The following is a 56,893-nucleotide window of genomic DNA, read 5'->3' as shown; positions in this document are numbered from 1 at the left end:
GAGGTCCTCGGCTGGAAACCCGCGGTGACCATCGAAGAGGGCATGGACCGGCTCAAGAGCTACTACACCCGGAATCCTCTTCCCGTGGTGGCCGAGGTCCGGCAGAAGCGTCTGGAGAAGGTCCGCCGCAAGGTGAGCTGATTCGGTGAGCTGATTCGGGCGTAGACCGGCTAGATCGACGCTTCTCTCGACGAGTGGTCGTTCTGATCGCCTATCAGAGCTGATGGGCGAGCAGGACGACCACTCGTCGTAGTTAAGGGCCCGCAGCCCAGCTCTCAGCCCCTCTGCGAGTGGGCGAGCTCCCAGTGATGGCCGTCGGGATCGAAGAAGTAGCCGAGGTACAGCCCCACCTCCGGGTCGATCGCGGCGGGTTTCGGGACTCCGCCACCGTGATCGACCGCGGCCGCCAGCATGGAATCGAGGTTCTCGCGGGTCGCGATAGCGCAGCTGAGGATCACGCCGGTTCCCGCGGCATCACCGGGATAGGAGACCTCGCGACCGGCTTTCCGGCTGTATGAGGCGAAGTTCTCCTCCTCGAGGAGGAAGAGCGAGAGTCCGGGGAGTTCGACGGTGATCATCCCCTCCTCGATGACGAGGTCCGGCATGCTGAAGACGCCCTGGTAGAACCTCAGCGCGACCTGCAGGTCGCGTACGGGGAGGCAGACGACGGTACCGACGACACTGGATCCAGGGTGCTCGCTCATGTACCCAGCCTAAGCGACGACCTTTCGCCTTCTACGACGTGAGATGGCTGAGAACGATCTTCCCCGGACCGCGCGCAATCTTGCAGGACGACCGTGCGAAGACGGCGCTCCGCTGACCAGTGCAGGCCCCTTGCCCCGAACGAGTCTCGATCGCTTCGGCCATCATCGGTACACCTCGCGGCGATGCGCGACGCGCAGCACTAGGATCACCAGCTCGTCATCGTGGAGATCGTAGACGACCCGGTAGTCGCCGACGCGGATCCTCAACTCGCCTGCTCCGCCTGCCGGCTGGATCGCCCCGTCCGGACGCGGATCGACTGCGAGCGCCTCGATCGCGTCTTTTATGCGCCGGATGTTCTGGGGATGGATGCGACGGAAGGTTTTCACCGCGGCGCGGCTGTAGGAGATGCGGTACGGCACGCGGAGGGATTACAGGCCGAGCTCGGCCATCAGCTCCTCGTGAGACACGGGGGGCTCGCTTTCTCCACGCGCATCCGCCGCGGCCCGGACATCCGCTTGGTCCTCCAATACCTCTAGCGCCCGGTCGAAGAACTCCGGGGAGACTATGACGGCGCGCCGACTCGTCCCACGCGAGGTGATCTCGATGGGCTCGCGCTGGGCCTGAGCGATGTAGTCGCTCTGTCGGCCACGGAACTGGGACAGGGTCACGGAAGCCATAGCCACAACGTACAACTTGTACGCGACATACAGACAGCTGACCAGGATCTTCAGCGGCCGCCGCATCGAAGGTACCGCGTCGGGTGCATGCGCTGATGCAGAATGCGGATCACATCGCAAAACCGGCCACCGCCGGGGTCGTCCGCGATGACCTCGACCGCGCCGCTCTCCTCACCGACAACGAGACTTTCGCATGCTCACACCCACCATCGCTGCCAGTCATCCGGCCAGTGCCCGGTCGATCTCGGCCACGATCTGCCAGTGACCACGAGCCACGGCGAGATCCCGAGGGGCGACGCCGTTCCCATCGGGCAGCTCAGGATCCGCACCGGACGACAGGAGCGCCCGCACTACCCGCACATGATCACCGTCGCCGCTGCCCAGCACGATGGCCTCGTGCAATGCAGTCCATCCCAGATTGTTGATGTGATCGATCGGCACCCCCGCTTCGATCAGCAGTTCGACCGTGCGCAGGTGGCCGTGCTCGGACGCCGGGATGAGCGCGGTACCGCCGAACCGGTTCGTCGATGCGACGTCCGCTCCGTGATCTATCGCGGCGACGAGGATCTCGTTCAGCCCCTCGGCTCCGGCGTAGAGGAACGCGGAATCCTCGATGTCGTCCTTTGCGTCCGGGTCGGCACCTGATTCGAGGAGGAGGAGCGCGATGCGGGTGTGTCCCGCTTTCGTCGCGGCCACCAATGGCGTCCGCCCACCGTCACCGCGCACCTCCAGATCGGCACCGCGCGCGATCGCGCTCTTCACGGCGTCGGAGTCGACCGCGGCTACGGCATCCTGCAGAGCGAGCGTCGCGGCCGCGCGGTCGACTTCTCCGATGTCCTCGGCCGTGAGACTCGTCTCCGTCGCGGTACCCGTTGGAGATGCTTGGGCATCCCGGTCGGGGCTCGTCGCAGTCGTACAGCCCGCGAGCAGCACGCCGAGCAGTACGAGCACACCTCCGAGAGCGGTCACGCCACCGTGAGGCGTGAATCCCCGTCGTCGCATCCGCTCAGCCCTCGATCCTGTCCTCGATCGCCGAGAGACCCGCGGCAGCGCAGGACTGATCGTCCATGCCGGACGGTGCACCGCCCACCCCGATACCCGCGATGGACGCATCCCCCGCCTTGACGGACACTCCTCCCGGCATGAACAGCGTGCCGGGGAGTCGGTGGAGACCGTTCTCGTCGGCTCGCTCCACCAGATCACTGGTATTGGCCCCGAAGGCGGCCGCCGTATAGGCCTTCTGCCGGGAGGCGTCCACCGTGTGCTGGGCGGCGTTGTCACCTCTCACGAACGCCTGAAGCTCTCCCTGGCGATCGACGACGGCGACGGAGACCGCTCCGAGGCCATCGGAGGCACATTGCGCGAGGGCCGCTTCCGCAGCGATCATCGCTGTCGCCGCGCTCAGACGCGAGGTGCTCACGATGTTCTGCTCGGCGACCTGGATCACCGGAGACACGGTGTTGTCATCTGCTGCGGATCCTTCTCCGCTCTGCGACCCGCAGCCGGAGAGCACAACGGCGGCTCCGAGTGCCATCGCGATCGCGGCGGGAACGAGAGTGCGGGTGCGCTTCATGGCGTCTCCTCGAACAATGTGGTGGAGGTGGAATACGAGTCGCCGCCGGCAGGGTTCCCGGCCGAACGAGCGACGTGCCACCAAGCCTTGCCTCCCCGAGCATCCCGCGCCTCAACAGCACGGCTCCTTCTTTCTCAATCGATCGATTGAGGCGCCCGGCACCCCGTTGCCCGATACTGGTACCGATGACCGATCTCCGCTCCCGACCGCGCACCGCCGCCTCCGCGACTCCGGATCGGCCGCTCATTGCGATGCATCTGTCGGTCGATATCGGTTTCGCGGTCCTGCTGGTCGTCTGCGCGCTGCGCTACTTCGCCTACCACCCGTTCAACGGGGTCGGCGTCGCTGTGCTCGCCTTGGCTTCCGGATCCGGCGCGTGCTACGCGCTCGCCGTCATCAGCCGGTTCGTGCTCCGCCGGCAGCAGCTCGGGATCATCCTCGCTGCCGTCCTATGGCTCCCCCTCGCGGTGCTGGCTCCATCCTTCGCGTGGTGCGCGTTTCCGCTCTTCTTCGCACTGCGCCGGGTGCTCCGTCGCCGCGCGGCCCTGATCGGCAGCGCGATGGTGGTCCTCGCGGTGAGCGTCGGACTCTTTCTCATGTCGAACGGCGAGGACCTGGGCCTGGTGCTCGGGCCCTTCTTCGGTGGGCTCACGCTCTCCTTCGCCGTCGACGCGCTGGAGCAGGCTCTCGAGAATCGCGGGCGCTTGAATGCCGAGCTGCTCAGAACCCAGGAGCAGCTCGCCCGCTCCGAGCGCGAAGCCGGAGCCCTCGCCGAACGGAATCGCTTCGCGAGCGAGCTGCACGATACCGTCGTGCAGCGCACCGCGAGCGCCCTGATCCTGCTCCAGTCCGAGGATGAGCGCGAGACGGGAACCCCGGAGACGGTCGCCGAGGCCCGCGAGGTGCTCAGGGAGTCGTTGATCGAGACCAGACAGCTCGTGCACGGTCTCACCCGACCGCAGGGTTCGTCCTCGCTCACCTCGGATATCGCCGCGCTGGCCCGCGACCACGAGGCGAAGCAGACCACGGTGGGAACCGAGGTCGCGGTCGATGCGGAGGTCGCCCATGCACTGCTGCGAGTCGTGCAGGAGGCGCTCATCAATGCTGGCAAACACGCGCGCGCTTCCTCGATCCGGGTCACGGTCACCTTCTTCGGGCGGTCGGTCGGCGTCGACATCGCCGACGACGGGATCGGCTTCGAGCCCGATGCGGTCCAGGAAGACACCGGCGGGTACGGTCTGCGTGCCATGGCCTGGCGTATGGAGAGCCTCGGCGGGACGTTCACCGTCGAGTCGACCCCGGGCCGCGGAACCGTCGTCGCGGGCATCGTGCCGATCCCGTTCAAGGATGGCGAGGATCGATGATTCACATCCTGCTGTTGGACGATCATCCCGTCCTCCGGCACGGCACCCGTGCCCTGCTCGAGACCCAGCCCGACTTCGTCGTCATCGCCGACACGGATGATCCGGAGGAGGCGATCACGGTCGTGACGGAGAATCGGATCGATGTCGCTCTCGTCGACCTGGATCTCGGCCCGAACCGCAGTGATGGCCCCACCACCACGCGCCTGCTCTTGCGCGCCAGCCCCGGGACGCGCGTCGTCGCCTTCACCGCGTTCGACTCCGATGCGGATATCGTGCGGATGGTCGAAGCCGGTGCAGTCGGCTACCTCCTGAAGGACAGTCGTCCGGCCGCGCTATTCAGCGCGATCAGGTCGGCGGCCACGGGTTCCGCGGCACTCGCCGGGCCGATCGCCGCCAGGCTCCTGGATCGGATGCAGCGGCCTGACGACGCTCTCACGAGCCGCGAGCTGGAGGTGCTCGAACTCGCCGCATCGGGGCTCTCGAACCGCGACCTCGCCCGAAGGCTCCTCGTGAGCGAGGCGACGGTCAAGACCCACCTCCACCACGCCTTCATCAAGCTCCGCGCCGAGAATGGACAGGCGGCCATCGCCACGGCGATCAAGCAGGGGCTCATCCGCCTCTGATCCGGCTCACCTGTCGATACCATGACCTCCATGGCTGCCCCACGAGCGTTCCGCGGCCTGATGCTGGCGGGATCGATCCTCACCGGCATATCGCTGCTCTTGCTGTCTCTCCTTCCCGACGCGCCGTCGGACCCCGCAGCGCTCGCGGACTGGGTCGAACGCGGTTCCGCTCTGCTGATGTGGAGCGATGAACTGCTCTTCTTCGCCGTGATCTGCTGGTGGGCCGGGGCGTGGGGAGTCTTCGGTTCACCCGGGGCAACCAGATCTGTCAGAACCACCATCGGGATGACGGCACTCGCGCTCGCGCTCATCTCCCTCGTCGTGGTGCTGCTCGCGGTCGGCCGCCTGGTCTACCCGGTATTCGAACTAGAGCTGTCGACCGAATCTCTGGCTCTTGTTCTCAGTTCGACGTTCGGTGCATTGCATCTGGCATTCCTGGGATTCACCGTTGCCGCTGTAACCCTCAGCTGGGAAACACGTCTCGGCACCATGGGACGAATCCTCGGCATCATTGCGGCGATCGTATTTCTCTCAGGGTCATTCCCCTGGCTCACATCGACTTGGTGGAATTCCCTGGTTGCCGTGGTCCTCGCCGCCTGGGGAGGTTTCATTTCTCTCTCCGCCGAGGCTTCTTCGAACGAGCCCGAAGGCACTTCCTAACCACTGCGAGCGGAAGCCCATGCTCACCGCTTCCGCTGGCAAATTGGGCAGAAATGCGACGAGCGGTTCATGAACACCTCACGCCGGGTCGGCGTACCGCAACGATCGCACGGCTCCCCGCCCGCCCGTACACATGAAGGCTCCTGCTGAAGTAGCCCTCTATCCCTGTGACATTGAATACCTATGGTGCTGCGCTACTTCTACGCACGGCGACCGTTGAGCTAACAGCTTGTCGGAAGCAGTGGATACGATGGCGAGGCAATGGCGCACCCCACATAGAGCAATACCTCGGAGCGGAAAGTCGAGACAGAGTGACGGACATCGAACTGCGATCGCTTGCCCCGGAGTACGACGAGGATCACCACCACACCTACGTGTCCCGGTTGAACGCAGCCGTCTCTGATCCGCGGAACAAGAACATCGCGCTCACAGGTCGTTACGGGGCCGGCAAGTCGAGCATCCTCGACAAGTTCACTAGGGATCAGGAGTGCTCTGAGACCGGGGACCCCGGGAACGACAGTTCTGAGCAGACGGCGAAGACGATCAAGAAGAAGCGCAAGAAAGCTTCCTCCAGGAAGGTCCTGCGCATCAGCATAAACACGCTCGGGCCTGACAAGGGCGAAGACCTGACGAACCGGATTCAGAAGGAGCTCGTCAAGCAGCTGGTATACCGGGCGAAGCCCGGCGAGGTCCGTAGTTCGGAGTTCGCGAGAACGCCGCAGTTGAGATGGTGGCGAGCGGGTCTCGATGCACTCGTCGTTGCTGTGGTTCTCGTCGGCCTACTTTGGTTGTTCGGATTGCGACCTATCAAGGATTCCCTCGGAACTGACAACTCTTGGCTACCAATGGCTTCGTTGTTCTTTCTCGTACTGGGAATCCTGTGGGCTATACGTTGGTACATCGGCAATCGCGTAGTGGCTCAAGTGTCGGCAGGAGGTGCGTCGATCGCGTTGGAGGGTACGAGCGACTCGTTCTTCGACAAATACCTCGACGAGCTGATCACTTTCTTTGAAGCCACTGAGCCGGACATCCTCGTCTTCGAGGACCTTGATCGGTTCGATGACCCTAGGATCTTCGACTCGCTACTCGAGCTGAACACTCTAGTCAACTCCTCTGCCCACTGGAGGAACCGCCCAGGCCGGCCACTCAGGTTCGTATACGCAATCAAGGACAGCCTGTTCGAAAAGCTCGGTGACGAGCAGCAGGAAAAGGACGAGACCGAGAACAAGAAGGCTGAACAGGATGGCGCTTCAACCTCCGGTGCCGCTGTGGACCAAAATAATCCGGAAACCAAGGACGCCGTGGCCGAAGCAGTGGAGCGAGCGAACCGGACTAAGTTCTTCGAGATTGTCATCCCCGTGGTGCCGTTCCTGTCGCACAGCAACGCACGCGACCACTTCGTGACGGAACTCGGAAAGCTCAGGCTTCCCGAGGGAGAGGGCGCGAAAATCGATCGAGGTCTCATCGACATCGTTGCGCGCCATACAACCGACATGCGCTTGATGCTCAACATCGGCAATGAGTTCGTCGTATACGCCGAGCGGTTGTTGTGGGTTGCTGGGACGAAGAGGAGGCGTGCTCCTGGGCTGACGGCCAATCGCCTGTTTGCCATCGTCGTCTACAAAAACTTCCACCTCACCGACTTTGAAGCTCTCCCCCATCGAGGTAGCGCTCTTGATTGGCTGGATCAGGCACGTCGAGATCTCGTAGACACAGCGATCACCACCCTGCAGCAGGAACGAGCAAGCCTTGTCAGTGGTGCGGCCCGGCGGCAGCGACAGCAAGACTTGGCCGCGACACTGAGTGAGAGGCTTACTGTTGTTCTTCAGTCAGCGCACATGACCCTCGTATCCGCAACAGCCGACAGCGCTTCGCTCGACGTCAAGGCAATCAATGACCCGCCATTCTGGCAGGCCATCGCGCAAGCGAAGACGGCTGAGGTGCAACTTGCCTCCGAGAGCAGGTACGCCATCAGGTCTGCTCTGGACCGGGCGTACCTCGCTAGCGTGTTTCCCGAAATTGAAACGTTCGAAGGGTGGGTCGATACTCCGACACAGGTCGACGACAAGCGGGTTTCTGAAATCGATACCGAGATCTCGGTATTGCGCGGAATTGACTTCAAGCCCCTCCTGGACGATGACAGGCACACGCTCGACGGCAAGAGTTTTGCCGCACTGGCCGAGAACAAACTCCCGTCGCAGCTCGCTCTCGACCTCATCAAGCAGGGTCACATCGATCGGTTTTACGCTGAGTACGCGACTGTGTTCTACGGTGAGTTCTTAGGTGTGGATGTTGCAAAGTTCTTCCGTAACAGCGTGTGGCCCAATGAGATGGACATGCAGTTCGAATTCACGACTCCCGGAGCGGTCGGGAACGTCCTGGCGCAGGCACCCGCCGATTTCCTTGGCACGCGGAGTGCTCTCAACATCGACATCGTCAATCACCTCATGACCATCGATGTCTCGACATCGATCCATCTCATCGACTTCCTAGCGCGACCGCACAACACGGACGGCCACCAGTTCCTCTCGACTTATCTCAACACGCCGACAAGTCATGGTGAAGAACTGGTCTCGCGGTTGGCTGCCAAGCCATGGCCAGGACTATTCAGCTTCATTGCCTCCGAAGGCGCGATCAACGGCGACGAAACGAATGTGAGTCTGCTCAACGCCGCCTTGCGAAGCGTACCCAGTTTCGAGGCCTTCGAGCTCGATGACGACGCACGAGCACTCATCGCTCGCCTGTACACGGAGATCCCGGTGTTCTGCGAGGTTCAACGTGGTGTACCCATGCAGACTCTCTTCGCCTTCCTCACAGCTTCGCTGCCCAGCGTCCCTAACCTTCGTGCGCTCTCGCCGGAGCTCCAGAATCTGGTGGTCGACGCGAAGCGGTACACGCTTGACGCCAGCAACCTTCGGGCCGCCGCCACGTTGCCAGACGAAACACCGATCTCTGCGGACAACCTTTTGGCCAAGACAGTGATCTGGGAGCACTGCACCGAGCACGTTGAAGGCTACCTTTCGCTGGTCGAGAGTGATGAGCAAACGACCGGTAGCTGCGCGTCTCCCGAGGTTCTCGCTGAGGTCGTCAACGCGCAGCATGAAGAGTGGACGGCCGAGCAGATGGACGCATTCTTGGATGCCAGTGCCGAAAGCGCAGCGTTGCCTGACATTACCGTGGTGGAGCAGACTGCGTGGGCGACAGTGGTCGATCGGCTGTGCGTCGTACCGAACGTCACGAATCTTGAGGCCTACGCGACCGAGATCGGCCTGGACGATGCGCTCGCTGCGCTGTTCACAGACGATGAGGGGGCGGTCGTCGACATCATCAACGTGGAGGACGTCACCGAGGACCAGCTTGAGCCCTTGGTCACTCTGCTGCTGAACGCACAAGCTGTGCTCGAACCGCGGCAGCGTGTGCTACTGGCCAAGCAGATGCTGGGAGCGCCTGACGGCCCCGGATTCGACCTTAGCGAGATCGAGGCGAGCCCTGATGAGCTACTGGCAAAGCTGTTGCGGGAAGGCATGATCGACGACACCGCAGAAGCCTTCGCTCACTTCTCGGGTGCAGGCTGGCCGTCCATCGGCCCCGCTCTGCGAGTGTCCACCAATGCCGCGACGTTCATCACTCCAGCCTTGATCCAAGGCCACGCCGAGGAGGTCGTGCGCGGCAACAACTTCCCGGAGGCAACGAGGCGTGCGCTTCTTGAGCGATTGGTCGAGTTCGCTCCCACCGAGGACCAGTCATTCCTGATCGCGGCAGCCTCGGCCGCACGGACGTTGCATGTCTCGTTGTCAACGGGCGCACTCATGCTCATCGCCCCGGCTGTCCGTAACCATGAAGATGTTGTGTGGCAGCTGAAGGAGCAGGCTGGTCAGATCGCCGCAAGTGCGGCGATGCAGATCCTAGGGAGCATGTCCGGTGACTTCGTCGGATTCGCAGGGGCTGCGGGGCAGAAGTTCGAGGTTAGTGACACACCGTCGCTGGAGACTGTTCTGAAACACTTGAAAGGTGCGGGCATGATCGTCCCTCAGCCTGGCAGGCAACCCAAAGGGCGGTGGAAGTTCCGAATCGCGTAGGTATATACCTCCGCCTTGGCCGACACTCAGAGTGACTGGTGTCGTGTGACAGCGTGGCAGTGACGAGGAAGCTCCAGACGGAGTCCTCAACGACGACGCTGACACTTCGGACAGAAGTAGCTCGAGCGGTTCATGAACCGCTCGCGCACGATCAGCGCCCCGCAGCGGTGGCACGGTTTGCCTTCCCTACCATATGAATGCAAGAAACGTGTGAAGTACCCGGACTCCCCGTTGACATTGACGTAGAGCGAGTCGAAGCTCGTGCCGCCCGCCTCCAGCGCACGGCCCATGACAGCCTGCACGGCTTCCAGGATCCGACGGCTCCGGCGGGGACCCAAGGTGTTCGTGGGCTGCTCGTAGTGCAACTTGGCCTCCCACAGGGCCTCGTCGGCGTAGATATTGCCGATCCCTGAGACGAGCCCCTGGTTCAGGAGCGCACGCTTGATCCCCGTGCGGCTGGCCTTGAACCTCTGCTGGATCCTCCCGATGTCGAAGGCCGGGTCCAAGGGGTCCCTGCCGATATGAGCGGCGTGCTCCGGCACCAGGGGGTAACCGTGCAGGGACTGCCCGCCCGGCGCGCCGTCGTCGGTGGGACGAAGGGAATCGACGAACATGCCACCGAAGATCCGCTGGTCCACGAACCGCAGTTCACGGGGCAGAGGACGATCCGGCTGATCAGGGTCGCAGGCCGGTGACAGCGTCAGGCGGATCCTGAGGTGCCGCTCGTCGGGCAGGTCGGCGTCCTTGACCAGCATCTGCCCCGACATCCCGAGGTGGGCCATCAGGGCATGCCGGGGTGACGCGATCTCGGCGGGAGAGGTCTCGGCTTCAGGAGCACCCAAGGGCAGCCACAGGAACTTCCCCCGGCGGACCGCGTCCAGGATGCGGGCACCGGTCAGGTCAGCGATGAACGACGCCGGACCGTCGATCTGGCGGCGCACCGACCGGGGGTCGTAGATCTCGACCGACTCGATCGTCCGCCCCGCCACCCAGCGCTGGAGTCCGCGGCGGACCACCTCGGCCTCGGGAAGCTCCGGCACGGTCAGGCCCGCTTGGTCCGGGCGCCCGAAGCGGCGCCGTGTCCCCCGTCGTCAGGACGATCCTGACCGCGCCGGGCGCGACGCGAGGTCCCCTGCTTCGGGACTGCGGCGTCCTCGACGGGCCGGCCATGGCCGTCTGTGAGCGTGGTGCCGGTCAGGTTCAGGTAGGCGCTGGCGGCGGCACGCCGCTCCGCTTCCTTCTTGGAGCTTCCGTCACCGGTCCCGGCGTCGTCTCCGCCGACGACGCACGTGGCCACGAAGGAGCGGTTGTGGTCCGGTCCAGTGCCCACGACCGAATAGCTGACCGGGCCCAGGCTGCGCATGGCGGCGAGTTCCTGGATCTCGGTCTTCCAGTCCCGGCCTTCGTGGATGACGAAATCATCCTCGAGCAGCGGCACGATCATGCCCAGCACGAATCCCCGGGCCCGTTCGATCCCATGGGTCAGATACACCGCGCCGATCAGCGATTCCATGGTGTCCGCCAGGATCGAGGCCTTGTCCTGCCCGTTGGTGCGGACCTCGCCCTTGCCCAGGCGGACGAAGGAGCCGAGGTCGATCACCCGGGCCAGTTGCGCCAGGGTGCGGGTGGAGACCACGGAGGCTCGGATCTTGGCCAGGTCCCCCTCGGAGCGATCCGGGTAGCGGCGGTAGATCTCGTCCGTGACCGACAGGCCGAGTACCGAGTCCCCCAGGAACTCCAGGCGCTCGTTGTGGACGGTCCCGGGGTGCTCGTAGGCGTAGGAACGATGGGTCAAAGCAATGAGAAGCGTCTCGGCATCGATGTCGACGCCGAGACGCTTCTCAAGTTCCTGGAATTCGTTCACCGAACTCAGGCGTCGGCTACCTTGCGGCCCTTGTACTCGTAGTACAGGGCGGTGCCGGCCGAGTCGGTGACCAGCTTGGCCTGGTGGGGCAAGCTGTAGACGGTCTTGCCGTTCTCGACGGAGCGGACCAGCTTGGGAGCCTTCGCCTTCCACTGTGAACGGCGCATGCGCGTGTTGGCACGCGAGAGCTTCCTCTTGGGAACAGCCACTGCTATCTCTCTTCTCTCGTGGTGTCATCGTCCGCGCCGAACAGCCCTTCCAGGGCGCTCCAGCGCGGATCGAGTACTTCGTGATGGTGACCGGGGTTCTCCTCCAGTCGCACGCCGCACTGGGCGCACAGACCTTCGCAGTCCTCCCGGCATACCGGCTGGAACGGCAGCTTGGTGATCGCCGCGTCCCGAAGCATGGGTTCCAGGTCGATGGTGTCGTCCTGGACTTCGTACATCTCGTCGGCCTCGTCGTCCTCCTCCGGATTCTCGGAGGAGGCGTCGAACAGGAAGAGCTCCTGTACCTCAACGACCATCTGATCGGTGATCGGGTCGAGGCAGCGACTGCACTGGCCTTCAAGACTAATGGTCACATCGCCCGAGACAAGGATTCCGTCGTGAACGGATTCGAGTCTCAGGTCGCAGCCCATGTCGGAGCCCTCAGGGGCCCCGATCAGTGCGTTTCCGAACTTACTCGGGGTGGGCACTGTCTCCTGCCAGGTGCGCATCGTCCCGGGACGGTGTTCCAGGTCCCTGACGTCGACAGTCAGCTGGGAAGCGGTCTCGCGGGCGATGATGTACTCCTGTAGGTCCAATACCAGCGGCCCATCTTACTCGGTTGTCATCCTCGGGCTCAACCGCCTCCGAACGGCGTGGCGAAGGTCTCTCGAATGGGGCCCGTTTCCGGAACCCGCCCGGACCTGGCGCAGCTCAGGTCAGACGCTGCTGGAGGGCTGCGTACACGGGGCCAGGGACGAAGGGCCCCACCTCGCCGCCCAGGCCGTGCACCTCCTTGACCAGGCTGGAGGAGACGTGCAGCAGCTCGGGGTCCGCGGGCAGGAACACCGTCTCCACGTCCGTCAGCTGGCGGTTCATGGCGGCCATGGGAAGCTCGTAGTCGTAGTCCTGACCCGAGCGGAGTCCCTTCACCAGGGCGACGGCGCCGCGCTCGGCCGCGTACCTGGCCAGCAGCCCGGCCTCGAGCGGTTCGACGACGACGCCGCTGATCCCGGCCAGGGACTCTCGCACCAGCCGCAGGCGGGTCTCCCTGTCGAAGAAGTATTTCTTCCGGGGATTGTCGCTGACGGCCACCACGACTTCCTGGAAGAGCCTTGCCGCACGCCGGATGATCTCCACGTGCCCCCGGTGGATGGGGTCGAAGGAACCGGGGCAGACGGCGCGACGGACGGTCTCCGCGCTCTCCGCCATGGTGGGGCTTTCCGCCTCTGCGGGTGCTTGACCGGTGGGCTGCGTCTGGGCGTCGTCGGGCATGTCCTTACCGTAATAGGAAATCCGGGCCCGAAAGGTTCCTAGACTCTCCTTCATGAGCTCCAGCCCGCTTCCTTCGACCCTCGAATCCGGCCGCCCGGTCAATGACGCCGACGGCGCCGTGGCAGCCCCGTGGCGTGCCATGGCCTCCGGCGGAGGACTGCTGGACGATGCGGGAGCGTTCCGCTCCACGATCTTCGACGAGACCTCCGCCCTGGCAGCGGCGCACGGCGCGATCAACCTCGGTCAGGGCTTCCCCGACGAGGACGGCCCGCGGTTCATGCTCGACGAGGCCGTCTCCGCGATCGGCTCCGGTCAGAACCAGTACACGGCAGCCGTGGGCAGCCCCCGGCTGCGGGCAGCCGTCGCCGCCCAGCAGCTGGAGACGCAGGGCCGCGAACTGGACCCCGACTCGCAGGTGCTGATCACGGTCGGGGCTGCCGAGGGGCTGACGGCCTCCCTGCTGTCCGTGGTCTCCCCAGGCGACGACGTCGTGGTCCTGGAGCCCTACTACGACCTCTACGCGGCGGTGGTCTCCTTCGCCGGTGCCAATCTGCGCCCCGTGCCGCTGCGGCCTCCGCACTTCGCACCCGATCCGGACGAGCTGCGAGCGGCCTTCACCGAGCGCACCACGGCCGTGCTCATCAACGATCCCCACAATCCCACCGGCACCGTGCTGGATGCCGGCACCGCACGCCTGCTGGCCGAGCTGGTGGTCGAGCACCGAGCGGTGCTGATCACCGACGAGGTCTACGAGCACCTGCGGTTCAAGGGGGACCATGCCTCCCTGGTCGCGCTGAACGAACGTTCCCTGATCGACCATGACCTGGCAGAACGACTCGACGAACGAACGCTCGTGGTCTCTTCCGCCTCGAAGACGCTCCGGGCCACGGGCTGGCGGATCGGATGGGTCACCGGACCCGCGGAGCTGGTGACCGGCGCCCGGGCGATCAAGACGTACCTGACCCACTCTCCCGCCGCTCCGCTGCAGGCCGCGGTGGCCGCCGGCCTCGAGAACCTGCATCCGTGGGCCGAGGACCTGGCCGCCGAACAGGGCGAACGGTCCCGGCTGGTGGTCGACACGCTGCGCGGCCTCGGCCTGACCGTGGCCGATCCTTCCGGGTCCTACTACGTGGTCGCCGACTTCACGCCGCTCTACGAGAGGCTCGGGGTGACCGACAGCATCGGGCTCTCCCCCGCCCTGATCGAAAAAGCGGGCGTTGCCCTCCTGCCGATCCGGGCCTTCGCCTCGGCCGGGCACGCCGAGCAGTTCGACGGCTGGATGCGCGTGGCGGCCTGCAAGCAGCCGGCCACCCTGGTGGAGGGCATGCGACGGCTGCGTGAAGCGCTGGGCTAGGCCGCCGGCTCACCGCGCCATCGAAACGGAGCCCACAGGTACGCCAGCGGTGCTGCCCTTCCGGCCCAGGGCGCGGTAGGCCCACCCCGCCCGCTCCCATTCCGCCGGGTCGAGCACGTTGCGGCCGTCGAGGATCTGCTTGTGCTTGACCAGGGGTGCCAGCTGCTGCGGGGTCATGGTGCGGAACTCCTCCCATTCGGTCAGCAGCACGACCACCTCGGCCCGGGCGATGGCCTGCGGCAACGAGTCCACGTAGTCCACCCTCGGATACCTCCTGGCGGCATTCGCATTGGCCTGGGGATCGTAGACGTGCACGTCCGCGCCGATGGAATGCAGCCGGGCGGCGATATCGAGCGCGGGCGAGTCCCGGACGTCGTCGGACTCGGGCTTGAACGCCGCTCCCAGCACGGCCACCTGCCGTCCCATCACCGAGCCTCCCAGCATCTCGGTCACCACGCCGACCGTGTGGTCACGGCGGCGCACGTTGACGTCGTCGATCTCCACCAGGAACCGGACCGACTGGTCCAGCCCGAGCTCCGATGCCCGTGCCCGCAAGGCCCGGAGGTCCTTGGGCAGGCACCCTCCGCCGAAGCCCACGCCGGCATCGAGGAACTTGCGCCCGATGCGCTCGTCCATGCCGATCGCATCGGCCAGCGTGCGGATGTCCCCGCCCACCGCCTCGGTCATCTCGGACAGGGAATTGATGAAACTGATCTTGGTGGCCAGGAACGAGTTGGCGGCCACCTTGACCAGTTCCGCGGTCTCGTAGTCGGTCACCACCAGCGGGGTGCCGGCGTCGAGCTGCTGCGCGTAGATCTCACGCATCGTGGCCTCCAGACGGGCCGCGCTCTCCTGGTCGGCGTCCTCCCCCTGACGGACTCGATCGGCGGGACCCGGCAGGCCCAGGACCATGCGGTCGGGACGCAGCGTGTCCTGGACCCCGTGGCCCTCGCGCAGGAACTCCGGGTTCCAGACCAGGTCGACGTCGACGCCCTCCGGGGCCGCTGCCCTGGCGAGCGCCCGCAAGCCGCGCGCGGAGCCGACGGGGACGGTCGACTTTCCCACCAGCACGGCGTCGTGGGTCAGATGCCTGGAGATCGAGGTCACCGCCGACTCCACGTAGGTCATGTCGGCCGCATAGGACCCGGGCCGCTGAGGGGTACCGACGCTGATGAAATGGACGTCGCCGAAAGCTCCCGCCTCCGCGTAGTCCGAGGTGAACCGGAGCCGCCCGGAGTTCACGTGCTTCTTGAGCAGTCCTCCCAGCCCGGGTTCGTGGAAGGGCAGTTCACCGGCCGCCAGCGCCTCCAGCTTCCGCTCGTCCACATCCACGCCCAGGACTTCGAAGCCCATCTCCGCCATGGCCGCCGCATGCGTTGCGCCCAGGTACCCGGTGCCCAGAACGGTGATCCTCATGGGTATGCTCCTCGGTCCGTCTCCGGAGCGCCTGCACACGGGCCCCGGCGATGCTGCTGGTCAGAGGCGCCGGGAGGTGGTGTCCCGGTCGCCGATTACGCAGTCAGCCTGCCGGGAGAACATGAATGCACGATGAAACCACGGCGACCGGCATCTGGACCGCGATGGTCAGCCGCTCTCCTCGCCGAACCAGAGGACGGTCTCCCCGTGCGTGGACTGCTCCAGGCGCTGCATCGCGGCGGGCCAGGCCGGCTCCGGTGAACGGGACGAACGTTCCACCACCACGACTCCGCCCGGCCCCAGCCGGCCGGTCAGCTGCTCGAGCATCGCGGTGACCTCCGCCTCCCCGAGCGGATAAGGAGGATCGGCCAGGACCAGGTCCCAGGGCCCGTCCGTGTTCTCCAGGTAGGTCATGACCGCGCGGCGGTGCGGGGTGACCACGTCCCCGGGCAGGCCGGCGTTGACCGTGCGCGCATTGGCCTGGCAGACCGTGAAGGCCTTCCGGTCGCGCTCGACCAGGTCCACGACGGCGGCTCCGCGGCTGGCCGCCTCGCAGCCCAGCGCCCCCGACCCCGCGAAGAGATCCAGCACCCTGGCATCGGCCAGCATGCCCCAGGCGTCCAGCCGTGCGAACAGGGATTCCTTGACCCGGTCCGTCGTCGGCCTGGTCGCCGTGCCCGGTACCGACGCCAGGCGCAGCCCGCCCGCGGCTCCTGCGATGATCCGGCTCATCAGCCACGCTCCAGGTACTTCTCGGTGTCCTCGTCCAGATAGGCCTCGATGGCCAGCGCCAGCCCCCAGTGGCGTTCGAGGGACGGATCGACGTCGAGGATCTCCCCGGCCTCCGCCCGGGCGCTCTCGATGATCTTGATGTCGTCCAGGGCGCGCAGCAGGCGGAGGGTGCTGCGTCCCCCGGACTGGGCGTCGCCGAGGATATCGCCCTCACGGCGCAGGGTGAGGTCGACCTGCGCCAGCTCGAAACCGTCCGTGGTGGCCGCTACGGCGTCGATGCGCTCCCTCGAGGGGTGATCGGGCTCGCGCCGGGTCACCAGCAGGCAGGTGCTGGCGTGCGAGCCGCGTCCGATCCGCCCGCGCAGCTGATGCAGCTGGGAGATGCCGAACCGGTCGGCGTCGAAGACCACCATGAAAGTGGCGTTGGGGACGTCCACGCCCACCTCCACCACGGTGGTGCACACCAGCAGCCCGATCTCCCCCGCGGCGAAGTCCTCCATGATCCCGGTCTTCTCCTGGGCCTCCAGTCGCCCGTGCAGCACCGCGGTGCGGACATCGGCCAATTCGGGCGATCTCGCGACCAATTCCGACAGCCAGACGGTCGAGACCATGGACTCGGCCGGGTCGGGGGCGTTGTCCTCGTCCCCTTGCCTGGCGCTCCGGCCGGCCGGGGGCGTCTGGGCCAGGAGGGCAGCGGATTCCGCGAGCGTCATGCCGGGCACTTCGTCGTCGTCACCGATCTTCGGGGCCACGAAGTACACCTGGCGTCCCGCCGCGACCTCCTCCCGTGCCCGGGCGAAGATCCGCTCCTCCCAGCTGGGGTGCTCCTGCAGCCCCACCACGTGGGTGGAGATGGGCTGCCGTCCGGCCGGCAGGCCCTCCAGGACGGACACGTCCAGGTCTCCGAAGACCGTCATGGCCACGGTGCGCGGGATGGGCGTGGCGGTCATGACCAGCAGGTGGGGGACGGGGCCGTCACCCGCATCGCGCAACCGGTCGCGCTGTTCCACCCCGAAGCGGTGCTGCTCGTCGACCACCACGAGCCCCAGGCCGGCGAACTGCACGGTGTCCGAGAGCAGGGCGTGGGTGCCGATCACGATCCCGGCCTCCCCGGAGGCGATGGCCAGCAGGGCGCGCCTGCGAGCGCTCTGGGGCATGGAGCCCGTGAGCAGCACGACGTTCGTGCCCTCGGGGTCCCCGCCGAGCGTCCCGGCGTGCGCCAGGGGACCCAGCGCCGCCTCGATCGAGGCGAGATGCTGAGCCGCGAGTACCTCGGTGGGGGCCAGCAGTGCCGCCTGGGCCCCGGAATCCACGGCCTGCAGCATGGCCCGTAGCGCCACCACGGTCTTGCCGGCGCCCACATCGCCCTGCAGGAGCCGGTTCATGGGGTGCTCCCGTGCCATGTCCTCGGCGATCTGCTCGCCCACGGTCACCTGGGACGGGGTCAGCTCGAACGGCAGCCGGGCCTCGAAGCGGGATTGCACGCCATCGTGCCGGCCATCGAGGACCGGGGCCATCCGCAGCTGCACCGCACGACGACGGCGTACCAGTGCCGTCTGCAGCATCAGGGCCTCCGTGTGCCGGAAGCGGGCCTTGGCGCGATACCAGGACCGGTCGTCCGGGGGCAGGTGCAGGTGCTCGTAGGCCGTCGGCAGATCGGTGTAACCGTGCCGGTCCGCGACCCCCAGGGGCAGCGGGTCCGGCACCGTGGACCAGTCGATGCCGGGCAGCACGGTACGGACCGCCGTGGCGATCCGGTCGCTGGGAACCTTGGCTGTGGCCGGGTACACGGCGATCGGGCGGCCCACGTGCGCCATGGCGTCCAGGGCGCCGAGCTCGTCGTCCTGGTCCAGGGGCGCGTAGTGGGGGTTGGTCATGGTCAGCTTGCCGCCGTAGCGGGTGACCTTGCCGCTGAAGAGGGCGTGGGTCCCCTCGGAGAGTTCACGGGCGGCGGTCCAGGCGTTGAAGAAGCTCAGCGTCATCCGGTCGACTCCCCCCGCGTAGAGGAAGTCGGCGGCCTCGCCGGACCGGTCCGTGATGGTCACCTCCGTGATCGATCCCCGGCGGGATCGCATCTTCCGGGTGCGCACGGAGACCACCTCGGCTACCACGGTGGCATGGCTCTCCATCTCGAGGTCCTCGAAGGAGGTCAGCTCTCCGCGGTGCACGAGCCTGCGCGGGACGTGGTCCAGGAGGTCGCCCACGGTCTCCAGGCCGAGGGCCTGGGACATCGCCTTGGCCGACTGTGCCCCGATGACCTTGGGCAGGGGCGTGTCCAGGGCACCGCGCCGCGGGTGCGAGGGGGTGGCCACGGTCAGTCCAGGTCCGCGGAATCGACCCGTACCCGGCGCATGCGGTCCTCCTTGGCCAGGCCCGTCACGGTGATATTGCGCGGCGTACCGCGGCCGCGCAGCACCTCCAGGGCCATTTGCTGGTCCTCGACGTGCACGTGGACCCGCCAGCGCCAGGTGTCGTCATCGAGCTGGGAGACGGCGGAGACGATCACGCTGTCTCCTCTCTCGGCCAGCTCGTACCGTACGGCGGCGGCGTCCAGGGCGGTCAGGTCCAGGGTGGCCATGATCTCCACGCCGGAGTTCGCCTCCCTGAGGGCCTCCAGCACGGCCGTGTCGGCGTCATCCACCGGTGGGTAGAGGTCGTATCCGATACGGGCCAGCACCTCGTCGACGGGATGGATCTCCTCCGCGTCCGGCTCTGCGCCGTCCGTGGCCTCCCCCGATCCGGCCCACAGCTGGGGTCCGGCGGGCTCGTGCCCCGCGACCGCCCTGCGCAGGGCGTCCAGGATGATGAGCATGCCGAGCGCACCGGCATCGACCTTGCGGGTTCCCCGCAGGACCTCCAGGGAGTGGGACGAGGCCAGCACCGCCTCCTGCGCCGCACCGACCAGCTGGAGCAGGTACGCGGCGAGTTGCTGATTCGATCCGGCCTCGCCCTCCCGGGGCACGCCCACGGCCGCGGCCTCCCGCAGGACGGAGAGCATGGTGCCGGGTACGGGATCGGAGAGCACCGACCACGCCCGCACCGAGCCGGCGCTCATCGCATCCGCGAGATATGCGGCGGTCAGCCGGTCGGCGCCTTCGAGGCCGTGCCCCAGCGCCGTGAGGAACACGGAGAAGAGGGTCCCCGAGTTCCCGCGCGCCTCCTCGAGGGCGGCCTGGCCGGCCAGCGTCACCAGTTCGCTGAGGTCCGGAGTCTCGAGGACGCCGGCCGCCTCGGAGGCCGTCGAGACCGTCAGCGCCAGGTTCGTCCCGGTGTCCTCGTCGGCCACGGGAAAGACGTTGAGGGCATTGAGCACATCGGCGTGGTCCTGGAGGTCACGGGCAGCCATCTCCAGCCACCGGCGTACCGCGGTCGCGTTAGAAGCCTTCTTGTGATTCAAAATGGTCCCATCCTCGTCCTCGGACCCTCGCGGGGAGCTCATGGACCGGAGTCGTCCCGATCCGGATACGGTCGGGGGCCGGTTCCCGGTCGCTGCCGCCGAGCGGTCCGGCCTGCGCCCCCTCTTGGCCCGGGGGCGAAGCCAGCACCGAGCCTAACGGACGCACGCCCTCGGGTAGCTGGACGTGGGAGGGGACTGTGGACAGCAGACCGTGGTCCTCTCCCCCGTTCAGCACCCAGTAGAGCGGGTCGCGGACGAGCAGCCTTCCCGCTGCGGCCAGCGGTTTCGCCAGTTCCGCCAGCGCCTGCGGGTCGAGAGCGACGTCGATCCCCGAGGCTTCCGCCATACGCGTAAGGTCGCGGAGCAGGCCGTCCGAGACATCGATCATGGCGGTGGCCCCGGCGCGCGCCAGTGCGGGACCCAGCCCGACCGGGCTCACGGGGCGCAGCTGGCACCCCGCGAGTTCGTCGAGGACGGCATCGCGCCCCGGGACGTAGTCGGTGCTGAGCAGCAGGTCCAGGCCCGCGGCGGCGCGACCGACCGTACCGGCCAGGACCACCAGATCCCCCGGTTCCGCTCCGTTCCGCCGGACCGGCCGGCGCCCCTGGAGGTCACCGGTCACGGTCGCCGTGACCGAGATCTCGCGGCTTGCACTGAGGTCCCCGCCCACGATGCCGCAGCTCGTGGCGCCGCAGGCCAGCACACCGGCGCGCAGGCCCCGCGCGAAGTCCTCGACCCAGCGCACGGGAGTAGCAGGGGGCAGGGCCAGGGAGACCACCAGCGAGGACGGCACCGCTCCCATAGCGGCGGCATCGGCCAGGTTCTGGGTCGCGCATTTGTGGCCGGTGTCGAACCCCGTGGACTCCGCTCCGCTGGGCCAGTGCAGCTCGAAGTCCTGGCCCTGGACCTGCGTGTCCGTGGAGATCACGAACCGGCCGTCCGGCGCGGCCACCACGGCGCAGTCGTCACCCGGCCCGAGGAGCTCGTAGGGCGAGGCCGGTTCAGCCGGGCCCGGGCGCAGCAAGGGCGCGAATCGTCCGATCAGCCGGGTCTCACCGAGCTGGCCCACCGTGGGCCCGGCATCGGCGCCCTCTCTCCTGCCCTGTTCCATCCTGCCCTGTTCCATGGTCACGCGTTCACGGTAGCCGACCCCTCGGACACCGGAAGGCGGACCGCTCTTCACTAGACTGGAGCCATGCCGTTCTCGATCTCCGTACCCCGCCATGCCCAGCGCCGGAGCGGTTCGCCGCTGGCGGCTGCGTTCGCCGTCGTCGCGCTGGGTGCCGTGCTCACGGGCTGCGGGGCCGGCGCTGCCGTGGTGGAACCGGCGGCGGACGCCGCCAATCCGGACTGCGCCTCCGCGATGCTCGCGATGCCCGGGGAGATCTCCGGCCAGCAGCAGCGCGAGACCACCAGTCAAGGGACCACGGCCTACGGCGATCCCGCCGCCATGATCGTGCGCTGCGGCGTGACCCCTCCAGCGCCCACCACGGAGATGTGCACCCGGGTCAACGACGTGGACTGGATCATCCGGGAGACGGACGCCGACGACGAGTGGCAGGCCGTCACCTACGGTCGCGATCCGGCCTTCGAGGTGACCTTCGACACCACCCTGGTGCCGTCGTCGACCGCGCTGATCGATCTGGGCAGCGCGGTCTCCACCGTCGGCCAGGACAGGGAATGCCTGTCCGTCGAGGAGACGCTGGACGCGACCGGCTGAACGCCGAGCCGCTCCCTCCTCGCGGCAGGAGCGCCGCGGCGGAACCGGCGGAGCCGGGTCAGCGGAGGCCCACGGGCCGTTCGAGTGCCAGGGTGATCAGCTCGTCGAGCAGCTCGGAGTAGCCCAGCCCGGAGGCGGCCCACATCCGCGGGTACATCGAGATCGGGGTGAAGCCGGGCATGGTATTGACCTCGTTGATGATCACCCGGCCTTCATCCGTGACGAAGAAGTCGGCGCGGCACAGCCCCTCGCCGTCGATGGCCTCGAAGGCCTGGGCCGCGCGTTCGCGGATGGTGGCGATGACGTCATCGGGGACGTCCGCGGGGCAGCTGAGCTTCGCCGAGGCCTCGGAGACGTACTTGGCCTCGAAGTCGTAGAAATCGTGGTCGTCGACCACTTCGATCTCCCCCGGCATCGACGTCCGCGGCGCATCGGTCCCGTGGCCCTGGAGGACGGCGCATTCGATCTCGCGTCCGGTGATGCCCGCCTCGACCACGACCTTCAGGTCGAAGCCGCGCGCTGTCTCGATGGCGGCCTCGAGCGCCGTGGTGTCCACGGGGTCGTCCACCCTGGTGATGCCGAAGGAGGAGCCCGCCCGCGCCGGCTTGACGAAGACGGGCCCGCCCAGCGCGGCGACCTCGGCCATGGCCGCGTGCTTGTCCGTGCGCCATGAGCGGTCCCGGATCACGACGTACGGTCCGACCTCCAGGCCCGCGGACTCGAAGGCCATCTTCATGAAGTGCTTGTCCATGCCGATGGCGGAGGAGGTCACTCCGCATCCGACGTAGGGCACGTTGGCCAGCTCCAGCAGCCCCTGGAGGGTGCCGTCCTCTCCGAAGGGCCCGTGCAGCAGCGGCAGGACCACATCCACGTGCCGGTACCGGGACACCTCGGTCGTCCGGGCCGTCTCCTGGCGCACCAGCAGCTCGGTCTCCCGTTGCCCGAGCGGCAGGGACGCGCGCTGCTCCCCGACCGGCAGTTCGGTGATCTCCCGTTCCGCCAGAAGTGCTTCCAGCTCCTCCTGGCCGTACAGGACCCACTCTCCGGTCCGGGCGATGCCCACGGGCACGACGTCCCACTTGTCGCGGTCGATCGCGCGGAGCACTCCCCGGGCCGTGATCAGGGAGATGCTGTGCTCGGAGGACACGCCGCCGAAGAGCACCGCCACACAGGGTTTGACGCCGGTGCCCCTGCCGGGCACGGAGGTGTGGTCCTGCGGCCCGGGAGCCGCTGCGGGGAATGGGTCCGGGGAGATCATTCGGGGGTTGCCTCCGATTTGAGTTGCCTGCCCAGCAGCAGCGGGGCCAGGTGGTCGACGGTGATGCGGCCATCCAGGATAGCCACGACTGCCTCGGTGATCGGCATGTCCACACTGTGGGCCCTGGCCAGCGCCAGGACTGCCGGTGCGGACTTGAGCCCTTCGGCCGTCTGGGTCATCTCCTCGCGGACCTGCTCCAGCGTCTTGCCCTGGCCGAAGAGCCGGCCCGCCGTGTGGTTCCGGGACAGGGGTGAGGCGCAGGTGGCGACGAGGTCGCCGATCCCGGCGAGCCCGGACATGGTCTCCTGCCTGCCGCCCAGGGCCAGCGCGAGTCGGGTGGACTCGGCCAGCCCCCGGGTGATGATCGAGGCCTTGGAGTTGTCTCCGTAGTCGCGGCCCTCGCAGATCCCCACGCACACCGCGATCACGTTCTTGGTCAGCCCGGCGATCTCGGTGCCGACCACGTCCTCGTTCGTATAGGGACGGAAGTACGGCGCGGCGATCGCCTTGGCCACGGCCGCGGCCAGTTCCGGCTCCTCAGCGGCGACGACGGAGGCCGTGGGCTGCTCGTCCGCGATCTCCTTGGCCAGGTTGGGCCCGGAGAGCACGCACGTCTGGCGCGCCCACCCAGCCCGGTCGTGGCCGCCGTCGGCCTCCGGGAAGGATTCGGCCAGCACCTCGGCGATGACCTCCGTCATGCGCAGGCCCGTTCCCTGCTCCAGGCCCTTGGCCAGGGAGAGCAATGCGGCGCCGGGCTCCAGGTGCTCGGCGACGGCCGGCAGCTGGTCGCGGACGGTCTGCGCGGGGAAGGCCAGGACCACCAGATCCGCGCCGGTCAGGGCCTCTTCCAGGTCGACGGTGATGAGCAGCGAGTCGGGGAGGTGCAGGTCGGGGACGTACTTCTCGTTGACCCGGGTCCGGGCCATGCGGGACAGGGTCGCTTCATTGCGGCCCCACAGGGCCACGTCACGGATCCCGGCCGCCGGACTCGTCCCGGCGGACTCGCCGGCGCCGTTCTCGGGGGCGCCCGCATCCACCAGGACCTTGGCGAATGTGGTTCCCCATGAGCCCGCCCCGAGGACGGCGGCTTTGCGGAAGCCCGGCCGGGCAGTGTCCCGTAGGTTCATCGCCGTTCTCCTCGCCGTCGGTCCCACCGCTTGGCCGGTGGCTTCTCGTCACGCAGCTGCGCGAGCAGCTCGGTGATGGCATCGATGATCGCACCCGTGGCCGCCACTGTCTTTCCATGGGGCACGGCATGCAGGCGGCGATCCATGTCCATCGCCGCCAGCTCCTCGCGATCCGGCGCCCACGGGGAGAGGTCCACGGCGGGACCGAACCTGATCCGGACCCTCTTGCGCGGAAACGGCCTGAAGTGGCGCTTCCCCTCGGGACCGGGGTCGCGTCCCACGATCTCCTGGTCGCCCCAGTGCGCGACCGGGATCACCGGGACGTCCATGGCCAGCGCCAATCTCGCGGCTCCGGGGAAGGCGTGCATGGGCCACAGCTGAGGATCCCGAGTGAGCGTCCCCTCCGGGTAGATGATCACGGGGCTGCCCGCCGCGAGGTGCCGCTGGGCGGCTGAGAGCGCCTTGACGGAATCAGCGGTGCCCCGGTGGACCGGCACCTGCGCGGTCCTGCGCAGCACCGCGCCCAGACCCGGCACCTTGAACAGGGAGTCCTTGGCCAGGAACGTGGGGTTCAGCCCGTAGTCGTACACGGGCATGGCGATCGTCAGGGGATCGAGCTCGGAGGTGTGATTGGGCGTGATGATGAACGGACCGTCCGACGGCAGGTTCCCCATCCCCTCGTACTCGGGCCTGGCCAGGGCCAGGTACGCCGGCCGGACGAGGGACGCCAGGAACCTGACCAGCCGCGTCGTGTCCGGCTCGGCGGTCCGGTGTCCGGTTCGCGTAGTCACCCGCACCCGGGCCTCAGGCGTCGACGACGTCGAAGTTGGCGCCCAGGGCCTCGAGCTTCGAGGTGAACCGCTCGTAGCCGCGCTGGATCAGTTCCACCCCGGTGACCTTGGACCGTCCCTCCGCGCCCAGTGCGGCGATGAGGTGCGAGAAGCCGCCGCGAAGGTCCGGGACGTGGATGTCCTTCGCCTTCAGGGGTGTCCGCCCGGAGATGATCGCCGAGTGCACGAAGTTCGACTGGCCGAATCGGCAGGGCGTCGAGCCGAGGCAGTCGCGGTGCAGCTGGATGTTGGCGCCCATGCCCTTCAGCGCGTGGGTGAAGCCGAAGCGGTTCTCGTAGACGGTCTCGTGCACGATCGACACCCCGTCGGCCTGGGTGAGTGCGACGACGAGCGGCTGCTGCCAGTCCGTCATGAACCCCGGGTGCACGTCGGTCTCCACCACCAGAGGGTTCAGGGCGCCGCCGGGATGGGAGAACTTGATGCCGTCGTCGCGGATGTCCAGCTCGCCGCCGGTCTTCCGGAAGACGTTCAGGAAGGTCATCATGTCCGCCTGGGTGGTGCCCTCGACGAAGATCGATCCCCCGGTGACCAGCGCGGCGGAGCCCCACGACGCCGCCTCGATGCGGTCCGTCATGGCGCGGTGGTTGTACCCGCGCAGTTCGTCCACGCCCTCGATGTGGATCACCCGGTCGGTCTGGACGGTGATGATCGCGCCCATCTTCTGCAGGACGGCGATGAGGTTCATGATCTCGGGCTCGGTCGCCGAGCCGCGCAGCTCCGTGCGGCCCCTGGCCCGGGTGGCGGTGAGCAGGACCTGCTCGGTGGCGCCCACGGACGGGTACGGCAGTTCGAGCTTCGTCCCGTGCAGGCCGTGGGGCGCGGACATCTTGATCCCGGACTCGAGCTTCTCGATCCTGGCGCCGAAGTTGCGCAGTACGTCCAGGTGGTAGTTGATCGGGCGGTCGCCGATCTTGCAGCCGCCCAGATCGGGGATGAAGGCTTCGCCCAGCGTGTGCAGCAGCGGGCCGCAGAGCAGGATCGGGATCCGCGAGTCACCGGCGTAGGCATCGATGTCGGCGTAGCGGGCACGGGTGACGTTGCTCGGGTCCAGGGTCAGGACCCCCTCGCCGTCGTTGCCGACCTCCACCCCGTGCAGGGAGACCAGGTCCGTGACGACCTGGACGTCCTTGATCTCCGGCACGTTCTGCAGGACCGAGGGGGTGCTGCCCAGCAGCGCGGCGACCATGGCCTTGGGGACGAAGTTCTTGGCCCCGCGCACCTCGATGGTGCCCTCCAACGGAACGCCGCCGGTGATCTGCAGTGCGCTGGTCATGCTCTTCCGATCTGTTGTCGATGCCCACCAGAGTCCGCGTGGGCAGCGCCAGACCTTGCCCCTGGTCCGGCACCGACCCATCCTATGGCGCTTTGCTGAGCGTTCTATGACGCCGCGCTCGCCCGGTGGGCAGATCCCGGCCCTGGCCAGGGTGTTCGCGTTCCGCGATCCCGGCGGGCCCCAGACCTCAGGTCCGGGCCGGCAGGGTACGCGGCAGCCAGGCGGGCCGCCGGGCCTCGTAGGCGGAGATGTCCTCCTCGTGCTGCAGCGTCAGGCCGATGTCGTCCAGCCCTTCGGTCAGGCGCCACCGGGTGTAGTCGTCGATCTGGAACGGGACCGTCAGGGAGCCGACCGTGACCGTCCGGGACTCCAGGTCCACCGTCACCTCGGTTCCCGGCTCCTCCTCGATGCGCTTCCAGATCAGTTCGACGTCGGACTGCTCGACCTGGGCGGCCAGCAGTCCCTGCTTGCCCGAATTGCCGCGGAAGATGTCGGCGAAGCGGGAGGAGATGACGACCTTGAAGCCGTAGTCCCGCAGCGCCCACACGGCATGCTCGCGCGAGGAGCCCGTGCCGAAGTCCGGGCCGGCCACCAGGACGCTGCCCTGGCGGTAGGGCTCCCGGTTGAGCACGAAATCGTCGTTCTTACGCCACGAGGCGAAGAGGGCGTCGTCGAAGCCCGTCTTGGTGATGCGCTTGAGGTAGACGGCCGGGATGATCTGGTCGGTGTCGACGTTCGACTGGCGCAACGGCACCGCGATCCCGGTGTGCGTGCTGAACTTTTCCATGGGTGCTCCTGATGAGAATCGGTAGGGTGCGAGGCGGACCTGGGTGGGCGGTGAGCGGGGCGCTCAGACCGCGACCGGTTCGGCCGGCACCGGGCTGGGAGCGCCCGCCGGCTCCAGGTCGGACGGCGCCGAGAGCGTGCCGCGTACCGCCGTGGCCGCTGCCACCACGGGCGAGACCAGGTGGGTCCGGCCGCCCTTGCCCTGGCGGCCCTCGAAGTTCCGGTTCGAGGTCGAGGCGCACCGCTGCCCCGGCTGCAGCTGGTCGGGGTTCATGCCCAGGCACATCGAGCAGCCGGCGAAACGCCAGTCCGCCCCGAAGTCTTTGAACACCCGGTCCAGGCCTTCCTGCTCGGCCTGCAACCGGACCTTCTGGGAACCGGGAACCACCATCATGGTGACGTTCGGGGCCTTGGTCCGGCCCTTGACGATCTCACTGGCCAGACGCAGGTCCTCGATCCGGGAGTTGGTGCAGGAGCCCAGGAAGACCACGTCCACGGGGATCTCCTTCATGGGCGTCCCCGGGTCCAGGTCCATGTACTGGAGCGCGCGCTGGGCCGCGGCCTTATCGTTCTCCTCGGCGAAGTCCTCGGGGTCCGGCACCGACCCGGAGAGGGACACGCCCTGACCGGGGTTGGTCCCCCAGGTCACGAACGGCTCCAGCTCGTCGGCGTCGATGACCACCTCGGCGTCGAAGGTGGCGCCGTCGTCCGTGCGCAGTGAGCGCCAGTACTCGACCGCCTCGTCCCAGTCCGCCCCCTGGGGCGCATGCGGGCGGCCCTTGACGTACTCGAAGGTTGTTTCGTCGGGGGCGATCATGCCCGCGCGGGCACCGGCCTCGATCGACATGTTGCAGATGGTCATCCGGGCTTCCATGGACAGCTCCTCGATCGCGCTGCCGCGGTACTCGAGGACATAGCCCTGGCCGCCGCCCGTGCCGATCTTGGCGATCACGGCCAGGATGATGTCCTTGGAGGAGACCCCCGGGCGCAGGTGGCCGTCCACCCGGATGGACATGGTCTTGAACGGCACCAGGGGCAGAGTCTGGGTGGCCATGACGTGCTCGACCTCGGAGGTGCCGATGCCGAAGGCCAGCGCCCCGAACGCACCGTGGGTCGAGGTGTGCGAGTCTCCGCAGACCACGGTCATGCCGGGCATGGTCACGCCCAGCTGGGGCCCGACCACGTGCACGATCCCCTGCTCGTCGTCGCCCAGCGGGTGCAGGCGGACGCCGAACTCCTCCGCGTTGGAGCGCAGCGTCTCGATCTGCTTGCGGGAGGTCTCGTCCGCGATGCGCTGGAAGATGTCCTGCGTGGGGGTGTTGTGGTCCTCGGTTCCCAGCGTCAGGTCGACCCGGCGCAGCTGGCGGCCCGCGAGGCGCAGGCCCTCGAAGGCCTGGGGCGAGGTGACCTCGTGGATCAGGTGCAGGTCGATGTAGAGCAGATCGGGCCGGCCGTCCTGTCCCTGCCGAACCAGGTGCGCCGCCCAGACCTTCTCGGCCAGGGTCCTGGGCGCTGCTGCAGGCTCAACGGATTCGGTGAACGGGCTCGGGCTGCTCGACATGATGGAGATCCTTTACGGGCGATGGAACTACTGGTATCAAGCATCCGCCCGCCATTTGACGGATGCCACTCCTTTCGTCTCCTTCTCGCATAATGAGACGCTAGTATCAACACATGGACACTTCCGGTTCCCGCCCGCACGGCACGGACATCGCCCCGCACGATTCGGACTCCTCGTTCTCGCCGAGCGGCGTAGGGGTCATCGACAAGGCCTCCCTCATCCTGGACCTCCTGGAGGCGGGGCCGGCCTCGCTGTCCCAGCTGGTCTCCGCCACCGGCATCTCCCGCCCCACCGTTCACCGGCTGGCCTCGGCACTGGCGCACCACCGGCTGCTGGGCCGGGACATGCAAGGGCGTTTCGTCCTGGGATCCCGGCTGGTCGAGCTGGCCTCCGCAGCGGGAGAGGATCGGCTCATCGCAGCCGCCGCGCCCATCCTGGTGCAGCTGCGCGACGCCACGGGCGAGTCCTCGCAGATCTTCCGCCGCCAGGGCGAGTGGCGGGTGTGCGTGGCATCCTCCGAACGCCCCATCGGCCTGCGCGACACCATCCCGGTCGGCACCCAGATGTCCATGAAGGCGGGCTCGGCGGCCCAGGTGCTCGTAGCCTGGGAGGATCACGACCGGCTGCTCGAAGGGCTGCACGGGGCGCGTTTTACGGCCACCATGCTCGCCGGCGTCCGTCGCCGCGGCTGGGCGCAGTCGATCGGCGAGCGCGAGTCGGGGATCGCCTCGGTCTCCGCGCCGGTGCGCGGCCCCGGGGGCCGGGTGATCGCGGCCGTGTCCATCTCGGGCCCGATCGAGAGGCTGACCCGCCAGCCCGGCCGTCAGCATGCCGAAACGGTGGTGGCAGCGGCGCGGCAGCTGACGCAGGCGATCCGGCCGGTGGGATGACAGTTTGGGATGACAGCAGGGGTGACGGCACGGCTCTGCCGGGCCGCGCCGGCATACCGGGCTACTTCCGGTGCGCGGCTCGCCTCAGCCCTCTGTCCACGCTGTCGTAGACGCCGAGCTCCCGCTCGACGGGCAGCACGACGTGATCGTGGGCGGTGGTCGCGATCTGCTCCCTGAGGCGCTTGGCCACCGTCCGGGCTCTCCACCGGCCTCCCCAGCGGGCGAAGACCGCGCTCAGGATGCCCAGCACCAGCCCGACCACGAGCCCGGTTGCGACCAGCGCCGTGGGCACCGGGACGGAGGTTCCCTGGACCACCGGGGTGTCCGGCACCGGGATCTGCAGGTATCCCAGGACGAACAGGCCCGTGAGCCATACCAGCCCGGCCGCGGCGATCAGCAGGGCCAGCCACTGGATGACATTCAGCGGGAGCCACCACCAGGAGCGGGCACCGCGGCGCAGGTCCGTTCGGGCCAGGGCCTGGTCGATGGCATCGGGCAGCCGCTCCTGGGAGGCGCGCGCGGCCTCGCGGATGGCTCTCTCCCACGACGGCGAGGCCCCGGCCGCCGTGTCCTGCGCGAAGTTCCGGACCGCGGTGTCCGCCGACGCGCGCTGGGCGGGTGACATGGGCGGCAGCGAGGACTTCCTGAGCGAGGGGTCCTTCGAGGCGTCCTGGACGTCCTGCAGATGCAGCCGCCGCAGGGGATCCTTGCGGAAGCCCCCGATCCAGCGCACGGGGAGCCAGCCCGTGCGCCGGCCCGCGCTGAGAACGTAGGAACGCCGGGCGGCATCCGCGATCCCCTCCGCGTTGGCCGCGTGCACCAGGCCCTCGGTCAGCTTCTGACGGGCCCCGGCTGTCACCCCCGTCGGCCTGCCGCCGCCGTGGGAGGCCGAGAGCCGTTCCACGGCTCCCTCCAGGTCCGCCGAGAGCCGCGCCGCCGCAGCCTCCTTGCCCTCCACGACCTCGCTGATCCGTGCGCGGACCGCCCCGATACCCGCTCCGGTGGCGGCCGAGGCCGCGAGGGGAGCCGCCCGTCCGGAGGTCGTCAGCCCGTCCTCCTCCAGGAGCTGCCGCAGGGAGGCCAGGACGGTCTGCACCTGGTCGGACGGCAGGCGGTCGGCCTGGTTGAGCACCACCAGGGTCACCGCGGCGTGGCGGGACAGGGGCGCGATGAACTCGTCGTGCAGGACGGCGTCGGCGTATTTCTGCGGATCCACCACCCAGACCACCACGTCGACCATCCCCGCCAGGCGAGCGGCGATCTCGCGATGCTCCCTGGCCACGGAGTCGATGTCCGGAAGATCCAGCAGTACGAGTCCCTCGGGGACCTCGGTCCACAGCCCGGCCACTCCGGCCGACCACGGCGAGCTCTGCGTCTGCTCGAGGACGTGGCGCGATTCGATCCCCAGCCAGTCAAGCAGAGGGCCGGAGCCTTCCTCGCTCCCCAGGACGGCCAGAGGTGAGGTGGTGGTGGGCCGCCTCGCCGCGCTGCGGGCCACGGGACGGCCGACGACGGCGTTGAGCAGCGAGGACTTCCCAGATCCGGTGGCGCCGAAGAATCCTACGACCGTGTGGTCCGGGGACAGCGACCGTCTGGTGGCCGCTCGCCCCAGAAGGTCTTCCGCCTGTTCGACGGCGTCGTCGTCGAGCCGTCCCCGCCCGGCGTCGACGGCCTCCCTCAGCCCGGCCAGGCGCTGGTCGATGTCGAAGGTCTGCACCTTCCTCCGTCCCCGCCGGATCACAGCCGCTCCCCCGTGGTCCGGACGCGGACGGCGGCCTCGCGGATCTCCGCCGACGAGGGGTCTGAGACCGTGCCCAGGCGCTGCAGCCACGGTTCCTCCAGGGATTGCACCAGTTCGCGGATCCGGACGTCGAGGTCCTGGCGCGCGCTCTCCGCCATGCGTCGCACGCCGTCTTCGCCGAAGACCGCCTCCAGGAGCTTGGTCCCGACGACGCCGGAGGCTCCGGCGATGCCGACCTCGGCGCCCGTGAGCCCGGCGGACATCGAGAAGACCGTGATCATCAGGGCCACGGTGACGACGTTCAGTCCCACGGACAGCACACGGGCCTGGGTACGCTTCCCCGCACCCTCGCGCCGGATCAGCTCGAGCACGTCTCCCTGCCAGGCCCGGATGACGGCAGCCGACCGGTCGGGCACGTCGTCGGGCAGCCGGCCCAGATCCTCGTCGCCCAGCAGTGCACGACCCGCCTGCTCGGAGCGCCAGCACCGCTGGGTCCGTTCCCCGGCCTTGGCGAGCTCCTCGACGATCACCCCCTGCAGGCCCGTCTCCAGTGCCTGCTCCACCTGGACTTCAGGGGCCGGTCTGCCGCGCAGGTACGCCCCGACACGATCACGCCACCGGCCGATCTTCGTCTCGAGGGAACGGAAGAACTCCCCCGTTCCCACGAAATCCTGCCAGCGGGCCATGACCTCGTCGTGCAGCAGCGAGCCGTCCCTGGTCGAGGAGACGATCTCCTGCAGGGCCTGCTCGTGGGACTCCAGGACATCCGCCCGCAGCCGCCCCGCCACGGATTCCTGCTCCCCGGCCTCATCGGCGATCTCTTCGCCGCGGCCGGCCACCTGATGCAGGGCGCCGAGCACCGTGCGCCGTGCGATCTCAGTCCTGACCGCGGAATCGGCGGCCAGGTCCGACAGCCAGGTGCGCAGTCCGTCGACCGTGCCCAGCGGCAGCATCCCCGCCGCGTTGAGGGGCGCCTCGGGGATCACGAAGACGGGAGCCTCGTGCAGTCCGTGCTCATCGAGCATGCGGTGCAGATCGGGCAGGATCTCGTCGGCCACCCCGTCAGGGACCCGGTCCAGCACGACGGCGACGGTGATGTCCCTCCGCCCCGCTTCCTCGAGGAGCTCCCACGGGACCGCATCGGCATAGCGGTTCGCGGTGGTGGTGAACAGCCAGAGGTCGGCCGCGGCCAGCAGCTGCGATGCGAGGCGGCGGTTCTCCTTCGACACCGAGTCGATATCGGGTGCATCCAGCAGCGCGATACCGCGGTCCATGCCGTCGTCGCTCAGCAGCAGCAGGCTGTGAACGGGCTCGGCACCGCCGGGTTCCTCAGCGGGCCCCGGCCGACCCCCGGGCCGTGGGAAGGACGACGCCGCCAGCTGCCCGCGGACCCGGGCGAGGTGCGGAAGCACCCGCGTGCCCTCGAACGCCGGGCCGTCGAAGGAATGGTGGATGAGCATGGGCTGGCGGGTGGTGGGCCGGACCGCTCCGGCACGCGTTACCGGGCGTCCCACCAGGGCGTTGACCAGCGTGGACTTGCCGGCACCTGTGGATCCTCCCACGACTGCCAGCAACGGGGCGTCGAGCGAGCGCACGCGCGGAAGGACGTAGTCCTCGATCTGGGCCAGGGTCCGCCGCACGGTGTCCCGGCCGGCCGCAGCGCCAGCGGTCTCCAGCGGGAGGGCGGTCTCGCCGAGCAGCGCCCGCAAGTCGTCGACGGCCGAGATGGCCGCCTCGGCGGCACCTTGTCCGCTCCCGGCAGGGCCGTGGTGCCCGGGGCCCTCAGCCTGTGCCCAGGGCGCAGCCGTCGAGGGCCGGGACGGCACGCTCTCGGCTGGGTCCGGGGGCTGTGGCGACCTCCCCGGTTCGGGCTCGTGGTCGAAGGTGCTCACGATGATCATCATGCCTCATCGGCAGCGGCCGGCCCGGGAGGACGGTCGCAGCACGAAGGCCCCGGAACCAGATGGTTCCGGGGCCTTCGCCTCGGAGTGACCCCAACCGGATTCGAACCGGTGTTGCCGCCGTGAGAGGGCGGAGTACTAGGCCGCTATACGATGGGGCCGAGGAGTTTCCCGGCAGGACCGGGAGGTGGTGGATCATCCACCGGTCGTGCATCCGAACGATGCACGGTTTTCAGCAGAGTTTCCCGGCACCGATGATGCCGGGAAACAGTAGCGGAGTGACCCCAACCGGATTCGAACCGGTGTTGCCGCCGTGAGAGGGCGGAGTACTAGGCCGCTATACGATGGGGCCGAGGAGTTTCCCGGCAGGACCGGGAGGTGGTGGATCATCCACCGGTCGTGCATCCGAACGATGCACGGTTTTCAGCAGAGTTTCCCGGCACCGATGATGCCGGGAAACAGTAGCGGAGTGACCCCAACCGGATTCGAACCGGTGTTGCCGCCGTGAGAGGGCGGAGTACTAGGCCGCTATACGATGGGGCCGCTGGGGTACCAGGACTCGAACCTAGAATGACGGTACCAGAAACCGTTGTGTTGCCAATTACACCATACCCCACTGCACACGTTGGCCCGGGGGCGGAAAGCTCCCGGCCGCGCGCAACGAGCTAAAACTATACCCGGACGGATGAGGCCCGGCAAATCTTCCGGGCCTCACCCCTCCTGTGATTCGGACTACAGGCCCGAGATGGCCTCAGTGACCGGCCTCGGAGGTCTCCAGCTGATCGAGCCGTTCCTGCAGCCGGGCGCTGAGCAGATCCAGGCGGATCAGGGCGGCGTCCTTCCCCAGGATCTCGAGAGATTCGAACAGGGGCGGCGAGACCTGTCGTCCCGAGACGGCCACCCGGGCCGGCCCGAAGGCCAGGCGCGGCTTGATCCCCAGCTCCTCGACCAGCGTATGGCGCAATGCCGCTTCGATGTTCTCCGCGGTGAACTCCTCGACGCCCTCCAGCGCGGTGCGGGTGGCCGCCAGGACCTGCGGCGCGTTCTCCCTGAGCTTGGCGACGGCGCGCTCGTCGTAGGTGAGCAGCCTGTCGCGCAGGAACAGGAAGCCGAGCAGGGGCACCGCGTCGGAGAGCAGGTCCATGCGGGTCTGGACCAGGGGCGAGGCCTCGTCCAGGATCTGATTCTCGCGCTCGGTCAGCTCGTCACCGACGACTCCTCCGGCCTGCAGGTACGGGACCAGGCGGTCGCGGAAATCCTGCGGATCGAGCTTGCGGATGTGGTCGCCGTTGATCGCCGTGGCCTTCTTGAGGTCGAAGCGCGCGGGGTTGGCCAGGACGTCGTGGACATCGAAGGCCTCCACGAACTCCTGCTGGGTGAAGATGTCCTGGTCCGCGGAGAGCGACCATCCCAGCAGCGCCAGGTAGTTCAGCAGCCCTTCGGGGATGAAGCCCGCGTCGCGCAGGTTGAACAGGCTGGACTCCGGGTCGCGCTTGGACAGCTTCTTGTTGCCCTCGCCCATCACGTACGGCAGGTGCCCGAACTCCGGCACGCGTTCGGCGACGCCGATCGCCACGAGCGCCCGGTAGAGGGCGATCTGGCGCGGCGTGGAGGACAGCAGGTCCTCCCCTCGCAGGACATGGGTGATGCGCATCAGGGCATCGTCCACCGGGTTGACCAGGGTGTACAGCGGTTTCCCGTTGGCTCTGACGACGACGAAGTCCGGCACCGACCCAGCGGCGAAGGTGATCTCACCGCGAACCAGGTCGTGGAAGACGATGTCCTCATCGGGCATGCGCAGACGCAGGACGGGCTCCCTGCCCTCGGCGCGGAACGCGGCGACCTGCTCGTCGGTCAGGTGGCGGTCGTAGTTGTCGTAGCCCAGCTTGGGGTCCCGCCCGTTGGCGCGGTGCCGGTCCTCCACCTCCTGCGGCGTGGAGAAGGACTCGTAGATCGCGCCGGATTCCAGGAGCTTCGCGATGACCCCCTGATAGATCTCACCGCGCTGCGACTGCCGGTAGGGGCCGTCCGGCCCGCCCACGGTCACGCCCTCGTCCCAGGTGATGCCGAGCCAGCCGAGCCCGTCCAGCAGCTGTTCGAAGGACTCCTCCGAATCGCGGGCGGCGTCGGTGTCCTCGATACGGAAGACCAGCTTGCCGCCGGTGTGACGGGCGTACGCCCAGTTGAACAGGGCGGTGCGGATCAGCCCCACGTGAGGGGTGCCCGTGGGCGAGGGGCAGAAGCGCACGCGGACATCGCCGCCGGTGGCTTCTCCCGCCCCGGCCGCCGCGGCAGCGGCGGACGTGGGGAGGACAGCGGATTCGGAAGCGGAGCCGGCAACGGCTCCGCCGGCGGGCTCGGTGAGGGATGCGTCAGTCATGATGAGCCCATTCTAAGGACATCGAGCCGGGACGCCGGGCTCAGCGGCGCAGGACCGTGGCCAGCCCGCCGATGCCCTCGACCTCGACCTCCAGCCGGTCGCCGTCGTCGACGGTCCCGACGCCCGCCGGGGTGCCGGTCAGGATCACGTCGCCCGGCAGCAGCGTGAAGGCGCTGGAGATGTAGGCGATCAGGTCGGCGACGCCGAAGACCATGTCCGAGGTCGTGCCGTCCTGCTTCAGCTCGTCGTTGACGTAGGAGCGGACGACCAGATCGGAGGTGTCGAGCTCGGTCTCGATCCATGGCCCGAGCGGGCACGAGCCGTCGAAGCCCTTGGCGCGGGCCCACTGCCCGTCCGTGCGCTGGGCGTCGCGGGCGGTCAGGTCGTTGGCGCAGGTGTAGCCGAAGATCACGTCGTCCGCTTTCTCGGCGGGGACGTCCTTGCAGATCCTGCCGATCACGACCGCCAGCTCGGCCTCGTAGGAGACCTCCTCCGTCCACGAGGGCAGGGTCACGGGGTCGCCGGGGCCCGTTACGGAGGTATTGGGCTTGAAGAACAGCAGAGGACTGGTCGGCAGCTCGTTGCCCATCTCCTTGGCGTGGTCGGCGTAGTTGCGCCCCACGGCCACGATCTTGGACCTCGGGATCACCGGGGCCAGCAGCCGGACCTCCGCCACGGGCCAGGATTTGGCCTCGACGGGCTGGACGCCGTTGAAGAACGGGTCGCCGGCCAGGGGCACGACGACCTGCTCGTCCCCCTCCCCCTGGACGACGCCGTAGTGGATCTCATCTTCTGCAGTGAACCGGGCAATACGCATAGGACCAGGCTAGGGCAGAAGAGCCCGGCCGCGGCAATACGGCAGCCGTGGCCGGGCAGATGGCGCTCAGGCCAGCCGGGTGAGCCAGCCGTGCCGGTCCTCACCACGGCCGGTCTGGATCTCCAGCAGTTCCTGGCGCAGGGACATCGTGACCTCGCCGGGCTGGGCGTTGTCGGGGCCGATGGTCTCGTCGTCGCTGATCAAGCGGCCGACGGGTGAGATCACGGCGGCGGTGCCGCAGGCGAACACCTCGGTCAGGCGCCCCGAGGCGACGCCCTCTCGCCATTCGTCCAGGGTGAAGGCCCGCTCCTCGACGTTCATCCCGCGATCCCTGGCGAGCTGGATGATCGAATCGCGGGTCACGCCCTCGAGGATCGTGCCGGTCAGCTCGGGAGTGAGCAGGGTGCCGTCGTCGAAGACGAAGAACACGTTCATGCCGCCCAGTTCCTCGATCGCATGGTCCCGGTCCGGATCCGTGAAGATCACCTGCTGGCAGTTATGGGCATCGCCTTCCATCTGGGCGATGAGGGAGGCGGCGTAGTTGCCGCCGCACTTGGCGTTGCCTGTGCCCCCGCGACCCGCACGGGCCCAGTTCCTGGAAAGCCAGATATCGACGGCCTTGGCCTCGCCGAAGTAGTTTCCGGCCGGCGAGGCGATGACCGAGTAGAGCACCTCCCGTGAGGGACGCACCCCCAGGAAGGTCTCGTTGGCGATCATGAACGGGCGCAGGTACAGGGATTGGCCGTCACCAGTGGGCACCCAGTCCTTGTCCTGGCCGACCAGCTCCCGCAGCGACTCCATGAACACGGTCTCGGGAAGGGCGGGCATGGCCAGCCGCTGCGCCGACCGGTTGAGCCGCGCGGCGTTCTTCTCGGGGCGGAAGGTCCAGACGGACCCGTCGTCGTGCCGGTAGGCCTTCAGTCCCTCGAAGACCTCCTGCCCGTAGTGCAGGACGGCTGCGGCGGGATCCAGCTGCAGCGGGCCGTAGGGCACGAGCTGCGGGTCCCCCCATTGGCCCGTTCCCGCCTCGACGTCGCCCGTCCACTGGATCTGGACCATGTGGTCCGTGAAGTACTGCCCGAACCCCGGAGCGGCGAGGATCCGTTCACGTTGCTCGTCCGGGAGCGGCTGGGTATTGAGGTGCTTGGTGAACGTGCTGGTCACTGGGGTTCTCTTCCACTCAAGATTCTGATGCGGTTCTCTTACGCGCCGGGCGGGGACACCCGTCTCCTCCCGGGGCATTCGTGGCGGATGAGGCCCCGGTGCGCTCGAGAACGATGCCGTTGTACAGGCAGCTTACGTAATGACGCCGGGGCTATGCCCGGAGCGCCGCCACGATGGCGTCGCCCACCTGCGCGGTGCTGCGCTCCTGGGCGCCGTTGGCTGCGAGGTCGGAACGCACGGCGACGCGGATCTGCTCAGCCAGCCCGGGGTGACCGAGGTGCTCGAGCATCATGGCCCCGGCCAGGATGGTGGCGACGGGGTTGGCCTTCTGCTGCCCCGCGATATCGGGGGCGGAGCCGTGGACGGGTTCGAACATCGAGGGGGCGGTCCGGTCGGCGTTGATGTTGCCGCAGGGAGCCAGCCCGATGCCGCCGGTGATCGCTCCGGCGAGATCGGTGATGATGTCACCGAAGAGATTGTCCGTCACCAGGACGTCGAACCTGCTCGGGTCCGTGGTCATGAAGATGGTGACCGCGTCCACGTGGAGGTAGTCCACCGTGACATCGGGGAACTCCGCCGCCATGCGGTCGACCGTGCGCTGGTAGAGGCGGCCCGCGTTGACCAGCACATTGTGCTTGTGCACCAGGGTCAGCTTCTTGCGGTCGCGCCGGGACGCCAGCTCGAAGGCGAAACGCACCAGGCGCTGCACCCCGTGGGCCGTGTTCAGGGACACCTCGGTGGCGATCTCCTGGTCGGTTCCGTGCCGCAGCACCCCGCCGTTACCGGTGTAAGGACCTTCGGTGCCCTCGCGGACGACGACGAAGTCCACGTCGCCGGGATCCCGCAACGGCGAGACCGTGCCGGGGAAGAGCTCGGAGGGGCGCAGGTTCACGTAGTGATCAAGGCTGAAACGCAGCTTCAGCAGGATGTCCCGTTCGATCAGTCCCGACGGGATTCGGGCGTCGCCGGGCGCTGCCCCCACGGCGCCGAAGAGGATGGCGTCGTGGTCCCGGATCTCGTCCAGGGTCTCGTCCGTCAGCGTCTGGCCGGTGGCCAGCCAGTGCTCGGCGCCCAGGGGGAAGGACTTCTTCGCCAGGGAGATCCCCGCCGGCCGGCACACCGCGTCGAGCACCTTCTCCGCCTCCGTCACCACCTCCGGGCCGATACCGTCGCCGGGGATCACCGCGATGCGATGGGTGACCCCCTCCCCGCCGCCATCCGTATCGGCGGCAGTGCGCATCGCGAGGTCCAATGGCTGTCCGGCCCCATCCGAGGCCGTGGCGGAGGTCTGCTCTGTCATGGATCCCACCCTACGGCCGGGATCACACCGCGTCCCATATGGCGAACCAGGCTCTCAATATCTGGACACCGAACGGGCGGCGACGGGCTGCCGGCCGCCGCCTTCCGACGGGACCCACAGCAGGCGGCGGCACTTGCGGGAGGGGGCCGGATCAGTTCTTGAGGGCCTCCGGCTCCTCGTAGCGCGGGAACACCGGGGCGGGTTTCGGCAGCTCGGTGCCCGGGACGATGCGCTGAGGGATCGCGCTGAACTCGCGCCGGTCCTCAGGCTGCCCCAGGACGTCCAGGAGCCGTGCCGCCGAGGCGGGCATCACGGGCTGGACCAGCAGTGCCACGACCCGGACCACTTCGAGGGTGGTCCACAGCACCGTCCGCATCCGCTCCGGGTCGGTCTTGCGCAGCACCCAGGGCTCCTGGGCGGTGAAGTAGCGGTTGCAGTCGGCGACCACCTTCCAGATCGCCTCCAGCGCCCGGTGGAACTGCAGGTCGTCGAAGGCCTGCCGTACGGGTCCCAGCACATCGTGGGCCGCATCCAGGATCGCCCGGTCCGCCTCGGACAGCTCGCCCATGGCGGGGACCTGACCCTCGCAGTTCTTGGCCACCATGGACAGCGAGCGCTGGGCGAGGTTGCCCAGGTCGTTGGCGAGGTCGGCGTTGATGCGCGAGACGATGGCGTCGTGGGAGTACGACCCGTCCTGGCCGAAGGAGACCTCGCGCAGCAGGAAGAAGCGCACCTGGTCCAGACCGTATTCGGCCACCAGCGCGTGGGGATCGATCACGTTGCCCACGGACTTGGACATCTTCTCCCCCTGGTTGTAGAGGAAGCCGTGGGCGAAGACCATCTTGGGCAGTTCCAGTCCGGCTGACATCAGGAAAGCCGGCCAGTAGACCGAGTGGAAGCGGGCGATGTCCTTGCCGATGACGTGGACGTCCGCCGGCCAGTACTTCCGGAACATCTCCCCGTCCACATCGGGATAGCCGAGGCCGGTCAGGTAGTTGGTCAGGGCGTCGACCCACACGTACATGACGTGCTCGGGACTGCCGGGCACGGGGATGCCCCAGTCGAAGGTGGTCCGCGAGATCGAGAGGTCGCGCAGGCCGCTGCGCACGAATTCGGCGATCTCATTGCGCCGGGTCTCGGGGAAGAGGAACCCCTCGCGGTCGTAGAGGGCCAGCAGCTTGTCCTGATAGGCCGAGAGGCGGAAGAAGTACGAGGCCTCCTCCGTCCAGGTCAGCTCCGTCCCGGTCTCCTTGGAGTAGCGCAGGCCGTCGTCGCGCAGTTCCGTCTCGTCCTCGCCGTAGAAGGCCTCGTCGCGGACCGAGTACCAGCCGGAGTACGAGTCGAGATAGATGTCCCCGTTCTCCTCCATGCGCTGCCAGAGCGCCTGAGAGGCGGCGAGGTGGTCCTCGTCCGTGGTCCGGATGAAGCGGTCGTAGGAGATGCCCAGCACGTCGTCGACCTCCTGGAAGGCCGCCGAGTTCCGGTCGGCGAGCTCCTGGGGGGTGATGCCCTCTTTCTCCGCCGTCTGCTGCATCTTCTGGCCGTGCTCGTCGGTGCCCGTCAGGAACCGGACGTCGAAGCCGTCCAGCCGCTTGAAGCGGGCGAGCACATCGGTGGCGATGTGCTCGTAGGCGTGACCGATGTGCGGGGCCCCGTTGGGGTAGGAGATCGCGGTGGTCAGATAGAACGTGGGGCGGCCGTCGGCCCCTGCAGCAGTTACCTCAGAAGTCACGCGCTCCATCGTAACGGTCGTCCGCCCCGCATCGCCCACCCGGACGGGACGGCGCCGGGGGTGGTCACGCGCCGCGGACGGCCCGCCCGGCGGATCTGCACCATCCGGCCCGTGAATGCTGTAGATTTACATTCGCAATTCACCGTGCGAGTGCGGGGCCGCACAGCCCGCCTCGCCCGGCCCGGACCCGGCCTGACGGGCACGGCGACCCCCATCGCCGACGTGCACCGCAGATGGCGGAGACCTCTGTGAAAGGAACATCATGCGCAGCGAACTGTTCGCCCCCGAGCACATGGAACGCCAGGCTCAGGACCAGTGGGCACTGCAGTCCAAGAAGATGCTCAGAGTCAACATGTCCCAGGACATCATCGCCACCAAGGGGGCCATGGTCGCCTACCAGGGCCGGATGGACTTCCGCCACGAGGGCTCCGGATCGGTCGGCAAGTTCCTCAAGAAGGCACTGACCAGTGAGGACGCCCCCATGATGCGGGTGTCTGGGCAGGGCGAGGTCTTCTTCGCACGGCAGAACCGCTTCATCTTCCTCCTCCTGCTGGAGGGTGAGGCGATCACCGTGAACTCCTCGTCCCTGCTGGCCTTCGACTCCTCCCTCGCCTGGGACATCCGGAGGGTCCAGGGAGCGGGGATGCTGGCCGCGGGGCTGTTCAACCTCGAGCTCTCCGGCCACGGTTACGTCGCCGTCTGCTCCGACGGCGACCCCATGGTGCTCGACGCGTCGCAGCAGCCGACCTTCGTCGACCCGCAGGCGGCGGTGTGCTGGTCGGCCAACCTGGCCCCGACCATCAAGAACGACTTCAACTTCTCCGGCATGTTCCGCGGCGGCTCCGGCGAGGCCTTCCAGCTCGCGTTCCACGGACCCGGATTCGTCGTCGTCCAGCCCTCCGAGGGGACGCCCCCGGCCCGGGCCGGCAGCTGAGCGGCATCGCCGCCTCCGCCGATGGCACGACGGCGCCCCCGCCACCTGAGCAGGTGGCGGGGGCGCCGTCGTCGCGGGGTTCAGCCAGGTAGTACGGGAAGATCCGGCACGTTATCGCCACGCAAACTCGTCCGCGGAAACCCGGCCGAGCAGAACTCAGCGAGCTGCGGTTCCCTCAGTGTAGTCCGAATCGGAGTCGGTCCACACGAAAAGTTTCCGCAGTTCACGGCCGACGCCCTCGATCGGGTGGCCCTCCTCCTTGGTGCGGAGCTGGTTGAACTCGGCCGCCCCGTTGTCCTGGTCCTCGATGAACCGGCGCGCGAAGGTGCCGTCCTGGATGTCGGAGAGGACATCCTGCATGTTCTTCTTGACCGAGGGGTCGATCACGCGCGGACCGGAGACGTAGTCGCCGTACTCCGCGGTGTCTGAGATCGACCAGCGCTGCTTCGAGATGCCGCCCTCGACCATCAGGTCGACGATCAGCTTCAGCTCGTGGAGGACCTCGAAGTAGGCGATCTCCGGCTGGTAGCCGGCCTCGGTCAGGGTCTCGAAGCCGTACTGCACCAGGTGGGACATACCGCCGCAGAGGACTGCCTGCTCGCCGAACAGGTCGGACTCGGTCTCCTCGGTGAAGGTGGTCTTGATGACGCCGGCGCGCGTGCCGCCGATGGCCTTGGCGTAGGACAGGGCCACCTCCTGGGCGTTGCCCGAGGCGTCGACCTCGACGGCCACCAGGCAGGGAACGCCGCGGCCGGCCTCGTACTCGCGACGCACGGTGTGGCCCGGGCCCTTGGGGGCGACCATGGCCACGTCCACGCCCTGAGGAGCCTGGATGTAGTCGAAGCGGATGTTGAAGCCGTGCGCGAAGAGCAGGATGTCGCCGTCGTTGAGGTTCGGCTCGATGGACTCGGCGTACACGGTGCGCTGGACCTGGTCCGGGGTCAGGATCATGATCACGTCCGCTTCGGCAACCGCTTCGGCAACGACCTTGACGGTGAGGCCCTCGGCCTCGGCCTTGGCGCGCGAGGAGGAGCCCTCGGCCAGGCCGACCCGGACGTCGACACCGGAGTCGCGCAGGTTCAAGGCGTGGGCGTGGCCCTGGGAGCCGTAGCCGATGACGGCGACCTTGCGGCCCTGGATGATCGAGAGGTCTGCATCGTCTTCGTAGAAGATCTCAGCTGCCATGTGGATATGTCTCCTTAGTGCTGTAATTGCTGATGACCAGCTGCCTGCAGGTCACGGTGTGTGTGTGCGGCCCGACCAGGCTGCACCTGATATCACTAGGCCCTCGGGTACGAAAGCGGATCTCCGTGGCGCAGTGCCCGGTCGGACATCGACTTGGGCCCACGTCCGAGCGCCAGCGTACCGGCCCGGACGATCTCGCGGACACCGAAGGGTTCGAGGACGTCGAGTAGAGCCCTCATCTTCTCGGTGGCGCCCGTGGCCTCGATCACGACCGAGTCGGTGGAGACGTCGACGATCGAGGCCCTGAACAGGTCCGCGGCCTGGGTGACCTGCAGCCGGGTTGCGGCGTCGGCGCGGACCTTGACCATGATGTGCTCGCGCTGCACCGAGGTCTCCGGTGTCAGTTCCACAATCTTGATCACGTGAATGAGCTTGTTCAGCTGTTTGGTGACCTGCTCCAGGGCATCGCCCTGGACGTCGACGACGACGGTGATCCGCGAGAGTCCCGGCACCTCGGTGTTTCCCACGGCCAGCTGGTCGATGTTGAAGGCACGGCGCGCGAACAACGCGGCAACACGAGTCAAAACGCCGGGTTTGTCCTCGACCAGCACTGACAGCGTATGGCGGCTCATGCGCCTGCTCCTTCGTCTTCGCCGACCCACTCGGGGGTCATGTTCTGGGCAATCTGGATCTGGTCGTTGGACACGCCCGAGGGCACCATGGGCCACACCATGGCGTCGGCCGATACCACGAAGTCGATGACCACCGCGCGGTCGTTGACCTCGAGAGCGGCCTTGATCGTCGCCTCGACGTCCTCCTCGCGCTCGCATCGGAACGTGGCGCACCCGTAGGCGTCGCCCAGCTTCACGAAGTCGGGGATCCGGCGGGACTCGTGCCCGGTGTCGAGGTGGGTGTGCGAGTAGCGCCCGTCGTAGAAGAGGGTCTGCCACTGGCGGACCATACCCAGGGACGAGTTGTTGATCACCGCGACCTTGATGGGGATGTTGTTCAGCGCGCACGTGGCCAGTTCCTGATTGGTCATCTGGAAGCAGCCGTCGCCGTCGATCGCCCACACGGTACGGTCGGGCTGTCCGACCTGCGCTCCCATGGCCGCGGGGACGGCGAATCCCATGGTCCCCAGGCCCGCGGAGTTGATCCACTGGCGAGGACGCTCATGCTTGATGAACTGCGCGGACCACATCTGATGCTGGCCGACACCCGCCACGTAGCAGGCCTCCGGCCCCGTGAGCTCCGAGATCTTCTGGATGACGTACTGGGGGGCCAGCAGACCGTCGGCGGTCGAGGTCCACCCCAGCGGGTAGGAGTCGCGCAGTCCGCGCAGCACACGCCACCACTCCGTGAGGTCGGGGGCGCCCTGGGCCTCGGTCTCACCCCGGAAAGCCTCCGTGAGCTCGGGGATGATCGAGGCCAGATCACCCACGATCGGCACATCGGCGACGCGGTTCTTCGAGATCTCCGCCGGGTCGATGTCGGCGTGGATCACCTTGGCACCGGGAGCGAACGTGGACAGCACCCCCGTCACGCGGTCGTCGAAACGCGCCCCCAGGGTGACCAGCAGATCCGACTGCTGCATCGCGTAGACGGCGGGCACCGTTCCGTGCATCCCGGGCATGCCCAGGTGCTGTTCGTGGGAGTCCGGGAACACCCCGCGCGCGGTCAGCGTGGTCACCACGGGAGCCCCCGTGACCTCGGCCAGCTCGGTCAGCGCGGCCGAGGCGTCGGCCTTGACCACTCCGCCCCCGACGTACAGGACCGGGCGCTGCGCCTGGGCCACGAGACGGGCGGCCTCGCGGATCTGCTTGGAATGCCCCCGCGCCACCGGGCGGTAACCGGGCAGCTCCAGAACCGGCGGCCAGGAGAACTCCATCGGGCCGACCTGCGCGTCCTTGGCGATGTCGACGAGGACCGGACCGGGACGCCCCGTCGAGGCCAGGTGGAAGGCCTCGGCGAGCACCCGGGGGATGTCCTGAGCATCGGTCACCAGGTAGGAGTGCTTGACGATAGGCATGGTCATGCCCACGATGTCGGCTTCCTGGAAGGCGTCCGAGCCGATGAGGGTCGAGGCGACCTGCCCCGTGATGGCCACCATGGGAACGGAGTCCATGTTGGCATCGGCCAGGGCCGTCACCAGGTTCGTCGCGCCCGGGCCCGAGGTCGCGATGCACACGCCGACGCGGCCGGTGGCCATGGCGTACCCCTGCGCGGCGTGGCCCGCCCCCTGCTCGTGGCGCACCAGGATGTGGTTGATCCTGGTGCTCTCCAGCAGAGGGTCGTAGGTGGGCAGGATGGCACCACCGGGCAGGCCGAAGATGTCGGTCACCCCGAGTTCTTCGAGCGATCGGATGACAGCCTGGGAACCCGTCATGGGGACGGGGTCGACGACCTGGTTGGCTCCCGGGACCTCCGGAAGCACCACACCGTGGGCTTCAGTGGACGTGCGGCGCTCGACGGGTGATCCCGTCCGCTTGTTAGCCATCAACGCGGGGCTGATGGACTGTCCCTTACTCATCTCGCGTCCTTCAGTTCAATCGATCGGTGAAAGTCACTACTTCCGGCTGCACTGCTTGCCTCGACCGGGTGGGTTCCGGGGATGATCCCGGACGTCCTTGCCGCGAATGCCGATGATCGCAAAGGCCCCCTGCGTACCTGACGCGCCTGGCTGTGGGCCGGACACGAAGAAGGCCCCGGCCGCCGGATGGGGCGGCTATCGGGGCCCGGTGCGCGCTGGTATGCGGCGTCAGGCCCGTCGCCCAAGAAGGACGACCGGCTCTACGACGACGGCGATACCTGACGTGATGCACTGCATGCTCATATGCTCCGCCGTGCGCAGACCGGTGTCAAACAGCGGTCACTGTGTTTCACATCGTGAGACACCCCACACGGCCCCGCCGCGAATGGACGGCCGCCGCCCGAAAGCGTAGACTTCCTGATCGTTGTCGCGGCTCGAGCAGCCGACAGGACGGCATTCTCTGACCTCATCACCCTGAAACGGGCGTGAACGGCCAGCGCAGGAATGTGGTACTGTCTACGGCCGTGGCCAATAGCCACGGCATGCGCCTCTAGCTCAATTGGCAGAGCAGCTGACTCTTAATCAGCGGGTTCCGGGTTCGAGTCCCGGGGGGCGCACTTTCGAATGAAAGCGACCGCATCGGAATTCCGATGCGGTCGCTTTCGTCTGTGCGAAGTTTGTCTTTGCGGATTTCGATCCGCGAGTTTACGAGTATCGCTCACCGGCGCTGGACCGGAAGGCAAGAACCCGCCGGTGCAGTATAGACCGGCGGGTTCGCTCGTTCACTCGTGACGGGCGTGGTTCAGGGCCGAGCCTCCCCCGGCTGGGACTCCGTAGCGCCGTCGGCACCCACGGTCTGCACCTGGCCGGTCGCGGCCTGTACGACCGGGGTCTCCGAACTCGGCGCCGAGTCCGAGGCGACCTCGCGGACCTCGCCGTCGTCATCCACCTTGAGCTTCCAGCGCGTGCCGCCCAGGGTGGTCACGATATGCGCCAGCGCCGCCCGCAGCTGCTCGTCGGACATCGAGCCGTCGCCCAGGAGATCCTCCTCCAAACGCGTGGCCTCCTGCAGGACGCGACGCCCCTCATCGGTGATGACGACCAGATGGCTGCGGCGGTCACTGACGCTGCGGCTACGGGTCACGTGCCCGTGGATCTCGAGCCGGTGCAGGGTCTTGCCCATCGTCTGCGCCTGGACCCGCACCTCCTGCGCCAGCCGGGCTTGCGTCAAGCCGCCTTGCGACCCGAGGACGTCGAGGGCCATGACGCCTGCGTGAGTGATCCCCAACGAGGCGAGGCGTTCGTTCCAGGCGTGTTCCACCAACCGCGCTGCGGTCGATAGGAGCCGGTTTGTGGGCCACTGGGAATTCTGGGGCATGGCGCGGATTATACCCATGACGAGGGAACTAATTGACTAAGCGTACTTACATCCTATGCGGGATGCGCGCCCCTGGCTAGATGGGGCAACATGTCGCCTACTACCTACTGGTGCAGGGCCACGGGACACCGGGCTCATCGCCGGCACCTCATCGTCCACCGCCTCCAGGAGGAACCACCATGGTCCAGCGACTCACCCCGGGCTCGAAAGCTCCCGATTTCACCCTTGCCGACCAGGACGGCGACTCCGTATCGCTGAGCGACTACGCGGGACGCCGGGTGATCGTCTACTTCTACCCCAAGGCCTCCACTCCGGGCTGCACCACGGAGGCCTGCGACTTCCGCGACAGCCTCGAACGCTTCGTCGCGGACGGCTACGCGGTGGTGGGCATCTCCCCCGACGAGCAGTCCGCCATCAGCGACTTCACGGAGAAGCAGTCGCTGACCTTCCCGCTCCTGTCCGACCCCGATCACGAGGTGGCCGAGGCGTGGGGCGCATGGGGCGAGAAGAAGAACTACGGGCGGGTCTACGAAGGACTCATCCGCTCGACCGTCGTGGTCGGCGCGGACGGGGAGGTCGCCCTGGCCCAGTACAACGTGAAGGCGAAAGGACACGTCGCGAAATTGCGGCGGGATCTCGGCCTGTCCGAATAAGGGCGACCCGGAAGTTCTCGGTACAATCGACCGGTCCCGTTCCATGAATACCCAGGAGGAAACACCCTGTGGTGATCAGCCGGGCAGCGCGCGAGTGGTGGAATTGGCAGACACGCAGGATTTAGGTTCCTGTGCTTCGGCGTGCGGGTTCAAGTCCCGCCTCGCGCACCATCGCCGTCACACGACTAGGCACTGGATGGCTTACGCGTAGCGGAACGGATCCACGTGCAGCCGCACGCCAGCGGGCTCCTTCGGCCCCGCCCAGCGAGAGCCGTCGGGAGAGGAGAACGCATGGCCCTGAAGTACTCTCGGCGCATCTTCCTGGCCGGAGCCGGCGCGGCGGTCCTCGCAGGCTGCTCCCGTGAGGAGTCCACCTCGAGGCCGAAGACCCAGGACCTCCCCACGGCGCACTACATCTTCGCCAACGCCGCGACCGCACCCACCCTGGATCCGTCGCTGACCGACAATCTGGAGACCAACCGGATGGCCCGGCAGATCCTGGACGGGCTGGTCGCACCCGACCCCATGACCGGGGACCCCATTCCGTCCCTGGCCACGGAGTGGCAGGCATCCGAGGACGGGCTGAGCTGGGACTTCGCGCTGCGCACCGACGTCGTGTTCCACGACGGCTCGTCCTTCGACGCCGAGGCGGTCGTGCGCAACCTCAACCGCTGGGCGGCGGCCTCGGTCCGGGACACCTCCAGCGGGCAGCACAGCCTGTTCGATGCCGTCTTCCGGCGCGGGACTCCGCAGGGCTCGATCTACCAGGGCTGCGAGGCAGTGGATGCGCACACCATCCGGCTCCTCCTGACCCGTCCCTATCCCGCCCTGCCGAAGGCCCTGACCCATCCGGCGTTCGGGATGGCGGCGCCGTCCTCCATCGGGGCACGTACCGTCGGCACCTCTCCCGTGGGCACGGGGGCCTTCAAGGTGCAGGCCGGCCTCGAGGAGGGCACCGGCCAGCGGCCGGGCCAGTCGGTAGTCCTCGAGGCCTCCGACACCTACTGGGGTGAGCTGGGACCGGTCGGGACCCTGGAGTTCGTGGCCATTCCCGACACCGAGCTGCGATACGTGGCGTTGCGGACGGGCAGGGTGGACGGCTATGACCTCGTGGGGCTGAGCGCTTTCGCCCCCCTGGCACGCGAGGGCGTCCAGGTGCTGCAGCGCGATCCTTACTCCGTGGCCTACCTGGGGATCCACGGCGATTCCGGTCCGCTGACCGACATCAACCTCCGCGAAGCGCTGATGGCCTCGGTGGACCGGCAGGCCATCGTGCGGGACCACTATCCGGAAGGCACGAACACCGCCCAGGAGTTCCTGCCCGCCAGGTTCAACGTTCCCGGCAACGACGTGGGCTACCCCGGCTACAACCCCCAGCGGGCCAGGGAGCTGCTCGCCGGCTCCGCCTACGAGGACGCCCCTTTGCGGTTCCTGTATCCCACCGGCGCCTCGCGGCAGTGGGGGCTGGAGCCCGAACAGCTCTTCGCGGAGCTCTCGGCGCTCCTGACCCGGACGGGTTTCCAGATCACGCCCGTGCCCGTGCCGTGGAGCATCTACGCGGAGACCCTGCGCACCAGGTCCGAGGACCACGACCTCTTCCTCTCCGGCATCAACGGCGGCTTCAGGGACCCCGACTACTTCATGGCCACGCTCTTCAGCGCTCCGACGCCGGAACTCGGCCTGCGATCGGAAGCACTGCGCTCCCTGGTGGACCAGGCCGCGGCGGAGCCCGACGGCGAGGAGCGTCAGGAGCTCTACCGCCGGGTCAACCGCCGGGTCACGCAGGAGAAGGCCGCCTTGCCGCTGGCCTTTCCCACCAGCGGGGTGGCCGTGGACGACCGGACCGCCTCGTTCCCCTTGAGCTCCACCGGGTTCGAGGAGTTCAACGCCCTGCAGCTCAACGGCGACTAGCCTTCACCGAACCCGGAGTCCGGTCGGCCATCAGCGTCCATGGCCGACCGGATTCCGGTTTCGGCGGGCCCGCGGCTCCGGTGTGCGGGCCACGGCTCCCGGGGACTAACCTGGAGACGACTGTCCGCAGGGCGCTGCCTGCTGCACCCTGTTCCAACCCGACGGGAGACCACACAGTGACCCAAGCGACGACCACCGAAACCACGGACGTGCTCCTGGTGGGTGGTGGCATCATGTCCGCCACTCTGGGCGCCCTGCTCACGGAGCTCGAGCCCACCTGGAACATCGTCCTGGCCGAGCGCCTCGACGGTATCGGCAAGGAGAGCTCGAGCGTCTGGAACAACGCGGGAACCGGCCACTCCGCCCTGTGCGAGCTGAACTACGCCCCGCAGAACCCGGACGGCACCGTGGGGACCGCCAAGGCCGTGAAGATCAACGAGCAGTTCCAGACCTCCCGGCAGCTCTGGGCCACGATGGTCTCGGAGGGCAAGCTGGGCCGGGCCTCGGACTTCATCAACCCGGTGCCCCACATCTCCATGGTCTTCAACGACGCCCACGTGCGGTACCTCAAAGCCCGTCACGAGGCCTTCAAGCAGCACAAGCTGTTCGAACGGATGGAGTACTCGGAGGATCGGGACCAGCTGGCCCAGTGGGCGCCCCTGACCATGCGCGGCCGGGGTGCAGGAGCCGTCGCCGCGACGTTCGCCCCCGAGGGCACCGACGTCAACTTCGGCGCGCTGACCCGCCAGCTCGTGGATCACATGGCCGCCAACGGCGCGCAGATCCGCACCGGAACACAGGTGACCGGCCTGACCAAGCAGTCCGACGGATCGTGGGTGGTGAGCACCAGGAATCGTCTCAACTCGGAGGACACCCGCGAGATCCGCGCCAAGTTCGTCTTCGTGGGCGCGGGCGGCGGCGCGCTGCCGCTGCTGCAGAAGTCCGGCATCCGGGAGATCAAGGGCTTCGGCGGTTTCCCGGTCTCCGGCATGTGGCTGCGCAACACCAGGCCCGAGATCGCCGAGCAGCACAACGCCAAGGTGTACGGCCAGGCCTCGGTCGGCGCCCCGCCCATGTCGGTTCCGCACCTCGACACCCGTTACGAGAACGGCAAGAAGTCCCTGCTGTTCGGCCCTTACGGCGGGTTCAAGCCCAACTTCCTGAAGCAGGGCTCACTGCTCGACCTTCCTCGCTCGGTGCGGACGGACAACCTCTACCCCATGACGCGAGCCGGCCTGGCCAACCTCGACCTGGTCAAGTACCTGATCTCCGAGCTCCTGAAGAACAAGACCCAGCGCGTCGAGGCGCTTCAGGAGTACTACCCCACCGCCGACGGCGACGAGTGGGAACTCGTCCACGCCGGTCAGCGCGTCCAGGTGATGCGCAAGGACAAGGAGAAGGGCGGAGTGCTGCAGTTCGGCACCGAGCTGATCACCGCCGGGGACGGCTCCATCGCCGGCCTGCTGGGGGCCTCCCCCGGCGCCTCCACCGCCGTGCCGATCATGCTGGATCTCCTGAAGCAGTGCTTCCCCAACCGCCACGACTCCTGGCAGGGGCGGCTCACGGAACTGATTCCGGCCTACGGCCGCACGCTCGACTCCGATCCCCGGCTCGCAGACGAGATCATGAATCACACTGCCGGAGTCCTCGGTATCCAGTGATCCGGGACGGTTCGCACCGTCCCCTCTCCCGCCGTCTGCTTCGCCCGGTCCCCGACCGGTGAGGCCATGTCGAACGCCGGTGCGCCGATTCGCGCGCCGGCGTTCGATCCGGCAAAAAGCCCCTTCAGCATGCGGTGCGGCCCGGCTGAGGCCCCTGGACGGGCGCGGACCGTCCAGGGCAGCCCGGGGCCGACACGGGGATGACATGTCAACTGACACGTCAACATCCGGCACGGGCTGGGCATCGGACTAAAAGCCCAGGTGGCAGCCACAACCTTCGCTTAATGCATGCTATTTCAATAAGACCGCCCCACATTAGCGGACGAGCGCGCCCGATTAATCGGAATTCCATCGCTTACTATTGCTCCGTGCCCACCAGAGAATCCATTAATGACCCTGTCGGAACCTCAACGGCAGCGTGGGAAGCGTTATACCGTGCGCAGGTCACGGTCATGCGCCGCTTGCAGCGTCGGGAAGAGTTCGCGGACCTTTCCATGCGCGAGTACGACGTGCTGTTCAACCTCTCGCGGGCGGATGATCGCGGGATCCGCCTCAACGAGCTCAACGAATACGTTCTGCTCACCCAGTCGAGCCTCTCCCGCATGCTCGAGCGCCTCGAGTCCAAGGGCCTGGTCCACCGCTGGCAGGACCCTCAGGACCTCCGCGGCCTGCGGATCCGTCTCACGGAGGACGGACTCGACCTCCAGGAGCGCATCGCCGAGCATTTCGACCGCCACGTGCACGAGCTCATGGCCAACGGCCTGGATACCGAGGAACTTCGAATCCTGACCCGGCTCTCCGATCGGCTTCGCCAGAGCTTGAGGGACTAGTCCCGTCGGCCGGGCCGGCCGACGGATCCAGTACACGGATCCTCCTACGGGCACCGGGCCGCCCGGCTCCGCATAGCGCACGAAGAAGCTTCTCATCAGTACACTGATGAGAAGCTTGTTGCATGTTCAGCGGCTTTGGCTGAGGTCGCGTAGCCTCGGACTCCCTGGCTTCCGAGAGTCCGCCCACGTAGAAAAGGAGTTCCCGTGTCCAAGAACACCCTCCGTGAAACCCTGGAGCGGGCTGAAGCGCCCGCCCCCGAGCACGACTCGAAACCGGACAATCCCACTCAGGTCTCCAAGAGATCCTGGAAGTACGTGTTCAAACGCGCGCTGGCCGAGTTCACGGAGGACGGCTGCACCGATCTGGCGGCCTCGCTGACCTACTTCACGGTCCTGTCGGTCTTCCCCGGACTGCTCGCCGTGGTCTCCCTCCTGGGCGTGTTCGGCCAGGGCCAGCAGACCACGGACGCCATCACGAACTTCCTGGACGGCCGCGTCCCGGAGGAGCTCAACACGCTGCTGGAACCCACCATCGCCAACCTCGCCGGGTCGACCGGCGCCGGCGTGGTCGCGCTGATCATCGGTGTGGGTTCGGGGCTATGGACCGCCTCGGGCTACGTGGGCGCCTTCTCCCGCGCAACGAACCGGGTCTACGACATCTCGGAGGGTCGCAGCTTCATCAAGCTGAAGGCCACGATGCTCGCCGTGACCCTGGTCGTGGTCGTCACGGTGGTGCTGATCTTCCTGATGATCCTGCTCTCCGGCGGCGTAGCACGCACGCTGGGTGATCTGATCGGCCTGGGCGAGACCACCGTGATGGTCTGGAACATCGCGAAATGGCCCGTCATCCTGTTCCTCCTGGTGCTGCTGGTGGCCGTGCTCTACCACCTCACGCCGAATATCAAGCAGCCCAAGTTCAGGTGGGTCTCCCCCGGTGCCGTCTTCGCCATCGTCGGGATGATCGTGGCCGCCGCGGCCTTCTCCGTCTACGCCACCCAGTTCGCCTCCCAGACCTCCACCTACGGGGTCATCGGCGGTGTGATCCTGGGCCTGCTGGGCATCTGGATCTTCAACAACGTCCTGCTCATCGGCGCGGAGATCGACGCGGAGATCCAGCGCGGGCGGGAGCTCGATGCGGGGATCCCGTCCGAGGAGATGCTCCACCTGCCGCCCCGCGACGTGAAGGCCGTGACCAAGGCCCTCGAGAAGCACGAGAAGCTGGTCGAGGAGGGTCGCAAGGTACGGCTGGCCCATGAGAACGTGGACTACAGCAGCAACGGCAAGGACAACGGCTCCAACGGACGCGCCGACGTCTCGAATTTCGATGCCGAGGCGAAGGAGCTCCTGGAAAGGCAGCGCACGCAAACACGCTGAAGGCCTTGGGCCACCGGCGTCCTTCTCTAGAATCGGGGGGCGGCATTGCAGAAGACTCTCAGTCCTCCGCGATGCCGCACCCCGCTCTTTTCCCTTGTTTTACCGTTCTTTCCGCGGGTTCCTCGTGGAAAGCGACAAGCCGCAGAGACAATCCACCGATGGGAGCACAACCATGCATGAGGTCCAGGCCGTCGTCGTCAAGGCCAGGGACGAACCAGCCGTCGTCGAGACGATCCTCGTGCCGGATCCGGGGCCCGGAGAGGCGCTCGTGGACATCCTGACCTGCGGGGTGTGCCAGACCGACCATCACTATCAGGTCGGCGGAGTCTCGGACGACTTCCCGTTCCTGCTGGGCCACGAGGCCGCGGGCGTGGTCTCGGCGATCGGCGAGGGGGTCACCGAGGTCCAAGTGGGCGATCATGTGATCCTCAACTGGCGCGCCGTGTGCGGCGAGTGCCGTGCCTGCCGCCGCGGAGAGCCCTGGTACTGCTTCGCCACGCACAACGCCACCCAGAAGATGACGCTGACGGACGGCACCGAGCTGACCGCGGCCCTGGGTATCGGCGCCTTCGCGGAGAAGACCCTGGTGGCAGCCGGGCAGTGCACCAAGATCGAGGGCGAGCTGGAGCCGGAGCAGTTCGCCGCCGTCGGCCTGCTGGGCTGCGGCATCACCGCAGGTCTGGGCGCCGTGCTGAACACGGGGGCCGTCAAGCGGGGCGAGTCCGTGGCCGTGATCGGCTGCGGTGGCGTGGGCACGGCGGCCGTCGCCGGAGCCCGGCTCGGCGGGGCCACCAGGATCATCGCCGTGGACCTCGACGACGAGAAGCTCGAGACCGCCCGGCGGTTCGGGGCGACGCATCTGATCAACTCGGGCCGGCAGGATCCCGTGCTCGCCATCCAGGAACTGACCGGCGGCAACGGCGCCGACCTGGTGGTGGATGCCGTGGGAATCGCCAAGACCTTCCAGCAGGCCTTCGAGGCCCGCGACCTCGCCGGCCGGATGGTGCTGGTGGGCGTGCCCGATCCCGGCACCGTCTGGGAGGCTCCCCTGGACCAGGTCTTCGGACGCGGAGGCTCCATCAAGTCCGCCTGGTACGGCGACTGCCTGCCCGCCCGGGACTTCCCCATGTTCGTCGACCACTACCGTCTGGGGAACCTGGACCTGGACGGCTTCGTCTCCGAGCGCATCGCCCTGGGCGACGTCGAGCCGGCCTTCGCGAAGATGCGCGAGGGGCGCGTGCTGCGATCGGTCGTCGAGATGGACGCCTTGAAGAACTCCGCCCGCACCGCCGTCTAGGAGGCCAGCCCATGACCACCATTGAAGTGACCACCTCCGCCGATGGCCGGGTCCGCGTCGAGAACTGCGTGACGAGCGGCACCTTCTCCCTGGACGGGGGGACCTGGGAGGTCGACAACAACGTCTGGATCGTCGGCGACGACGACGAGTGCTTCGTGATCGACCCGGCTCACGACCCGCAAGCGGTCGCCGAGGCCGTGGACGGCAGGACCGTCAAGAGGATCCTGCTCACCCACGGGCACGACGACCACATCCGGGCCGCGCTGGACACGGCCCGGCTCATCGGCGGGCAGACCCATCTGAACCCCTCCGACCGGATGCTCTGGGACGCGGTCCACCCGGACACGGCGCCGGACCACGGGCTGGCGGACGGCGATGTCTTCGAGCTCGGGGGTATCACCCTGACGGTGCTGAGCACGCCCGGTCATTCCCCCGGGTCGGTATGCCTGTACAGCCCCGAGCTGGGGGTCGTGTTCTCCGGGGACACCCTGTTCCAGGGAGGGCCCGGAGCCACCGGGCGCTCGTACTCGGACTTCCCGACCATCGTGGACTCGATCCGCGAGCGCCTCCTGCCCCTCCCCCAGGAGACGGTGGTGCTCACCGGCCATGGCGATTCCACCCTGATCGGCGCCGAGGCCGGCGATGTCGAGGAGTGGCTGGCCCGCGGCCATTGAGTGTCCGGCGGCGCCGATCCGCGGTGCCCCGGCACCGCGGGTCAGCGCCCCGGCCCGATCCGGGAGGGTCGTGCGGGGCTCAGTCGCCCGATACGACCCTTCCGGAGAACGCCGCCCGGCGACGTGCACTGACAGGCATGTCCATGGCCACACGACGACGGCGGTCGATGAACAGGAACGCGGTGGCGAGCAGGAGGGTGGAGGCCACCACCGGCAGCAGCGCGACCGTCTGGTAGCCCCCGAAGTTGCCCAGGCCGGCGGCGATGACCAGCCCCAGGGCCATGCCGACCTGGATCAGGACATAGGTGGTCGCGCTCAGCCCCGTGATGAACCGGCGGGGGCTGATGATCGGCACGATCCCGAAGACAGCTACCAGCGTAGGCCCGGTTGCGGCACCGATGACAGCCAGGACCAGCAGCATGCTGAACGGTCCCGCCGGCACGGACATGAGCATGGTGGCCAGGACGCTGGCTGCGGCGCAGAAGACCCACAGGTTCCACGGCCGTTTCACGCCGAATCCCGCGGTGATCACCGCGGAGATCGCCGACAGCAGGCCGAGAGCCGCGAATTGCGCACCGATGCTCTCGATCACGTCGATGCTGGCGGCGAAGTACACCAGCCCGATCTGCACGGAGCCCCACAGGAGACCCAGCCAGCCCCCTCCCAGGACGGGGAGGAACCGGACGAACCGCCGTGCGCGGCGGCGCCGGAGTTCCGCCCTGTTCAGGTGCTTCTTGCTGCGCACCCACAGCGCCGTGCCCCAGACGGGAAGCCCCGACGTCGGGTGGAACAGCAGCATGGCGGTGCAGAGGACCAGCAGGCCCGAACCGGCCATGATCCCGACGAGCGAGCCGGCCGCCACGGCCACCACCCCGGCCACCAGTGCGCCCACGACCATGGCCAGGGCGTCCATGACCGCCTCGTGGCGCATGGCGACCGCTGACAGCGACTGGTCCCGGTGGAAGTAGAGGATCGAAGGCCACCGGATGCGGGTGGCGATGCCGAGCTGGGGCGATGCCGCCCCGACCAGGAGGCACAGGTACCAGGGCCAGGGGCCCGAGGGGTCCTGAGCCTGGTCCACGAGACTGCGGACCAGCCACAGCACGGCGGCGACCTGGAGGACCGTCTGGATCAGGATGCCCCACTGGTAGTGCTTCCACGGTGCGTAGAGGCCCGTGATACCCGTGGAGATCGCGTGGCCCAGGTAGATGGCCCCGGCGCACAGCGAACCCCACCACCCCGAACCGGAGGCGGCCGAGACATAGACCAGCACGCTCAGGGGCATGATCACGCTCGGCAGCCGCACCAGGAGGGTCAGCGCTAGATACGAGCGGCCGACCAGTCGTTGCAGGCGCCTGTAGTCGCGGAACAGCATCTCGCTGAGGCTGCTCCGGTCCCCGGGCCGCTGCGGGGACGAGGAATCGTCGGCCGGGACGGCCTGCTGCTCCCCGGTGGCCGCAGCGGTGGTCCGCTCGGTCCCGGCCGCCAGCCCCTCGGGCGCTTCGTCCGGCTGTTCCGCGTGGGCAGCGCGGGTCTCCTGCGGGGAGCCACCACTGCCCGCCGGCTGCCGAAACGCCATGTGCTGCCTCCTCGTCCTCGGATGTCGGTGGTGACCTCCCCAGAGCCGCGATACGCGGGCCCGGGTCCTTGCCTCGGCGGGCCGTTCCTGCCGGCTCCCATCCCGGCCTGGCCGGTCACCGCTCAAGAGTACCGGCATGATGGAGACCGGGGTCGTGGGCAACCTCCGGCAAGGCCCCGGAAACGGGAATCCCGGACCGGCATTCCTAGAATGGCATCATGCCCGTGAACTCATCCAGCACACCGGAATCGCCCGGCCGCAGCAACCCCCCGACCGCCGAGCACGGCTCCCGGTCCCCGCACGGACGGCTACTGGACCCGGATCGCGGATTCGACGGAGACTCCTCCGGGCTGGGCGAGCGAGTGCGCGCGCTGCTCCTGGGCGGCGCGCTCGGCGACGCCATCGCCTTCCAGGAGACGACCGAGGCGAGCCGCCTGCGGGCGAGTGCCGGCGGCCGGGCCGGC

Annotated in this window: 50 protein-coding genes, 6 tRNA genes and 1 pseudogene (2 of these 57 running past the window's edge); 19 read left to right on the top strand and 38 right to left on the bottom strand. The window is 67.9% G+C overall.

Annotation, left to right across the window (positions count from 1 at the left end; genetic code table 11):
- Positions 1-141 carry the end of an NAD-dependent epimerase/dehydratase family protein gene (locus tag FCK90_RS01550; protein ID WP_158032519.1) on the top strand. It extends 1,008 nt beyond the left edge of the window, so 141 of the gene's 1,149 nt are visible here — the last part of the coding sequence; its start codon lies beyond the left edge, outside the window; the stop codon is at positions 139-141.
- Positions 142-275: 134 nt separating this feature from the next.
- Here FCK90_RS01550 and FCK90_RS01545 read toward each other — a convergent pair whose 3' ends face one another.
- From FCK90_RS01545 to FCK90_RS01525, 5 genes are all read right to left on the bottom strand, one after another.
- Positions 276-704, bottom strand: coding sequence for a VOC family protein (locus tag FCK90_RS01545; RefSeq protein WP_158032518.1), 429 nt, complete (start codon positions 702-704; stop codon positions 276-278).
- A gap of 162 nt (positions 705-866) precedes the next feature.
- On the bottom strand, positions 867-1,124 hold the full coding sequence (locus tag FCK90_RS01540; protein ID WP_158032517.1) for a type II toxin-antitoxin system RelE family toxin: 258 nt from the start codon (positions 1,122-1,124) through the stop codon (positions 867-869).
- Positions 1,125-1,133: 9 nt separating this feature from the next.
- Complete coding sequence (locus FCK90_RS01535; RefSeq protein ID WP_158032516.1) at positions 1,134-1,382, bottom strand: type II toxin-antitoxin system prevent-host-death family antitoxin; 249 nt, start codon at positions 1,380-1,382, stop codon at positions 1,134-1,136.
- 219 nt (positions 1,383-1,601) lie between these two features.
- Entirely contained in the window at positions 1,602-2,351 is a 750-nt protein-coding gene (locus FCK90_RS01530) for an ankyrin repeat domain-containing protein (RefSeq protein WP_246179883.1), read from the bottom strand.
- 37 nt (positions 2,352-2,388) lie between these two features.
- Positions 2,389-2,955, bottom strand: coding sequence for a GlcG/HbpS family heme-binding protein (locus FCK90_RS01525; RefSeq protein ID WP_158032514.1), 567 nt, complete (start codon positions 2,953-2,955; stop codon positions 2,389-2,391).
- Positions 2,956-3,140: 185 nt separating this feature from the next.
- Between FCK90_RS01525 and FCK90_RS01520 the strand changes: the two genes are divergently transcribed.
- Genes FCK90_RS01520 through FCK90_RS01510 form a run of 3 tightly spaced genes read left to right on the top strand, consistent with a single transcriptional unit; the run spans position 3,141 to position 5,602 of the window.
- The gene (locus FCK90_RS01520; RefSeq protein WP_158032513.1) at positions 3,141-4,319 is read left to right on the top strand and encodes a sensor histidine kinase; all 1,179 of its coding nucleotides are present in this window, start codon (positions 3,141-3,143) and stop codon (positions 4,317-4,319) included.
- Positions 4,316-4,942: a response regulator gene (locus FCK90_RS01515; RefSeq protein ID WP_158032512.1), complete on the top strand. Its 627-nt coding sequence runs from the start codon at positions 4,316-4,318 to the stop codon at positions 4,940-4,942. Before FCK90_RS01520 ends, FCK90_RS01515 begins: the two co-directional genes overlap by 4 nt.
- 30 nt (positions 4,943-4,972) lie before the next feature.
- A complete protein-coding gene (locus FCK90_RS01510; RefSeq protein ID WP_158032511.1) occupies positions 4,973-5,602 on the top strand; it encodes a hypothetical protein in 630 nt (209 codons plus the stop codon).
- A 23-nt stretch (positions 5,603-5,625) separates the two neighbouring features.
- Here FCK90_RS01510 and FCK90_RS01505 read toward each other — a convergent pair.
- Positions 5,626-5,777, bottom strand: a pseudogene (locus FCK90_RS01505) (zinc finger domain-containing protein); the annotation flags it as partial.
- Positions 5,778-5,913: 136 nt separating this feature from the next.
- Here FCK90_RS01505 and FCK90_RS01500 point away from each other — a divergent pair.
- Positions 5,914-9,681 carry a YobI family P-loop NTPase gene (locus FCK90_RS01500; protein ID WP_158032510.1) on the top strand — a complete coding sequence of 1,256 codons (3,768 nt, stop codon included), beginning with the start codon at positions 5,914-5,916 and terminating at the stop codon, positions 9,679-9,681.
- 86 nt (positions 9,682-9,767) lie between these two features.
- On the opposite strand, the gene mutM is transcribed toward FCK90_RS01500, so the two are convergent.
- From mutM to coaD, 5 genes are all read right to left on the bottom strand, one after another.
- Positions 9,768-10,721 carry a bifunctional DNA-formamidopyrimidine glycosylase/DNA-(apurinic or apyrimidinic site) lyase gene (gene mutM, locus FCK90_RS01495; protein ID WP_158032509.1) on the bottom strand — a complete coding sequence of 318 codons (954 nt, stop codon included), beginning with the start codon at positions 10,719-10,721 and terminating at the stop codon, positions 9,768-9,770.
- A 2-nt stretch (positions 10,722-10,723) separates the two neighbouring features.
- On the bottom strand, positions 10,724-11,545 hold the full coding sequence (gene rnc, locus FCK90_RS01490) for a ribonuclease III (protein ID WP_343029882.1): 822 nt from the start codon (positions 11,543-11,545) through the stop codon (positions 10,724-10,726).
- 5 nt (positions 11,546-11,550) lie between these two features.
- On the bottom strand, positions 11,551-11,754 hold the full coding sequence (gene rpmF / locus FCK90_RS01485; RefSeq protein WP_047690457.1) for a 50S ribosomal protein L32: 204 nt from the start codon (positions 11,752-11,754) through the stop codon (positions 11,551-11,553).
- A 2-nt stretch (positions 11,755-11,756) separates the two neighbouring features.
- On the bottom strand, positions 11,757-12,302 hold the full coding sequence (locus FCK90_RS01480; RefSeq protein WP_425481677.1) for a YceD family protein: 546 nt from the start codon (positions 12,300-12,302) through the stop codon (positions 11,757-11,759).
- A gap of 160 nt (positions 12,303-12,462) precedes the next feature.
- Positions 12,463-12,960 carry a pantetheine-phosphate adenylyltransferase gene (coaD, locus tag FCK90_RS01475; protein WP_158032576.1) on the bottom strand — a complete coding sequence of 166 codons (498 nt, stop codon included), beginning with the start codon at positions 12,958-12,960 and terminating at the stop codon, positions 12,463-12,465.
- Between the two features lie 115 nt (positions 12,961-13,075).
- Between coaD and FCK90_RS01470 the strand changes: the two genes are divergently transcribed.
- Positions 13,076-14,377, top strand: coding sequence for an aminotransferase class I/II-fold pyridoxal phosphate-dependent enzyme (locus tag FCK90_RS01470; protein ID WP_246179881.1), 1,302 nt, complete (start codon positions 13,076-13,078; stop codon positions 14,375-14,377).
- Positions 14,378-14,386: 9 nt separating this feature from the next.
- Here FCK90_RS01470 and FCK90_RS01465 read toward each other — a convergent pair whose 3' ends face one another.
- From FCK90_RS01465 to thiL, 5 genes are all read right to left on the bottom strand, one after another.
- Positions 14,387-15,793 (bottom strand): UDP-glucose dehydrogenase family protein, encoded by a 1,407-nt coding sequence (locus FCK90_RS01465; RefSeq protein WP_158032508.1) that lies wholly within the window; start codon positions 15,791-15,793, stop codon positions 14,387-14,389.
- Between the two features lie 168 nt (positions 15,794-15,961).
- Positions 15,962-16,525 carry a 16S rRNA (guanine(966)-N(2))-methyltransferase RsmD gene (gene rsmD, locus FCK90_RS01460; RefSeq protein ID WP_158032507.1) on the bottom strand — a complete coding sequence of 188 codons (564 nt, stop codon included), beginning with the start codon at positions 16,523-16,525 and terminating at the stop codon, positions 15,962-15,964.
- Positions 16,525-18,837 (bottom strand): ATP-dependent DNA helicase RecG, encoded by a 2,313-nt coding sequence (locus tag FCK90_RS01455; protein ID WP_281347434.1) that lies wholly within the window; start codon positions 18,835-18,837, stop codon positions 16,525-16,527. Before FCK90_RS01455 ends, rsmD begins: the two co-directional genes overlap by 1 nt.
- Positions 18,838-18,839: 2 nt before the next feature.
- A complete protein-coding gene (locus FCK90_RS01450) occupies positions 18,840-19,922 on the bottom strand; it encodes a DAK2 domain-containing protein (protein ID WP_246179880.1) in 1,083 nt (360 codons plus the stop codon).
- Positions 19,900-21,048, bottom strand: coding sequence for a thiamine-phosphate kinase (thiL, locus tag FCK90_RS01445; RefSeq protein WP_246179904.1), 1,149 nt, complete (start codon positions 21,046-21,048; stop codon positions 19,900-19,902). Before thiL ends, FCK90_RS01450 begins: the two co-directional genes overlap by 23 nt.
- 69 nt (positions 21,049-21,117) lie before the next feature.
- Here thiL and FCK90_RS01440 point away from each other — a divergent pair, with 69 nt between their 5' ends.
- On the top strand, positions 21,118-21,642 hold the full coding sequence (locus tag FCK90_RS01440; RefSeq protein WP_158032505.1) for a DUF3515 family protein: 525 nt from the start codon (positions 21,118-21,120) through the stop codon (positions 21,640-21,642).
- Positions 21,643-21,700: 58 nt separating this feature from the next.
- On the opposite strand, the gene FCK90_RS01435 is transcribed toward FCK90_RS01440, so the two are convergent.
- From FCK90_RS01435 to leuC, 6 genes are all read right to left on the bottom strand, one after another.
- The gene (locus FCK90_RS01435; protein ID WP_158032504.1) at positions 21,701-22,900 is read right to left on the bottom strand and encodes a D-alanine--D-alanine ligase family protein; all 1,200 of its coding nucleotides are present in this window, start codon (positions 22,898-22,900) and stop codon (positions 21,701-21,703) included.
- Positions 22,897-24,027: an NAD(P)H-dependent glycerol-3-phosphate dehydrogenase gene (locus tag FCK90_RS01430; RefSeq protein WP_158032503.1), complete on the bottom strand. Its 1,131-nt coding sequence runs from the start codon at positions 24,025-24,027 to the stop codon at positions 22,897-22,899. The genes FCK90_RS01435 and FCK90_RS01430 overlap by 4 nt, the downstream gene beginning before the upstream one ends.
- Entirely contained in the window at positions 24,024-24,818 is a 795-nt protein-coding gene (locus tag FCK90_RS01425; protein WP_246179878.1) for a lysophospholipid acyltransferase family protein, read from the bottom strand. Before FCK90_RS01425 ends, FCK90_RS01430 begins: the two co-directional genes overlap by 4 nt.
- Positions 24,819-24,831: 13 nt before the next feature.
- Positions 24,832-26,151, bottom strand: coding sequence for a UDP-N-acetylglucosamine 1-carboxyvinyltransferase (gene murA / locus FCK90_RS01420; RefSeq protein WP_158032502.1), 1,320 nt, complete (start codon positions 26,149-26,151; stop codon positions 24,832-24,834).
- Positions 26,152-26,338: 187 nt separating this feature from the next.
- The gene (leuD, locus tag FCK90_RS01415) at positions 26,339-26,938 is read right to left on the bottom strand and encodes a 3-isopropylmalate dehydratase small subunit (protein ID WP_158032501.1); all 600 of its coding nucleotides are present in this window, start codon (positions 26,936-26,938) and stop codon (positions 26,339-26,341) included.
- A 63-nt stretch (positions 26,939-27,001) separates the two neighbouring features.
- Positions 27,002-28,498, bottom strand: coding sequence for a 3-isopropylmalate dehydratase large subunit (gene leuC, locus FCK90_RS01410; RefSeq protein WP_158032500.1), 1,497 nt, complete (start codon positions 28,496-28,498; stop codon positions 27,002-27,004).
- Between the two features lie 113 nt (positions 28,499-28,611).
- On the opposite strand from leuC, the gene FCK90_RS01405 reads away from it, so the two are divergent.
- Entirely contained in the window at positions 28,612-29,388 is a 777-nt protein-coding gene (locus FCK90_RS01405; protein WP_158032499.1) for an IclR family transcriptional regulator, read from the top strand.
- Positions 29,389-29,449: 61 nt separating this feature from the next.
- On the opposite strand, the gene FCK90_RS01400 is transcribed toward FCK90_RS01405, so the two are convergent.
- The 11 genes from FCK90_RS01400 to metG form a co-directional block, all read right to left on the bottom strand.
- The gene (locus FCK90_RS01400; RefSeq protein ID WP_246179877.1) at positions 29,450-31,105 is read right to left on the bottom strand and encodes a GTPase; all 1,656 of its coding nucleotides are present in this window, start codon (positions 31,103-31,105) and stop codon (positions 29,450-29,452) included.
- A 20-nt stretch (positions 31,106-31,125) separates the two neighbouring features.
- Positions 31,126-33,021: a GTPase gene (locus FCK90_RS01395; protein ID WP_246179876.1), complete on the bottom strand. Its 1,896-nt coding sequence runs from the start codon at positions 33,019-33,021 to the stop codon at positions 31,126-31,128.
- A 97-nt stretch (positions 33,022-33,118) separates the two neighbouring features.
- Positions 33,119-33,191 (bottom strand) — tRNA-Glu (locus FCK90_RS01390).
- 118 nt (positions 33,192-33,309) lie between these two features.
- Positions 33,310-33,382 (bottom strand) — tRNA-Glu (locus FCK90_RS01385).
- A gap of 118 nt (positions 33,383-33,500) precedes the next feature.
- Positions 33,501-33,573 (bottom strand) — tRNA-Glu (locus tag FCK90_RS01380).
- A gap of 1 nt (position 33,574) precedes the next feature.
- Positions 33,575-33,646, bottom strand: a tRNA-Gln gene (locus FCK90_RS01375).
- Between the two features lie 135 nt (positions 33,647-33,781).
- Positions 33,782-35,410 carry a glutamate--tRNA ligase gene (gene gltX / locus FCK90_RS01370; protein ID WP_158032497.1) on the bottom strand — a complete coding sequence of 543 codons (1,629 nt, stop codon included), beginning with the start codon at positions 35,408-35,410 and terminating at the stop codon, positions 33,782-33,784.
- Positions 35,411-35,450: 40 nt separating this feature from the next.
- Complete coding sequence (locus FCK90_RS01365; protein ID WP_158032496.1) at positions 35,451-36,227, bottom strand: fumarylacetoacetate hydrolase family protein; 777 nt, start codon at positions 36,225-36,227, stop codon at positions 35,451-35,453.
- 66 nt (positions 36,228-36,293) lie between these two features.
- On the bottom strand, positions 36,294-37,391 hold the full coding sequence (locus FCK90_RS01360; RefSeq protein ID WP_246179875.1) for a branched-chain amino acid aminotransferase: 1,098 nt from the start codon (positions 37,389-37,391) through the stop codon (positions 36,294-36,296).
- 151 nt (positions 37,392-37,542) lie between these two features.
- Positions 37,543-38,631 carry a 3-isopropylmalate dehydrogenase gene (locus FCK90_RS01355; protein WP_158032570.1) on the bottom strand — a complete coding sequence of 363 codons (1,089 nt, stop codon included), beginning with the start codon at positions 38,629-38,631 and terminating at the stop codon, positions 37,543-37,545.
- A gap of 211 nt (positions 38,632-38,842) precedes the next feature.
- On the bottom strand, positions 38,843-40,432 hold the full coding sequence (gene metG, locus FCK90_RS01350) for a methionine--tRNA ligase (protein WP_158032494.1): 1,590 nt from the start codon (positions 40,430-40,432) through the stop codon (positions 38,843-38,845).
- A gap of 253 nt (positions 40,433-40,685) precedes the next feature.
- On the opposite strand from metG, the gene FCK90_RS01345 reads away from it, so the two are divergent.
- A complete protein-coding gene (locus tag FCK90_RS01345; RefSeq protein ID WP_158032493.1) occupies positions 40,686-41,357 on the top strand; it encodes an AIM24 family protein in 672 nt (223 codons plus the stop codon).
- Between the two features lie 156 nt (positions 41,358-41,513).
- Here FCK90_RS01345 and ilvC read toward each other — a convergent pair whose 3' ends face one another.
- The 3 genes from ilvC to FCK90_RS01330 form a co-directional block, all read right to left on the bottom strand.
- A complete protein-coding gene (ilvC, locus tag FCK90_RS01340) occupies positions 41,514-42,542 on the bottom strand; it encodes a ketol-acid reductoisomerase (RefSeq protein WP_158032492.1) in 1,029 nt (342 codons plus the stop codon).
- Positions 42,543-42,637: 95 nt separating this feature from the next.
- Positions 42,638-43,174: an acetolactate synthase small subunit gene (ilvN, locus tag FCK90_RS01335; protein WP_158032491.1), complete on the bottom strand. Its 537-nt coding sequence runs from the start codon at positions 43,172-43,174 to the stop codon at positions 42,638-42,640.
- The gene (locus FCK90_RS01330) at positions 43,171-45,072 is read right to left on the bottom strand and encodes an acetolactate synthase large subunit (protein ID WP_158032490.1); all 1,902 of its coding nucleotides are present in this window, start codon (positions 45,070-45,072) and stop codon (positions 43,171-43,173) included. Before FCK90_RS01330 ends, ilvN begins: the two co-directional genes overlap by 4 nt.
- A 544-nt stretch (positions 45,073-45,616) precedes the next feature.
- Here FCK90_RS01330 and FCK90_RS01325 point away from each other — a divergent pair.
- Positions 45,617-45,689 (top strand) — tRNA-Lys (locus FCK90_RS01325).
- Between the two features lie 185 nt (positions 45,690-45,874).
- Here the strand turns inward: FCK90_RS01325 and FCK90_RS01320 are convergent.
- Complete coding sequence (locus FCK90_RS01320) at positions 45,875-46,450, bottom strand: MarR family winged helix-turn-helix transcriptional regulator (RefSeq protein WP_158032489.1); 576 nt, start codon at positions 46,448-46,450, stop codon at positions 45,875-45,877.
- A 179-nt stretch (positions 46,451-46,629) separates the two neighbouring features.
- Here FCK90_RS01320 and bcp point away from each other — a divergent pair, with 179 nt between their 5' ends.
- The 8 genes from bcp (at position 46,630) to FCK90_RS01280 (ending at position 54,850) form a co-directional block, all read left to right on the top strand.
- Positions 46,630-47,103, top strand: a complete 474-nt coding sequence (gene bcp / locus FCK90_RS01315; RefSeq protein WP_158032488.1) for a thioredoxin-dependent thiol peroxidase — start codon at positions 46,630-46,632, stop codon at positions 47,101-47,103.
- An 88-nt stretch (positions 47,104-47,191) separates the two neighbouring features.
- Positions 47,192-47,274: transfer RNA gene (locus FCK90_RS01310), tRNA-Leu, on the top strand.
- A gap of 120 nt (positions 47,275-47,394) precedes the next feature.
- Entirely contained in the window at positions 47,395-49,014 is a 1,620-nt protein-coding gene (locus tag FCK90_RS01305; RefSeq protein WP_158032487.1) for an ABC transporter substrate-binding protein, read from the top strand.
- 176 nt (positions 49,015-49,190) lie between these two features.
- Positions 49,191-50,675, top strand: a complete 1,485-nt coding sequence (locus FCK90_RS01300) for a malate:quinone oxidoreductase (RefSeq protein ID WP_158032486.1) — start codon at positions 49,191-49,193, stop codon at positions 50,673-50,675.
- Between the two features lie 452 nt (positions 50,676-51,127).
- Complete coding sequence (locus FCK90_RS01295) at positions 51,128-51,505, top strand: MarR family winged helix-turn-helix transcriptional regulator (RefSeq protein WP_246179873.1); 378 nt, start codon at positions 51,128-51,130, stop codon at positions 51,503-51,505.
- Positions 51,506-51,709: 204 nt separating this feature from the next.
- Positions 51,710-52,879: a YihY/virulence factor BrkB family protein gene (locus FCK90_RS01290; protein ID WP_158032484.1), complete on the top strand. Its 1,170-nt coding sequence runs from the start codon at positions 51,710-51,712 to the stop codon at positions 52,877-52,879.
- 172 nt (positions 52,880-53,051) lie between these two features.
- Positions 53,052-54,176 (top strand): S-(hydroxymethyl)mycothiol dehydrogenase, encoded by a 1,125-nt coding sequence (locus tag FCK90_RS01285; RefSeq protein WP_158032483.1) that lies wholly within the window; start codon positions 53,052-53,054, stop codon positions 54,174-54,176.
- Between the two features lie 11 nt (positions 54,177-54,187).
- Complete coding sequence (locus FCK90_RS01280) at positions 54,188-54,850, top strand: MBL fold metallo-hydrolase (protein WP_158032482.1); 663 nt, start codon at positions 54,188-54,190, stop codon at positions 54,848-54,850.
- 79 nt (positions 54,851-54,929) lie between these two features.
- Here FCK90_RS01280 and FCK90_RS01275 read toward each other — a convergent pair whose 3' ends face one another.
- The gene (locus FCK90_RS01275) at positions 54,930-56,429 is read right to left on the bottom strand and encodes an MFS transporter (protein ID WP_158032481.1); all 1,500 of its coding nucleotides are present in this window, start codon (positions 56,427-56,429) and stop codon (positions 54,930-54,932) included.
- 218 nt (positions 56,430-56,647) lie between these two features.
- Here FCK90_RS01275 and FCK90_RS01270 point away from each other — a divergent pair, with 218 nt between their 5' ends.
- Positions 56,648-56,893, top strand: the start of a protein-coding gene (locus FCK90_RS01270) for an ADP-ribosylglycohydrolase family protein (protein ID WP_158032480.1). 1,050 nt of this gene lie beyond the right edge of the window; 246 of the gene's 1,296 nt are visible here — the first part of the coding sequence; it begins with the start codon at positions 56,648-56,650; its stop codon lies beyond the right edge, outside the window.

The sequence above is a fragment of the Kocuria coralli genome, assembly GCF_008831305.1.
Taxonomy (GTDB): Bacteria; Actinomycetota; Actinomycetes; order Actinomycetales; family Micrococcaceae; genus Kocuria; species Kocuria coralli.
This window is presented reverse-complemented; position numbering and strand designations above follow the sequence as displayed.

What these genes read in the sequence shown, in the direction of transcription:
- FCK90_RS01330 (WP_158032490.1), bottom strand. Translation starts at nt 45,072, where the DNA reads ATGAGTAAGGGACAGTCCATCAGCCCCGCGTTGATGGCTAACAAGCGG.
- FCK90_RS01515 (WP_158032512.1), top strand. Translation starts at nt 4,316, where the DNA reads ATGATTCACATCCTGCTGTTGGACGATCATCCCGTCCTCCGGCACGGC.
- FCK90_RS01440 (WP_158032505.1), top strand. Translation starts at nt 21,118, where the DNA reads ATGCCGTTCTCGATCTCCGTACCCCGCCATGCCCAGCGCCGGAGCGGT.
- FCK90_RS01470 (WP_246179881.1), top strand. Translation starts at nt 13,076, where the DNA reads ATGAGCTCCAGCCCGCTTCCTTCGACCCTCGAATCCGGCCGCCCGGTC.
- FCK90_RS01280 (WP_158032482.1), top strand. Translation starts at nt 54,188, where the DNA reads ATGACCACCATTGAAGTGACCACCTCCGCCGATGGCCGGGTCCGCGTC.
- FCK90_RS01465 (WP_158032508.1), bottom strand. Translation starts at nt 15,793, where the DNA reads ATGAGGATCACCGTTCTGGGCACCGGGTACCTGGGCGCAACGCATGCG.
- leuD (WP_158032501.1), bottom strand. Translation starts at nt 26,938, where the DNA reads ATGGAAAAGTTCAGCACGCACACCGGGATCGCGGTGCCGTTGCGCCAG.
- bcp (WP_158032488.1), top strand. Translation starts at nt 46,630, where the DNA reads ATGGTCCAGCGACTCACCCCGGGCTCGAAAGCTCCCGATTTCACCCTT.
- murA (WP_158032502.1), bottom strand. Translation starts at nt 26,151, where the DNA reads ATGACCAGCGCACTGCAGATCACCGGCGGCGTTCCGTTGGAGGGCACC.
- FCK90_RS01430 (WP_158032503.1), bottom strand. Translation starts at nt 24,027, where the DNA reads ATGAACCTACGGGACACTGCCCGGCCGGGCTTCCGCAAAGCCGCCGTC.
- FCK90_RS01510 (WP_158032511.1), top strand. Translation starts at nt 4,973, where the DNA reads ATGGCTGCCCCACGAGCGTTCCGCGGCCTGATGCTGGCGGGATCGATC.
- rsmD (WP_158032507.1), bottom strand. Translation starts at nt 16,525, where the DNA reads ATGAGCCGGATCATCGCAGGAGCCGCGGGCGGGCTGCGCCTGGCGTCG.
- FCK90_RS01355 (WP_158032570.1), bottom strand. Translation starts at nt 38,631, where the DNA reads ATGCGCACTGCCGCCGATACGGATGGCGGCGGGGAGGGGGTCACCCAT.
- leuC (WP_158032500.1), bottom strand. Translation starts at nt 28,498, where the DNA reads ATGTCGAGCAGCCCGAGCCCGTTCACCGAATCCGTTGAGCCTGCAGCA.
- metG (WP_158032494.1), bottom strand. Translation starts at nt 40,432, where the DNA reads ATGGAGCGCGTGACTTCTGAGGTAACTGCTGCAGGGGCCGACGGCCGC.
- FCK90_RS01405 (WP_158032499.1), top strand. Translation starts at nt 28,612, where the DNA reads ATGGACACTTCCGGTTCCCGCCCGCACGGCACGGACATCGCCCCGCAC.
- FCK90_RS01365 (WP_158032496.1), bottom strand. Translation starts at nt 36,227, where the DNA reads ATGCGTATTGCCCGGTTCACTGCAGAAGATGAGATCCACTACGGCGTC.
- FCK90_RS01345 (WP_158032493.1), top strand. Translation starts at nt 40,686, where the DNA reads ATGCGCAGCGAACTGTTCGCCCCCGAGCACATGGAACGCCAGGCTCAG.
- FCK90_RS01535 (WP_158032516.1), bottom strand. Translation starts at nt 1,382, where the DNA reads ATGGCTTCCGTGACCCTGTCCCAGTTCCGTGGCCGACAGAGCGACTAC.
- coaD (WP_158032576.1), bottom strand. Translation starts at nt 12,960, where the DNA reads ATGGCGGAGAGCGCGGAGACCGTCCGTCGCGCCGTCTGCCCCGGTTCC.
- FCK90_RS01320 (WP_158032489.1), bottom strand. Translation starts at nt 46,450, where the DNA reads ATGCCCCAGAATTCCCAGTGGCCCACAAACCGGCTCCTATCGACCGCA.
- gltX (WP_158032497.1), bottom strand. Translation starts at nt 35,410, where the DNA reads ATGACTGACGCATCCCTCACCGAGCCCGCCGGCGGAGCCGTTGCCGGC.
- ilvN (WP_158032491.1), bottom strand. Translation starts at nt 43,174, where the DNA reads ATGAGCCGCCATACGCTGTCAGTGCTGGTCGAGGACAAACCCGGCGTT.
- FCK90_RS01520 (WP_158032513.1), top strand. Translation starts at nt 3,141, where the DNA reads ATGACCGATCTCCGCTCCCGACCGCGCACCGCCGCCTCCGCGACTCCG.
- FCK90_RS01525 (WP_158032514.1), bottom strand. Translation starts at nt 2,955, where the DNA reads ATGAAGCGCACCCGCACTCTCGTTCCCGCCGCGATCGCGATGGCACTC.
- FCK90_RS01275 (WP_158032481.1), bottom strand. Translation starts at nt 56,429, where the DNA reads ATGGCGTTTCGGCAGCCGGCGGGCAGTGGTGGCTCCCCGCAGGAGACC.
- FCK90_RS01295 (WP_246179873.1), top strand. Translation starts at nt 51,128, where the DNA reads ATGCGCCGCTTGCAGCGTCGGGAAGAGTTCGCGGACCTTTCCATGCGC.
- FCK90_RS01285 (WP_158032483.1), top strand. Translation starts at nt 53,052, where the DNA reads ATGCATGAGGTCCAGGCCGTCGTCGTCAAGGCCAGGGACGAACCAGCC.
- thiL (WP_246179904.1), bottom strand. Translation starts at nt 21,048, where the DNA reads ATGGAACAGGGCAGGATGGAACAGGGCAGGAGAGAGGGCGCCGATGCC.
- ilvC (WP_158032492.1), bottom strand. Translation starts at nt 42,542, where the DNA reads ATGGCAGCTGAGATCTTCTACGAAGACGATGCAGACCTCTCGATCATC.
- FCK90_RS01305 (WP_158032487.1), top strand. Translation starts at nt 47,395, where the DNA reads ATGGCCCTGAAGTACTCTCGGCGCATCTTCCTGGCCGGAGCCGGCGCG.
- FCK90_RS01545 (WP_158032518.1), bottom strand. Translation starts at nt 704, where the DNA reads ATGAGCGAGCACCCTGGATCCAGTGTCGTCGGTACCGTCGTCTGCCTC.
- FCK90_RS01435 (WP_158032504.1), bottom strand. Translation starts at nt 22,900, where the DNA reads ATGATCTCCCCGGACCCATTCCCCGCAGCGGCTCCCGGGCCGCAGGAC.